This window comes from Pseudomonas sp. 9.2(2024), from assembly GCF_039695385.1.
Lineage (GTDB): Bacteria > Pseudomonadota > Gammaproteobacteria > Pseudomonadales > Pseudomonadaceae > Aquipseudomonas > Aquipseudomonas paraglycinae.
This window is the reverse complement of record NZ_CP155585.1, coordinates 509,284-566,217: the sequence shown is the minus strand read 5'-3', so window position 1 is coordinate 566,217 and position 56,934 is coordinate 509,284. Positions and strand designations below refer to the sequence as shown.

Sequence of the window (56,934 nt, the reverse complement as noted above, 5' to 3'; positions counted from 1 at the left end):
GGATCGTCGGTCCACGCCAGCAGCACTTCGCCCGGACGCACGTAGCAGCAGAAGTTATCCACATGGCCGTCGGTTTCGTCGTTGAACAGGCCATCCGGCAGCCAGATGATCTTGTCCACCGACAGGTTTTCGCTGAGCACCGCTTCGATCTCTTCGCGACCCAGGTGCGGGTTGCGATTGCGGTTGAGCAGACATTCTTCGGTGGTGATCAGGGTGCCTTCGCCGTCGACGTGAATCGAGCCGCCTTCGAGCACGAAGCCTTCGGTGCGATAACGCGGGCTTCGCTCGATTTCGAGGATCTTGCCGCCGACCTGAGAATCACGGTTCCACGGCGAATACAGGCCGCCGTCGAAGCCGCCCCAGGCATTGAAGTCCCAGTTCACACCGCGCACTTCGCCGCTGTTGTTGATCACGAAAGTCGGGCCGCTATCGCGAACCCAGGCGTCATCGCTGGACATCTCGACCACGCGGATATTCGGCACGTCGAGGCGAGCACGAGCGTTTTCGTACTGGCCGGCAGAGACCGCCACGGTGACCGGTTCGAAACGCGCGATGGCTTTGGCCACTGCCGCGTGGGCGGCCTGCGCCGGTTTGCCGCCGAGACGCCAGTTGTCCGGACGCTCGGGCCAGATCATCCAGGTCTGGGTTTGCGGTGCCCATTCGGCCGGCATGTAAAAGCCATCGGCGCGTGGTGTGCTTTTCAATGTGGTCATGTCGATCAGACTCCAGGGAACCGTCGAGGGTTTTTCAACACGCCGTACAGGGATGGACGACGGACTATGGCGACTTTATAAACGATAAATATCGACTTTAGAAGCCATAAATAAAAAACAATCTCGTTTTAACCAGGCAAATACCGATACAAATCGGTATTTGCCGGTTCCGGATCGCCTCAGAGCCCTTCTTCCAGCACCTTCGCCAGCATGTCGACAAAGAAATCCACGCTCTGACGCGAGGTGACCATCGGCGGCTTGATCTTCAGGACGTTCAGATAATCGCCGGTTGGCTGCATGAAAATCCCCAGCTCCCGCAGGCGATCACACAACAGCGTGGTTTCCTCGGTCGCCGGTTCCAGGGTTTCCCGATTGCGGATCAGCTCGACCCCCAGATAGAACCCGGAACCGTGCACCGCGCCGACCAACGGATATTGATCGATCAACGCCTCCAGCCGGGCCTTGAAATGAGCGCCGACCACCTGGGCGTTTTCCCAGAGTTTTTCTTCTTCCATGACGTCGAGCACCGCCATGCCGATCTGGCAGCTCACCGGACTGCCGCCAGCGGACGAGAAGAAATAGCCCTCGGCCTCCAGCGCCTCGGCGATTTCCCGGCGGGTGATCACCGCGCCCAGCGGCTGGCCGTTGCCCATGCCTTTGGCCATGGTGATGATGTCCGGCACCACGCCTTGCTCTTCGAAGCCCCAGAAGAAGTGGCCCATGCGCCCGTAACCGACCTGCACCTCATCGGCGATGCACACGCCGCCCCGGGCGCGCACCAGTTCATAGACTTTCTTGAGGTAGCCCGGCGGTAGCGAGATCCCGCCCGCATTGCCGTAGACCGGCTCGCAGATGAACCCGGCGAGTTGGCGTTTCTGCTCGTCGATCTTCGCCAGATGATGTTCGACACTGCGCACATAATCCGGCGCCGAATCCGGGCCGCGAAATTCGCCGCGATAGGTGTTGGGCGCGGTCACCGCATGCACCCAGTCCGGGCGACTGCTCAGGGCCTTCGGGTTATCGGCAATCGAGGTCGACACTGCGTCCGCGCCCACCGTCCAGCCGTGATAGGCCTCCAGCACGCTGATCATGTCGCGCCCACCGCTGGCGGCCCACGCCAGGCGGATCGCCAGATCGTTAGCCTCGCTGCCGCTGTTGACCAGGAACACCCGATCCATGCCCTCCGGCGCCAGTTTCAGCAAGCGCTCGGAAAACTCGGCGACCGCCGCATAGTTGAATCGCGAGTTGGTATTGAGCAGCGACCACTGCCGGCTCGCGACCGCCGCCATGCGCGGGTGACCGTGGCCGAGCACCGCGACGTTGTTGAGCATGTCGAGGTAGGAACGGCCCTGCATGTCGATCAGGTGATTGCGCCAGCCGCGCTCGATGCGCGGCGGGTCGACGTAATAGTGCTTTTGGGTGCGGGCAAAACTGGCGTCGCGGCGCGCAAGCAAGGTAGCTGCGTCCAGCTCGGGTTCGGCGTCGCAGGCCAGGCCCAGCAGTGCGGCCGGCGAGGGGGACAACGCCTGCCACGCCAACGCGCGTGATGGTGTACAGAACAGCGGCGCTTCCAGCTGTGCGCCGCGAATCAATTGCACGATCAAGGGACCGTCCACCGAACCCAGTACCTGGCCTTTGACCAGCGCTGCGTCACTGTGCAATGAAGGTTTCACGCCCAACAAGCGCAGGCTCAGTTGCGAACCATCGAGTCGCAGCGCGCCGTCGGCCGACAGGTGAAGTACGCCAGCAAACGGCGCTTCCACCGTCGAACCCTGGGGCACATGCAATTCAACGTGCAGCGGGAATGTCTCTGGCTCATCGGTGCTGTCGGGCCGGGTGCGCGACAACCGGTATTGCCCGTATCGACTGGCCGCCAGACCGTGGATGGCCGCTGCTTCACTCAACAGGCGCTGATCGATGCCAGGCTGCTCCCAATTGCCCGCCTCGAAGTGCGCGCTCAACACACCCAGATCGATCAACGCGAATTCGCGCCCGACCAGACCGGGCAACAACGGCGCAAAGCCTTCACTGTCGATGGTCGGCAATGTCTGGCCGACCGCCGTGAGAATCGCAGCCTCCATCAAGGCCAGAGGCACAGAGGTGGCGACCCGGAAGATCTCCCACTCGTGGTTCAGATTATCGCGGCTGTAGGTATTGCCCGGATCGATGCTGACCTGTTGCTCGCCACTGAGCACCAGCACCGCCGCCCGCGCCACAATCAGCGGCCACAGCGCCAGAAGCTCTTCGTGTTGCAGCGGATTGACCGCGTGATAGGCCTGCACGGCCGGCAGGATCACGAACGGATCGCCGGCGGCATGATGCAGCAGCGCGGCGCAGGTGACCGACAGATCGGTGATGCGCCAGGTGCGCACCAGATCGCCAAAATCGATGACGCCCTGCAACTGCCAGTGCCGTCGGGCGTCACGCTGCCAGACCACGTTGTCGTCGGTGATGTCCATGTGGATCGCCTGCACCGGCAGCTTTTCCAGCAGCGGCTGCAAACGAAGTCTGGCCTGTTCGGCAGCCTCGGCGATCAGCGCGCGTTGGCGCTGGTCCTCGATCACCGGCAGCAAATGCTCGATCAGGGCGCTGGCGTGGCGTGCATCCCACTGCAATGTACGCTCGAGCCCCGGATGGTCGAACCCGGCCAGGGCCAGATCCATTTCGCCGCAGAGCCGGCCGAAACCGGCGACGACATCGTGGCCAAGGTGATCGAGAGCTGTCAGCGGCTGGCCCTCGATGTAATCGAGCAGACGTACATGCACCGCTTCGCCGCCGATCTCCAGCGACAACAGGTCCTGGCCGTCGTTGGCCGGGATCACCCGAGGAACCTGCACAGCGCCATGATCGGCCAGGTACCTCAGCCCCGCGTGCTGGGCCTGCAGTTCCACCAGCGAATAGTCGCCCCGGCAGATCTTCAGCACGAATCGCCCGCGTTCGCTGTCCACGCGATAATTGAGGTCCTGCTGGCTGCCCAGCGCCTGCAACTTGCCGCTCAGCCCGTAATGCTGCGTCAGAACCTGCAAGGCCTGCTCTGCAGTGACCTGTGGGCCCGGAAGACTGGCGCGATGAATCAACGTGGCGAACGACATGGAACGACCCCTGAAATTTTATTAGGCGCCTATATCGCCACTGCACCGATGGATAATCAACCCCCCGTAAACCCCGCGCCGATCACTGCCCTGTTTCACTCGGCCGCCGCTGCTCCATTGGATGGAGTGCGCCCGGCTTCCGTACGTCGAATACCCGCCGGCACAGAGCTGCGCGGACAAAATACCGCGGGCAACCCTCTTGTGCCGCCACTCCCCTGCCGACAAGCTATGCTCCACTCGCTTTAACGTCTTACGGAAAAAGGCCAACCTGCATGCGTATTCTCGTCACCGGTGGTGCCGGCTTCATTGGCTCCGCACTGGTTCGCCACCTGATTTGCAACACGGCTCACGATGTGTTGAACCTCGACAAACTGACTTACGCCGGCAATCTCGAATCGCTTACGAGCATCGCCGACAACAGCCGTTACGAATTTGTGCAAGCCGATATCGTCGATCAGTCCACAGTGAGCACCCTGCTCAAGCGCTTCCAGCCTCATGCGATCATGCATCTGGCTGCCGAATCCCATGTCGACCGATCCATCGATGGGCCGTCGGACTTCATTCAGACCAATATCGTCGGTACTTACAGCCTGCTGGAAGCGGCCCGTGCCTACTGGCAGGGCCTGGCCGAGCCGGAAAAAAGTGCCTTCCGCTTTCACCATATATCGACCGACGAGGTCTACGGCGACCTGCATGGCGTCGACGATCTGTTCACCGAAACAACTCCCTACGCCCCCAGCTCGCCCTATTCCGCAAGCAAGGCGGCGTCCGATCATCTTGTCCGGGCGTGGCACCGCACTTATGGCCTGCCCGTCCTGCTGACCAATTGCTCGAACAATTACGGGCCCTACCACTTTCCGGAAAAGCTGATCCCGCTGGTGATCCTCAACGCACTGGCCGGCAAGCCACTGCCGGTGTATGGCAACGGTCAGCAAGTCCGTGACTGGCTGTTCGTCGACGATCATGCCCGGGCGCTGTTGAAAGTGGTCACCGAAGGCGCGGTGGGTGAAACCTACAATATTGGCGGACACAACGAACAAAAGAACATTGAGGTGGTGCACGCCATCTGCTCATTGCTCGAAGAGTTGGCACCGAACAACAAGCCTCAGGGCTTCGCTCGATTCGCTGACCTGATCACTTTCGTCAAGGACCGTCCCGGTCACGACCTGCGTTACGCCATTGACGCCGGCAAGATCGAACGCGAACTGGGTTGGGTCCCTGAAGAAACGTTCGAGACCGGCCTGCGCAAAACCGTTCAGTGGTATCTGGACAATCTTCAATGGTGCCGACGCGTTCAGGACGGCAGCTATCAGGGCGAACGCCTGGGTTCCACCGACATCAAGGATCTGCTCGCATGATGAAGGGCATAGTTCTCGCCGGAGGCTCCGGCACACGATTGCATCCAATCACGCTCGGCGTATCCAAACAGCTGTTGCCGGTCTACGACAAACCGATGATCTATTACCCGATCTCGGTGCTGATGCTGGCCGGGATCAAGGACATCCTGATCATCTCCACCCCGCAGGATCTTCCGCAATACCGCAACCTGCTGGGCGATGGAAGCCAGTTCGGGGTCTCGTTCAGCTATGCCGAGCAGCCATCCCCCGACGGACTGGCCCAGGCCTTTCTGATCGGCGAGCAGTTCATTGGTAATGATCCGGTGTGCCTGATTCTCGGCGACAACATTTTCCACGGCCAATCCTTCAGCGAACAGTTGAAGAAAGCCGCCCGCAAACCTCAAGGCGCAACAGTGTTCGGCTATTGGGTCAAGGATCCAGAGCGCTTCGGCGTGATCGACTTCGACAGCGAAGGGCGCGCCCTGTCCATCGAAGAGAAACCCGCAAAGCCCAAGTCCAGCTACGCGGTGACGGGTCTGTACTTCTACGATAACGACGTGATCAGGATCGCCAAGGCAGTCAAACCATCGCAGCGTGGCGAACTGGAAATCACCGACGTCAACAACGCGTATTTGCAGCGTGGCGATCTGCAGGTCGAGCGTTTCGGACGCGGGTTCGCCTGGCTCGACACCGGTACTCACGACAGCCTGCTTGAAGCCTCCCAGTATGTGCAGACCATCGAACACCGCCAGGGCCTCAAAGTCGCGTGCCTGGAAGAGATTGCCTATCTGAACAGGTGGATCAGCCGCGAACATCTGCTCGAGCGCGCGCAGTACTTCGGCAAGACCGGCTATGGCCAGTACCTGTATTCGATTGCCGGAGAAAACCAATGAACGTGATCGAAACCGATCTGCCCGGCGTCATGGTCATCGAACCCAAAGTGTTTGGTGACGAACGCGGCTTTTTCTACGAGAGCTTCAATGCCAAGGCGTTTGCCGAAGCGACGGGCGTGAATGCGCAGTTCGTACAGGACAACCATTCGCGCTCGCAGAAAGGCGTATTGCGTGGTCTGCACTATCAGTTGGAAAACACCCAGGGGAAACTGGTGCGAGTGACCGTCGGTGAAGTGCTCGACGTTGTCGTGGATATCCGGCGCAGCTCGCCGCACTTCGGCAAATCGCTCACCCTGCGCCTGTCGGCAGACAATCGTCGCCAACTCTGGATACCCGAAGGCTTCGCCCACGGTTTTGTCGTGCTGAGCGAGGTTGCCGAATTTCTCTACAAGACCACCGACTATTACACGCCGTCTGCCGAGCGATGTATTCGCTGGGACGACCCGACGCTGGACATCGACTGGCAACTCGAATCTGCTCCGCAGCTCTCGGCCAAGGATCAGAACGGTAAAAGCCTGAACGAGGCTGACCTGTTCCCATGAAAATCCTCATCTGTGGACAGCAGGGTCAGGTCTCGAAAGAGCTGCAGTTGCGCCTGGCCGATACAGGCGATCTGATCGTGCTCGGGCGTGACCGGCTTGACCTGGCTCAGCCCGCGCAAATCCGCCAGCAGGTCAGACAGATCGCTCCCGATCTGATTATCAACGCTGCGGCCCATACTGCAGTCGACCAGGCAGAAAGCGAGCCCGAGCTGGCTTTCGCCATCAATGCGACAGGGCCCGGTGTCTTGGCCGAGGAAGCAGCACGGCTTGGTGCGCCGCTGATTCATTACTCCACCGATTACGTCTTTGACGGCAGCCAGCCAGAGCCCTACAACGAATCCGATGTACCAGCCCCGCTGAGTGTCTATGGCAAAAGCAAGCTGGCAGGCGAGCAAGCCATCGCCGACGTTCAGGGGCAACACCTGATTCTGCGAACCAGTTGGGTTTACTCCACCCATGGCCGGAACTTCCTGTTGACCATGCAGCGATTGCTCCAGGAAAAACCACAATTGCGGGTCGTCGCCGATCAGGTCGGAGCCCCCACCTGGGCGGGCACCATTGCCCAGAGCACCCTGGCACTTATCGAACGCTGGCAGTCAGGGCAACCCGGGGTCTGGGGCACCTACCACCTGACGGCCGGCGGGCATACCTCGTGGTTCGGTTTCGCCCAGGCTATTGGCGCAGCGCTGCGTGAACAGGGCAAACCGTGCGCAGAACTGATACCGATCCCTTCCAGCGACTATCCGACGCCTGCTGCACGTCCCTTGAATTCGCGTCTGGACTGCAGTCGCCTGCAGCGTGAGTGGGGCGTCAGTCTGCCGGACTGGCAAACCGCGCTGCACGAGTGTCTTGCCGGGCAAGCCTAGGCATAATGCGCCTGTACCCACAGGCGCCCGATGCTCATGACTCCGACCCTTCCCCGTCGCCCCCGCTGGCGCAGCCTCGCCCTGCTGGCCCTGTGTCTGGCTCCGCTGCTGTGGCCGCTGGAGCATCTCGCCGAGCGCTATTACCGCAGCGAACTGGCCGGCCAGAACCGCCAGACCCTCGACCTCTACGTCGCCAACCTGCTGGGCACCCTGCATCGCTACGAAGTGCTGCCGCAAATCCTCGGCGACCTGCCGGCCCTGCGCGCGGTGCTCGGGGCGCCGGACGACGGTGTGACCCAGGGCAACGCCAACCGCCTGTTGAAGAACATCGCTGCGCAGACCGGCGCCGAAGTCATGTACCTGATGGACACCAACGGTCAGACGCTCGCTGCATCGAACTGGGACAAGCACGACAGCTTCGTCGGGCGCAATTTCTCGTTCCGACCCTATTTCAGCGAAGCGATGGCCGGCCGTCTCGGGCGCTTCTTCGGGTTGGGCACCACTTCCGCCAAACGCGGCTATTTCTTCGCCGCCGCCGTGCGCAACGGCGAAAAAATCATCGGCGTACTGGTGATCAAGGTTGACCTCGACCACACCGAAAGCCTGTGGGGCAAAACCCCGGAACAACTGCTGGTGACCGACCACAACGGCGTGGTCATCCTCACCTCGCGCCCGGAATGGCGCTTTCGCGCGACCCGTACCCTGAGTGATGCAGAGCGCGCGGCGATCACCGCGATCCAGCCCTACCCGACCCGCGAGCCACGCCCGCTGAACCTGAGCCCGACCGCGTGGCTGCCGCAGACCCAAGAGATCGCGGAAACCGGCTGGAGCGTCAGCATTCTTGCCCCGCGCACATTGATCGACCGACCGGTGCGCACGGTGGTGGCGATCGGCGGCGCCACCTTGCTGGTAGTCATGTTGTTGCTGGGCCTGATGATGCAGCGTCGTCGTCATTACCTGGAACGGATCGCCTTCGAAGCCAAGGCCCGGCGGGAACTTGAGGGCCGGGTTGCCGAACGCACCAGCGATCTCGAAGGCCTCAACCGGCGCCTCAAGCAAGAGGTGCTGGAACGCGAACAGGCCCAGCAGGAACTGGTGCGCGCCCAGGACGATCTGGTGCAGGCCGGCAAACTGTCGGCGCTGGGGACGATGTCGGCGAGCATCAGCCACGAACTCAACCAGCCACTGGCGGCGATCCGCAGCTACGCCGAAAACGCCGAAGTGCTGCTCGACCACGAACGCACCGAAGACGCCCGAGGCAACCTCAAACTGATCAGCGAGCTGACCGGGCGCATGGCCTCGATCATCGCTCACCTGCGCGCCTTCGCTCGTCGCGACCGCCACGCCCCGGAAAGTGTCGCCCTGCAACCGGCGCTGGACGACGCGCTCGCCTTGCTGGCCAAACGTCGCCGCAGCATGGATGTCGAGCTGATCCGTGACCTGCCCGCCGCCACCCTGTGGGTCGAGGCCGGGGAAACCCGTCTGCGCCAGGTGCTGGGTAATCTGCTGGCCAACGCCCTCGACGCCCTGACCGAGAAAGGCCCGCCGCGCAAATTGTGGCTGAGTGCCGAATCCACCGATGACGGCGTCAACCTGTACATTCGCGACAATGGCCCGGGTTTCTGCATGGAAGCCCTGGGCCGTGCCAGCGAACCGTTTTACACGACCAAGACCCGCACTCAAGGCCTGGGTCTGGGGTTGGCCATTTGCGAAACCCTGATGCGCGCCTTCGGTGGTGAACTGTCGTTCGCCAACCACAAGCAAGGTGGCGCCTTGATCACCCTGCGGCTGCGCGCCGGCGCGCCCGGGGTCAGCCTGCAACCGTCCGAGGATCGAAGCGCATGACCATCGACAACCGCATTCAGGTGGTGCTGATCGACGACGATCCGCACCTGCGTCAGGCCTTGGGCCAGACTCTGGATCTGGCCGGCCTAAAAATTCTCCCGCTGTCCGAAGCCAAGGGCCTGGCCGCGCAACTGGAGCGCGACTGGCCGGGCGTGGTGGTCAGCGACATTCGTATGCCTGGCATGGATGGTCTTGAGTTGCTCCATGAACTTCACGCTCAGGATCCCGAGCTGCCGGTGCTGCTGATCACCGGCCACGGCGACGTGCCACTGGCCGTGCAGGCCATGCGCGCCGGTGCCTATGACTTTCTGGAAAAACCTTTCGCCAGCGACGCCCTGCTCGACAGCGTGCGCCGCGCCCTGGCCCTGCGGCGTCTGGTGCTGGACAACCGCAGCCTGCGCATGGCCCTGAGTGATCGCAACGAACTGAGCGCGCGGCTGGTCGGCCAGTCCGCGCCGATGTCACGCCTGCGCGAGCAGATCGGCGCGCTGGCGGCGACCAAAGCCGACGTGCTGATCCTCGGCGAAACCGGCGCCGGCAAGGAAGTCGTCGCCCGCGCCCTGCATGATCTGTCGAGTCGGCGTAACGGCCCGTTTGTGGCGATCAACGCCGGGGCGTTGGCCGAGTCGGTGGTCGAAAGCGAATTGTTCGGCCATGAACCCGGCGCCTTCACCGGTGCGCAAAAGCGCCGGATCGGCAAGTTCGAATTCGCCAATGGCGGCACGCTGTTCCTCGACGAAATCGAGAGCATGAGCATGGATGTGCAGGTCAAACTGCTTCGCATGCTGCAGGAGCGCGTGGTCGAGCGTCTGGGCGGCAATCAGTTGATCCCGCTGGACATCCGCGTCATCGCCGCCACCAAGGAAGACCTGCGCCAGGCCGCGGATCAGGGGCGATTCCGGGCCGACCTGTATTACCGCCTCAATGTGGCGCCGCTGCGCATTCCGCCCCTGCGTGAACGGGGCGAAGACGCGTTGATGCTGTTCCAGCATTACGCCGACGAAGCCAGCGCCCGTCATGGTCTGCCACCGCATGAACTGCAACCGGCGCAACGGGCGTTGCTGCTGCGGCACTCATGGCCGGGCAACGTGCGGGAATTGCAGAACGCGGCGGAGCGTTTTGCCCTCGGTCTGGAACTGGCACTGGACAACACGCAGCCCGATGGCAGCCCCGGCACCACCGTCGAAATCACGGCGGGCGGGCTCAGCGAGCAAGTGGAAAACTTCGAGAAATCCCTGATCGCCGCCGAACTGGCCCGCTCTCACAGTTCCGTGCGCAGTCTCGCCGAAGCCCTGGGCATTCCGCGCAAGACCCTGCACGACAAACTGCGCAAGCACGGGCTGAATTTCGCTGGCAGCGGCGGCCATTCCGACGAATCCGAATGAAGCACGCTCAATTCACTTTTCTGCCGCAAGAGGTCCGGGCATGAAGCACGACAGTCGTTATCTGGAATCGGTTCTTCACCATGACATCCCGCTGACCCGGGACATGGGCCTCAAGGTGCTCGACTGGCAGGAACAGCAACTGCGCCTGCATCTGCCGCTGGACGCCAACGTCAATCACAAGAGCACCATGTTCGGTGGCAGCCTGTATTGCGGCGCGGTGCTGGCCGGCTGGGGCTGGCTGCACTTGCGTTTGAAAGAAGAAGGCATCGAAGACGGGCACATCGTGATTCAGGAAGGACAGATCAGTTATCCACTGCCTGTGACCGGCGATGCCATTGCGATCTGCCCGTCACCGAGTGCAACGCAGTGGAAGAAATTTCTGGCGATGTATCAGCGTTACGGACGGGCGCGATTGACTCTGCATACGCGGGTCATCAATGCCGGTAGCGATGAGGATGCAGTGACCTTCAGCGGGCAGTACGTCCTGCACCGCTGAAGACTGAGCGCGCTTACGAGCGGGCGAGTTCGAGCAGCTTCGCCCGCCATGCTGCTTTCGCCGGCAACGCCAGGAAGAAACTGTTCAACAAAGACTCTCGTGGTGGATAACAGAACGCTTCGCCACTCAGGTCCAGCACCTCGCCACCCGCCCCTTCCAGAACGCCCTGCGCCGCCGCCGTGTCCCACTGCGAAGTCGGCGCCAGACGCGGGTAGCAATCGGCAGCACCTTCGGCCAGCAGACAGAACTTCAGCGAACTGCCGATGTTGGCCAGTTGCAACTCTCCAAGGCTGGCACTCAATCCGGCGAGCAAGCGTTCCTGCTCCGGGCTCGAATGACGGCGGCTGGCAACCACGGTAAACGCTTCGCCAGGTCCCGGCACGTCACGAACCTGAATTGTCACTGGCGTGCCGCCCGTGTCGCCGCGCCAGGCACCAAGCCCGGCTCCGCCGACGTAGAAGCGACCGTTGGTCGGCATCGTCACCACACCGAACACCACCCGGCCGTTCTCGATCAGCGCGATGTTGACGGTGAACTCTTCGCTGCCGCTGATGAACTCCTTGGTGCCATCCAGCGGATCCACCAGCCACCAGCGCTGCCAGCTCGCGCGCACGCTTTGCGGGATGTTGGCGTCCTCTTCGGACAGCACCGGAATGCTCGGATCCAGCGCTGTCAGGCCGGCCACGATCACGTGATGCGCGGCCATGTCCGCCGCCGTCACCGGCGAATCATCGGACTTGGCGGTGACGGCCACACCGGCACGCCAGAACGGCAGGATCGCCTCGCCGGCCCGCAGTGCCAGCTCGACCACCGGCGCCATCAACGGATGGGGAAAACTCATCGGCATCTCACTCATGACTGGAAATATCCGCGCTGGGTCAGCAGGTCGCGGGTCAGGTACAACGCCGCCAGGGCGCGCCCCTCACTGAAATTCGGATTCTGCGCCAGCGTCGACAGCTCTCGCAGGTTGACCTTGTCCACACGCATCGGCTCGGGCTCATCGCCTTCGAGGCGCTCTTCGTACAAATCGGTGGCCAGCACCACCTGAATTTTCTGGCTCATGTAACCGGGGGACAACGACAGCTCGGTCAGATGCTCCAGTTGTCGCGCGCCATAACCGGCTTCTTCCTTGAGTTCGCGTTCGGCGGCAGCCAGCACGTCTTCGCCGGGTTCGATCAGGCCTTTGGGCAGCGACAGTTCATATTCGTCGGTGCCGCCGCAGTATTCCTCGACCAGCACGGCGTGCTCGGCATCGAGCATCGCCACGATCATGACCGCGCCATAGCCGGCGCCCTTGCCGACCAGCCGCTCGTAGGTGCGTTCCACGCCGTTGGAGAAACGCAGCTTCAGCTCTTCGACGCAGAACAGCCGGCTGGTGGCGACGATCTCGCGGGCGAGTACGGTGGGTTTCTGGCGCATGCAAAGCTCCTTGGCGTGAACGCGCTACTATAACGCGGCTTTTCCGATTGTTTGCGTCGGATATCTTTCTACCGTTCGAGACGTTGCCATGCCTTCATTACCGTGGTCCGACATCGATACCGTTCTGCTCGACATGGACGGCACATTGCTGGACCTGCACTTCGACAACCACTTCTGGCTGGAACACCTGCCGCAGCGCTACGCCGAACTGCACGGCGTGAGCCGGGCCATGGCGGAAATGGAATTGCAGCCGCTGTTCGAGCGCCATGCCGGTCAGTTGCAGTGGTACTGCCTGGACTTCTGGAGCGCGGAACTGAAGCTGTCGGTGCGTGAACTGAAACTGGAAACCGCCCACCTGATCGCCCTGCGCCCGGACGCCGACACCTTTCTGGAAGCGATCAAACGAGCCGGCAAACGCGTGGTGATGATCACCAACGCGCATCGCGATTCACTGTCGCTGAAACTGGAACGAATCGAACTGGCGCCATACTTTGAACGGCTGATCAGCTCCCACGACTACGGCTTTCCCAAGGAGAACCCGCAATTCTGGGACGCGTTACAGACCGACATCGACTTCGACCCGGCGCGTAGTCTGTTCATCGACGACACCTTGCCGATCCTGCGCAGTGCACGGAATTTCGGCGTGGCGCATCTGTTGGCCGTGAAAGAGCCGGACAGCCGCAAAGGGCCGAAGGACACCGGGGAGTTTGCGGCGGTCGAGGATTATCGGGATTTGATTGCGGGCCTGTAGACCGCATCGTCCCCATCGCGAGCAGGCTCGCTCCCACAACTGAAATGCATTCCAATGTGGGAGCGAGCCTGCTCGCGATAGCGGTATCTGCGGTTACTCGGGAATACGCAGCGTCTGCCCCGGATAAATCTTGTCCGGGTGTGACAGCAGTGGCTTGTTGGCCTCGAAGATCTTGTTGTACTGGTTGGCGTTGCCATACACCGCCAGGGAAATTGCGCTGAGGGTGTCGCCCTTCTTCACGACCACAAAACGCGCCGCCGCCACAACCGGCCCGGTCACGGTGATCTGGTCATCGACGCTGCCGACACCGGCAATGTTGCCCACTGCCAGAAGAATCTTCTCTTTCTCTTCCTGGCTCGCCACTTCACCGGTGACCGTCACCTTGTCACCGTCCACGGTCGCCTGAACATTCGGGTTACCCAACCCGACCTTGCTGATGTGCTCCTTCAATTGCTCGCTGGCATTGGCGTTGCCAGGGGTCAACAGGTCTAGCAACTTCTCACCGGCCTCTTTCACAAAGCTCAAAAGACTCATCGCGCACACTCCTTGATTTAAGTTCCAGACGCCCAAGCCTAGACCACCCTGGACAAACCCGGTTGCGGCCCGACCAATGACCCTGCCCCCGCGCAAGCGGTAGAATCGCCCACCCTTGCCAGCGCCCCGGAGCGAAGATGGACATCAAGCAGCTGAAATTCCTCATCGCCCTCGACGAAACCCGCCATTTCGGCCAGGCCGCCGCCCGCTGCCACATCACCCAGCCGACCCTGTCGATGCGCCTGCGCAGCCTCGAAGAAGAACTCGACCTGCCATTGGTCAACCGTGGCCAGCGTTTCGAAGGCTTTACCGCGCCGGGCGAACGGGTGCTGGCCTGGGCGCGCACGGTACTGGCGGCCTACGACGGCTTGCAGGCGGAAGCGGCGGCCTGTCGCGGCAATCTGATCGGCACCCTGCGGCTGGGCGTGGTGCCGTTGTCGAGTTTCGATGCGCTGCCGTTGATGCAGCGCCTGCACGCGCAACACCCGAACCTGCGCTTCGAGCTGTCCTCGCTGAGCTCGGAACAGGTTCTGGAGCAACTGGCGAACAATCGCATCGACATTGGCGTGTCCTACCTGGACCGCCTCGACGGCGAGCGGTTTGAATCCCTGGCGTTCAGTGAAACGCAGATGGGCCTGCTCTACGACCAGCGGTTCTTCAGCTTTGGCGAAGCGCCGCTGAGTTGGGAATCACTGATCGAACTGCCCCTGGGCATGCTCACCAGTGGCATGCACTTTCGCCAGTCCATCGACCATAACTTCCACAGTCGCGGCCTGACCCCACAGCCATTGCTGCAAACCGACGCCGTTCACCAATTGTTGCAAGCGGTGCACGGCGGGCTGTGCTGCGCGGTGATGCCACTCGATGGCGGCCTGGAAAACCTCACGGATAACCTGCGCCTGCAACCCATCGAAAACGCCCAGACCCTTGCCCGACTAGGGCTGATCATGCGTCGCGGCGCCCCACGATCGGCGTTGGCCGAGGCCTGTTTCGCGCTCTATCAAAAATCACCAGCGGAGGCTTGATCGACGGAATCTATCGAAGGATCGACACTAGCGATTAGACGCGACATCTTGCCGCGCCTAGTCTTAACGTTGATCAATCCGTCGGTGATGCCATGAACGCCAAGCGCCCGGCCTGCGCGGCGCCTGCTCTCGAAACGCCCGCGCCAGCCGCCAGTCAGACCTACAGCTACAGCGATCTCCCCCTCGCGGAATCGGCCAGCACCGCGCTGGCCGAAGAAGTCGCGTTGGCGATTGCCTACAACGGCATCAGTCAGGCCGTGATGCTGGTGACGCCGACCGACCTTGAAGACTTCATCGTCGGTTTCAGCCTCGGCAGCGGCATCATCGAAGACGCCTCGGACATCTACGACCTGCAACTGACCGGCTCGGGCTCGGCGCAATACGCGCAAGTGACCATCGCCAACCGCGCTTTCTGGAACCTCAAACAGCAGCGTCGGCAACTGGCCGGCACCAGCGGTTGCGGGTTGTGCGGCGTGGAAGCGGTAGAGCAGGCGCTGCCTGACCTCAAGGTTTTACCCGGCGCCCCCTTGCCGCCCATCGAATGGCTCGACGGTCTGCGCCAGCACATCGGCGCTTTTCAGCCGCTCGGCCAGCATTGCGGTGCGGTGCACGCGGCGGTGTTCATGAACGCCAGCGGTGAATTGCTGCTGGGCCGCGAAGACATCGGCCGGCACAACGCCCTCGACAAGCTGATCGGCGGCCTGATCCGGCAAAAGATATCCACAGCCGGCGGCCTGGCGATTGTCACCAGCCGTTGCAGCCTCGAATTGATCCAGAAAGTTTTGCGGGCCGGGATTCAGACCCTGGTCAGCCTGTCCGCGCCCACCGGCCTCGCCGTGCAATGGGCCCGACGCCACAACCTCAATCTCATCCACCTGCCGCAAAAGAACGCGCCGCGGGTGTATAGCCCAGAAATGGAGAAACACTCGTGAGCCAACACCATCAAGCCGACCAGAAACCCGTCCCACGCTACAAGCCTTACAAGGGCGCAGCCGGCGGCTGGGGCGCACTGATCAGCGTGGCCCAGGCCTGGCTGACCAGCGACAACGCCCTGAAAAACCTGCGCATGATGCTCAAGACCAACCAGAACGGCGGCTTCGACTGCCCGGGCTGCGCCTGGGGCGATTCGCCGGAAAGCGGCATGGTCAAGTTCTGCGAGAACGGCGCCAAGGCGGTGAACTGGGAAGCGACCAAGCGCCGGGTGGACGGCAAATTCTTCGCCAAGCACAGCGTCACCGCGTTGCTCGAACAGAGCGACTACTGGCTCGAATATCAGGGTCGCCTGACCGAGCCAGTGGTGTATGACGCCGAAACCGATCGCTACAAGCCGATCGGCTGGGACGATGCCTACGCGCTGATCGGCAAACACCTGCGAGCGCTGTCGAGTCCGGATCAGGCCGAGTTCTACACCTCCGGCCGCGCCAGCAATGAAGCGGCGTACCTGTATCAACTGTTCGTGCGCGCCTTCGGCACCAACAACTTCCCCGACTGCTCGAACATGTGCCACGAGGCCAGCGGCGTGGCGCTGGCGCAAAGCGTCGGTGTCGGCAAAGGCACCGTGACCTTCGACGACTTCGAACACGCCGATGCGATTTTCGTCTGGGGCCAGAACCCGGGCACCAACCACCCGCGCATGCTCGAACCGCTGCGCGAAGCAGTCAAACGCGGCGCCCAGGTAGTGTGCGTCAACCCGCTGAAAGAGCGGGGTCTGGAACGTTTCCAGCATCCACAGCATCCGATCGAAATGCTCACCAACGGCGACAAGCCGACCAACACCGCGTATTTCCGCCCGGCGCTGGGCGGCGACATGGCGGTGCTGCGCGGCATGGCCAAGTTCCTGCTGCAATGGGAACGCGAGGCGCAGAAGGCCGGCGCACCGGCGGTGTTCGATCACGACTTCCTCAATGAACACAGCGTCAATGTGCTGGAATACCTCGGCGTCGTCGATGACACACCGTGGGAGCAGATCGTCACCCAGTCCGGCCTGACCCTGGTGGAAATCGAGCAAGCGGCGCGCATGTACGCCAAAGGCAAGAACGTGATCATGTGCTGGGCGATGGGCATCACCCAGCATCGCCACTCGGTGCCGACCATCCAGGAGATCGCCAACCTGATGCTGCTGCGCGGCAACATTGGCAAACCCGGCGCCGGTCTGTGCCCGGTACGCGGCCACAGTAACGTGCAGGGCGACCGCACCATGGGCATCAACGAACGTCCGCCGGTGGCGTTCCTTGATTCCCTCGAGCGCCGCTTCCAGTTCAAGGTGCCACGTCACAACGGGCACAACGTGGTCGAAGCGATTCATGCGATGGCCGAAGGTCGCGCCAAGGTGTTCATCGGTCTGGGCGGCAACTTCGCCCAGGCCACGCCGGACAGCCCGCGCACCTTCCAGGCCCTGAGCAACTGCGACCTGACTGTGCAGATCAGCACCAAGCTCAACCGCAGCCACCTGGCTCACGGCAAGGACGCGTTGATCCTGCCGTGCCTGGGCCGTACCGACATCGATATCCAGACCGAAGGCCCGCAGGCCGTCACCGTGGAAGACTCGTTCAGCATGGTGCACGCCTCAAACGGTCAGTTGCAGCCGCTGTCGAACCAGATGCGCTCGGAGCCGTCGATTATCGCCGGCATTGCCGCCGCGACCCTGGGCAGCAAACCGGTGGACTGGAACTGGCTGGTGGCCGACTACCGGCGTATCCGCGAACTGATCGCCGACACCATCCCGGGCTTCAAGGATTTCAACGAGAAGGTCAAGAACCCGGGTGGTTTCTACCTCGGCAACAGCGCCGGCGCGCGCAAGTGGAACACCACGTCGGGTCGGGCCAACTTCAAACCGAACATGCTGCCCAAGGATCTGATCCACGAACGCACCCGCGCCACCGGCAAACTGCCGGACCTGATCCTGCAATCGATGCGTTCCCACGATCAGTACAACACCACGATTTATGGTCTCGACGATCGTTATCGCGGGGTGAAGGGGCAACGTGATGTGCTGTTCGCCAACGAGGCGGACATCATTCGCCTGGGCTTCAAACCGGGGCAGAAGGCTGACATCGTGTCGCTGTGGGACGATGGTCGCGAGCGTCGGGTGAAGGGCTTCACGCTGCTGGCGTTCGATATTCCGGCGGGGCAGGCGGCGGCTTATTACCCAGAGGTGAACCCGTTGGTGCCGCTGGAAAGCACCGGCGATGGCAGCCATACGCCGACGTCGAAGTTCATTGCCATTCGCCTGGAAGCAGCGAGTGAAACGGGGCTGATCATGGCCAAGTCGGCCTGATTCTGATTGCTCCCACGCTCTGCGTGGGAGCGCAGCCGTGGACGCTCCGCGTCCGAAAGTCAGACTCGATAGATCTCGCAGACACTTTTCAAACGCCCACAAAAAAGGCCGCTTTGTGATCAAAGCGGCCTGTCCGAAGTAGCTAAAGACCGGCGAAAATCGGTTAAGTTCCGCCCAAAAATCAGCAACTTGCAGAATTGTATACAGGTCGTGCTATTCGTCGGATTTTGATTGTCACGCCCATTCCAGAGCCTCAGGATCGCGCCGTCATCCCTTTGAGGCTCCTCTATGAAGTTCTCCTCGATTCTCTTGTTGTCCCTTGGCCTGGTCAGTGGCTTCGCTTCTGCCGGAGGCACCACCGAAGCAGGTGTGGGCGGCGCATTGGGCGGGGTTCTTGGCTCGGTCGTCGGTCAATCGCTAGGCGGCAGTACAGGTTCAACCATTGGCGCAGCCCTGGGCGGCGCGGGTGGTAGTGCGGTGGGCGCCGACAAGCGCAGCCGTGGCGAAGCAGCCATCGGCGGTGCGCTGGGCGCAGCCGGCGGCAACGTGGTCGGCCGCAGCATGGGCGGCACCACCGGCAGCCTGATCGGCGCAGCAGCCGGCGGCGGCGCGGGTGGCGCGCTGGGCAACTACATGGGCAACAAGAGCGATGACGATGATCGTCATTACGATCGTCGCCATGATGATCGTCGCTACTACCGTGACCGTCACCCAGGTCGTGGCCATGCCTATGGCCATCGCAAGCACCACCGCTACTATCGCGACTGAGGCCTGGCCTCGTTAGCTGATACCCCCAGATCGCAGCTCCCCCGGGCTGCGATTTTTTTTGTCCGTCACACCGTCAGGCGTTCCAGCGCTTCGCGCAATCGGGCCGGAATCGACACCGGCTGATTGGACGCCCGGTCGACGAATACATGCACGAAACGTCCGGCGGCACAGGCTTCCACCTCTCCTTCCTTGAACACCGCCAGTTCGTATTGCACCGAACTGTTGCCCAGCTTGCCGACCCGCAGACCAATCTCGATTCGATCCGGAAAAGCGATCGACGCGAAGTAGTCGCAGGACGAACTCACCACAAATCCCACCACCTCGCCGTCATGGATATCCAGCCCTCCGAGCTGAATCAGGTACGTGTTCACCGCCGTGTCGAAGAAGCTGTAATAGGTGACGTTGTTGACGTGGCCGTAGGCGTCGTTGTCATGCCAGCGCGTGGTGATCGGCTGGAAGTGCGGGTAATCGCTGCGTTGCGGCATAGGGTTGGACATCAGTGTCGATTCCTGGAGTGATCTGCCCAGTCTAAAGGTAAAAACCTTTGCCTCGCGCCGCCAGCTCGCCGATCAATGGCGCCGGACGCCAGTGATCGCCCTGCCGGGTCTCCAGCGCCAGCAATCGCTTGTGAATGTCGGCCAGACCCTGATCATCCGCCCAGGCCATCGGCCCGCCCCGCTCCGCCGGGAAGCCGTAGCCATTCAGATAAACCTGATCGATGTCATGCGCCGACTCGGCAATCCCTTCCTGCAGGATCTTCGCGCCCTCATTGACCAACGCCAGCAGGCACCGCTCAAGGATCTCCTCCGAGCCGATATCCCGCCGATGAAATCCCAAGCCTTCGCTGACGCTCAACACCAGCGCATCGACCTCAGGATCATGCTCGGCCTGACGACTGCCCGGCTCGTAGTGGTAATAACCGTTGCCGGACTTCTGACCGAAGCGACCCTGTTCGCACAAGCGGTTATCCACCTGAACCTCGGGCGCGTCCTGCCCCTTGCCGGCGAGCTCGCGGGCACGCCACTCGAGATCGATGCCGACCACGTCGTACATGCGAAACGGCCCCATGGCGAAACCGAAACTCTGCAACGCCGCATCGACCTGATGCGGATACGCCCCTTCGAGCAACATCTTGCGCGCTTCGAGCACATACGGATGGAGCATGCGGTTGCCGATAAAACCGTGGCAGTTACCCGACACCACACTGACCTTGCCCATGCGCTTGCCCAGCTCAAGCGCAGCCTCAAGCACAGCCGGTGATGTCTGCGCGCCACGGACTATTTCCAGCAACTTCATGATGTGCGCCGGGCTGAAGAAATGCAGGCCCAGCACTTGGGTCGGACGCCGTGTCGCGGCGGCAATGGCGTCGATGTCCAGCGCCGAGGTATTGCTCGCCAGCAGCGCTTCGGGCTTCAGCACGCCATCGAGCTCGCGGAAGATCTTCTGCTTGAGCTCAAGATTCTCGTACACCGCTTCGATCACCAGGTCGACATTGCGGATCGCCACATAGTCTGGCGCCGCACTGATACGGGCAATCCGCGCATCGGCCTCGGCCTGGTCGATCCGTCCCTGTCGCACGTTGTGCGCGTAGGTATCGGCCACGGTGGCCAGCGCCTGCTCGAGCATCTGTGGATTGTTATCGACCCACTGCACCGACACGCCGGCGTTGGCCAGGCACATGACGATGCCGCGGCCCATGGTGCCGGCGCCGATCACGGCGGCCTGCTGAATAGCGAAGGATGTCTGGCTCATGTTGTTCTCTTGTTGGCGATCCGAAGACAGCCATCACCATAGTCAGCCACCGGGCATTTTTGAAGTTCATTGCCGTGATGATCGACATTCACCAGATGGATTCGAGACCTCACAGATGCGCCTGAGCCCAGGCCCGAACCTCCGCGTAGGGATATTCTTCCAGCGCCGCAAACCCGGAAATGGCCCGGGCCTTTAGCTTGGTAAACAACGGTACGCTGATTCCGCACAGGAACCGGGTCAACCGCTCCGCCGACGGAGCGCTGCCAGCGTGCTGCTGGTGCCTGTGGATAAAATCGCCACACAACGTCGCAAAATTTTTATCCACAAGCGTCGGCAATTCCGGAGGTGCTGGCAGCCGCGCGACTTGCCCGTGACACACCGAGCAATGTCCGCACTGCTGCGGTGCATTGTGATCGCCAAAATATTCGGCCAGCCGATATCCGAGGCATCGCTCGGTGGCGAACAGCTCGAGCATGGCGTGAATCCGCGCCACTTCGGTTTGCTCATGGCGGGTGAAATAGTCATGCAGTTCAGCGCTCAGCGCCTGGCTGTCGAAATCGCCGCGCAGGACGTTGTAGACCTCGGTCATTTGCTTGCTCTCAAGCTCGACCCAGCCCTTTTCCTGAAAGTAATCCAGCGCCTTCACCACCCGGTTGCGCTCGGCTGAATACTGCTCGTACATCGCCTCGAAATTCACCGTGGCCCAGGTGCGCGCGCGGCTTGAGGTCTGGATGATCGCGGCGACGAAATCCTTTCGCTCGCCCTCGAAACGCTCAAGCAACGCCTCGGGCTCCAGCAAGTATTTGAAACGGTATTCGGCGTAGTACGCGTAGCGCGGGGCAATCAGTCCTCGCAGCTCAAGCTGCACCAGCAACGTCTTCAGAGGCAACGAACGAATGTTGCTCTGGTCCGCCAGCGGCCCGAGCAGAAATTCCCATTGGCCTTCGGGCGCGGCGGCCTGCAACTCGTCGAGCACATGACGAATGCCGTCCTGTTCCGGCGTGTCGCCATACACGAAGTTTTCCAGCACGTTGAGGCTGTCGCGGTTGGCCAGCACCAGGCAGTCGGAGGGCTGCCCGTCACGTCCGGCGCGGCCGATTTCCTGGCTGTAGTTTTCGATGGATTTGGGCAGGTCGAAATGCACCACGTTGCGGATGTCGCTCTTGTCGATGCCCATGCCGAACGCAATGGTGGCGACGATGCAATTGGACTGCCCGCCCATGAAGCGCTTCTGGATCCCGTCCCGTTGCTCATGGGGCAAACCGGCGTGATAAGCCTCGGCCTGAATGCCATTGCGCTCAAGATGTTCGGCAATCTGCTCGGCGGTTTTCTGCAGCGTGACGTAGACAATGCTCGGCTGGCCCGCGCGCTCGCTCATCCACTCCACCAGCCGTCGGCGCTTGTCCTGCCCACGCACCGGCTCGACCAGCAGATTGAGGTTGGGTCGATAGAAACCGGTGGTCACCACATCTTCTGCCGCGATGGCGAATTTCGCCTGCATGTCGGCGATCACTTTCGGCGTTGCCGTGGCAGTCAGCAGCAGGGTTTGCGGGATGTTGAACTGGCGCTGGTAGTCCGGCAGTTTGAGGTAGTCGGGGCGGAAGTTGTGGCCCCATTCGGAGATGCAGTGCGCCTCGTCCACCACCAGCAGCGAGATCGGCACCTGCTGCAAAAAGTTGCGAAAGCGCTCGTTCTTCAAACGCTCCACGGAAATCATCAGGATCTTCAGTTCGCCCGAACGGGCGCGCGCCATTACATCGTTGGCGTCTTCGCGGCTCTGCGCCGAATCGATGCTGCCTGCCGAAATCCCGTGTCGTCGCAAAAACTCGAGCTGATCCTGCATCAGCGCCAGCAGCGGCGAGACCACCAGCGTCAGGTGTGGCAGCAGGAGTGCCGGCACCTGGTAACAAAGGGACTTGCCGGAGCCGGTGGGAAAGATCGCCGCCGCCGAGCGCCCGGCGAGAACGGCGCTGATTGCTGTCTCCTGGCCGGGTCGAAACTGTGGATAACCGAAAACCTGTTCCAGGGTGTTGTGCATTCGCTGTCACTCCGTTGACCGCTGTGATGCCAACAGCCTAGCGGGCGATCGCAGCGCGTCGAGAAAAGGTCGGGGTCAAATCGATACGGGATGATACCCGACGACCTCCAGCCTTTGGCCAACGTCGTGACGGCGGGACTGTGACGGCGGGACTACGGCTGCAACACCGCCACTCGCAATTGCTCGTTCAATAGCTGCTCATGCGCGCCCTGACTTTTGCTGGCCCACAGTGCATGGGCCGGGCTGATATCACCGGTGAATGCCGTCGCCAACTGACGCAGGTCGGCGACACTGCGCACCCGAGGACAGAACGCTTGCTCGTCGCAGTTCTGGCTGGCGTTGCGATAGGTGGTGAGCAAACGATCCCATAGGCCGTCACGCACCCGGCGGATCGACTTGAGCTGCACATGCGGCACGCCCAGACGTTGTTTCAGCCCGGACTCATCCAGGCCTTCGCTGGCCAGCAGTGCCTTGCCGAACATCAGCACTTCGGCGCGGGACGCCGTGTCGATGCTGGCCTGGGTCGTGAGTGCATCCGGCCAGTCTGTGCGCTCCACTTGCGTGAGCACCAGTCCATTGCCCGCCTCGGAGGCCAACGCCAAACGACAACCACTGGCCCACAGCAAAACAATCGAGGCCATTCGTAGCCACTGCATACCTAATTCCCTTTAAGTCTGTGTCGGACGTCTGGAAACACCCCACGGATTCTGGCGCGCACCATACAGATGTTTAACGGGAATCGCCCGACAAACACGTAGGAAATTTCGCCCATCAGGGTTTGGCTGTGAAAAAGCCGCAAAAACGCGTAGGGCAAATGCCCGAACCCCGGAAAAACCCCTACGAATTCTGTCCATTGTGGCTGTCTTGTCCCACTCGACGGCGCCCTTCTATAGTGGCCGGCGCGACTGAAAACATTGTGTCGGCCCGCCGAAGCGACTTCGTAAAGGACACACCTCAATCATGAACATGTTCACACCGCTGAATACTCGTTTTCGCCCTCTCAAAACCTGCGACGGCGACAACCCGGTCATGGTCATCGACACCGCAGCAGCACCGGGTGATTTGCTCAATGCCGCCGATCAACGCCTGCGTGCCGCCAGTGATCTGCTGGAAACTCTTTACTGCTTGTGTTTCAAACAAGCCGACGTGAAAGACATCCCCAACATCGTCAATGCGCTTTATCTGCTGACGCAGGACGGCTGTGACTTGTTGGAAGTTGCCAGACAACGAATAAATAGTTAAAGCCAGCTGAGCAACTTACAAAGCTCGCAACAACCCATCACTTCCATTACAACAAAGATCGGAACTAGCCTGTTTGCTCTTACATCAACCAAGAGCAACAACATGACTACGCTGACTATTTTCTTTTGCGGTACAGGTTCGACAAAATTTGATGACACCCACGAAAACTATTGGGACGGTGAATTGGTTTCCACACTTGCCTCTCATCACGTCGGTCGCGAGTTCGCCGAATGGATCGTGGTCGATGGCCCCGGCACCAGCAACCTGCAAGCTGATGAACTGTTCACCCAATCCAAGGACTACGGCCTCAGCGGGACCTTGTTCGGCAAGGGCTGGGAGGAAAACGTCCTGCACGCGATGAACATCATCAAAGGCAAGTGCGACTGGCAGCGCGAAAAACTGACAGAGGCGGAATACAACCGCCTAAAAGCCGCCGGCATTCCGATTGAAGATGTAAAAGTCGAAGGTTCCTGGCTGTGGCGCAAATATAACTATGGCGATCGCAGCGTCACGCAACAGAAGTTACAGGAACAGATTATTAAAACCTTTCGCAAGGACGGTGTTATTCCAACAAAAGTCAATCTGGTGGGCTGGAGCCGCGGCGGTATCAGTTGCCATATGCTGGCCAATGCCATGTTCAACGACAGTGCACTGAAAAACATTCCAGTGAATATCTTTGCCATCGACCCGGTACCAGGTATTGGCAACTTTCAGGACCAACGGGTAAAGCTCAACAGCAACGTAAAAGAATATGTGGGTTTCTATGCGCGGGATGAGCGCTCCAAGGGCTTCAGTTGCGTCATCCCGCAAACCGCGACCGGCACCAAGACCAGCATCTTCCCCATGCCCGGCCGTCACGCCACCCTGGTCGGCAACGCCTCCGCCGACGGCAACAGTGGTCCAAAAGTGCTGGCCGAACCCGGCCTCATCGTCCGCCACTTTGCCGAGGTCTGCCTGAAACGCTGGGGCACTACCCTCGACAAAAACCTCAACCTCACCGACGCCGACCTTCGCAACCACGCCGCCGCCATCGTCAACGCGGCAGCGAAATACAAGGCCATGGAGAAGTGCTCCTACACCTGGTTCACCGAGCTGGATCAAGGCGAACGCTACGTTTCGCTGGGCAGCAAAGGCGTACCGTTTTCGACGGTGAAAGGCACGATCTACAGCCCGGCGAACGGGCTGACCACGAGTGTGCTGGATGTTGAGGGGTATCGGGCGATTCGTTGAAAACCGTGATTGAACTGTAGGAACAGCCTGCCGGAATCTGCATCCCGTTCCTACACGCAGCGACGCCTTGTCTTCTATCGGCGCTTGTTAGCCCAAATCTATAGTTGTGAGTGTCGCTGCCCAATCAGCGATTCAGGTTTGGTCACCTGAAAAACAGAGATAACTGATACATGCCCTTGTATGCTGCTGAGCTCTTTCTGTCGGCACGTTTTATGGCGGGCTGTGTTTGGGACGCTTCGGCGTACCGGGTTATCTCTGCCGGTTTGACCAACTTGAACACAGTCCGCCTCCACCGCTTGGTCACGGTAGCAGCGGTTCATCGATGCCTGCAGAGATAGAAAAAATGAAATCATGGAACGAGCTCCACTCCGATCGCTACCGCCCACTCGACTCCAATCTAACCGACACCAAGCCCCTGGTCATCGACACCGAGGCCAACCCGCAAGACATCCTCGAATGCGCCGTCCAGCGCCTGCGCGCCTCAAGCGACCTGCTGCAAACCCTCTACTGCCTCTGCTTCAAACACGCCGACGTAGAAGACATCCCGCACATCACGCACGCGCTCTACCTTCTCACCAAAGACGGCTATGACCTGCTCCAGGTCGCCCAGCAACGAATGCTCAACTGGAAAGCGCCGGCCTGACGAATTCCTCGGCAGGCGTGTTCACAGCTAGAACTGTCTGCCCCTATCTCGAACACTGACGCTGACATCTCCGGCGCGAAACTTAAGGATCAGAATTTTGCAAACTATTATTGATTGCGTACGATGGGAGCCATTGTTCAACCAAGGGCTTGCCTTCATGACCACTGAAACCATTGATCACAGCACTCTCACGCGGCTGTTTGAGAACGGTTCGATCAGTAGCGCACATATCGTCGCCAAACCCGGTGGCTGGTCGATTCAGATTCAGCAAGGAAGCAAAGAATACTCATTGACCGCACAACGCAGTGGCCAGGTACGTCTGTTCAAGCGGCTTGAAACACTGGTGACCTACCTGCAAGGAGTGGGCATCAATCACTTCGATGTGGACGCCTCCAGTTACGACCCCCTACAGATAAAAACCTATGCTCGCCCTGATCGCGCCGAAGCGATGAAACAAGCTCATGAAGCAGCTGCGTATGAAGAATGGGTCAAGCAACAGGTACAAATCAGCATTGATGACCCAAGACCCAGCGTCAGCGATGAAGACGCTCGCAGGATATTTGCCGCCAAACGGGATGCCCTTCGTCAGCGAGCACGTTGATGAGGTTGGTCTGGCGCCAAGAAGCGCTGGATGACCGAGACAACATCATGGAGCGTATCAGCCAGGAAAATCCCGTTGCAGCGATTGAACTCGATGAGGCCTTCGAACTGAAAGGAGAAAGCGCTCGCCAGCACCCAGCCCTGTACCGAAAAGGTATCGCGGAAGGTACCCGCGAAATCGTCGTCACTCCAAACTACGTCATCATCTACGCAATCAAAGTTGATGTTGTGGAAGTACTACGAGTGCTGCATACCAGACGGCAATGGCCATGTTGGCTGGAGAGAAAATGCTCAGGGGATTCGCGGCTCCTTAAGTAGCATTATTCTGGCTCTTTAACACGGATTGTGCGGGAATAATGGCAGTTGATCTGACAATGAGATCCAACCCGTCACCCACAAAAAAGCCGCCCTCAAGAGGCGGCTTTTTCATTCGCTACAAACCCAACCTTACAACTTAGGCCCGGCAGCCTTGATCGCGTCGCTCACTTCGAACTTTTTGAAGTTCTCGATGAACAGACCGGCCAGTGCTTTGGCAGCTTCGTCGTACGCAGCCTTGTCAGCCCAGGTGTTGCGTGGGTTGAGCAGGTTGGTTTCGACGCCCGGTACGGCCAGTGGCACGTCCAGGTTGATGGTGTCCAGGTGCTCGGTGGCTGCACCGATCAGCGCGCCGCTCTGGATCGCTGCGATCACCGCGCGGGTGGTCGGGATGTTGAAGCGTTTGCCGACGCCGTAGCCGCCACCGGTCCAGCCGGTGTTGACCAGGTAGACCTTGGAGCCGAAGCCGCGGATGCGTTTGATCAGCAGTTCAGCGTATTCGCCGGCCGGACGCGGGAAGAACGGTGCGCCGAAGCAGGTGGAGAAGGTCGACTTGATGCCGCTGCCCGAACCCATTTCAGTCGAGCCCACCAGAGCGGTGTAGCCGGACAGGAAGTGGTAGGCCGCTTGTTCTTCGTTGAGGATCGACACTGGCGGCAGGACGCCGGTCAGGTCGCAGGTCAGGAAGATCACAGCGTTTGGCTCGCCGCCCAGGTTCTTCTCGGAACGCTTGGCAACGTGCTCCAGCGGGTAGGCCGCGCGGCTGTTCTGGGTCAGGCTGACATCGGCGTAGTCGGCGTGCTTGGCGTCGTCGATCACGACGTTTTCCAGTACCGCGCCGTGCTTGATGGCTTTCCAGATGACCGGCTCGTTCTTCTCGGACAAGTCGATGCACTTGGCGTAGCAACCGCCTTCGATGTTGAAGACAACGCCTTCGCCCCAGCCGTGCTCGTCGTCACCGATCAGGTAACGGCTTTCGTCGGCGGACAGAGTGGTCTTGCCGGTGCCCGACAGACCGAAGAACAGGGTCACGTCGCCTTCTTCGCCGATGTTGGCAGCGCAGTGCATTGGCAGCACGTCAGCGGCCGGCAGCAGGAAGTTCTGCACGGAGAACATGGCTTTCTTCATTTCACCGGCGTAACGCATGCCGGCGATCAGCACTTTCTTCTGGGCGAAGTTGATGATCACGCAACCGTCGGAGTTGGTGCCGTCACGCTCTGGCACGCACTCGAAGTTGGCGACGTTCAGCACTTGCCACTCTTCGCGACCGGCCGGGTTGTACTGGGCCGGGTTGATGAACAGGCAACGACCGAACAGGTTCTGCCAGGCAGTCTGGGTGGTCATCTTCACGGCCAGGTAGTGATCTTCGGCCGCGCCTACATGCACGTGGGAAACGAAATGCTCTTGCGCGTTGTTGAATGCTTCAACACGAGCCCACAGCGCGTCGAACTTGTCGGCCGGGAACTTGCGGTTGATCGGGCCCCAGGCAATGGCAGCCTGGGTGGAAGGCTCTTCGACGATGAAACGGTCGACTGGCGAACGGCCGGTGCGGTGACCGGTGCGAACAACCAGAGCGCCGGTATCGGCAAGCTCGCCTTCACCGCGGTTCAGGGCTTCTTTTACCAGATCATCAACACTCAGATCGGTGTACACGGCGTTATTGGCTTGCGTCATGAGGTTCCCCGTCGGCCAGTGGCCGAGTGTGCTCCAAACGTTTTGTAGTAGAAAGTCGTGCACTACTACCGCGAAAAAAGTGGGCCGGATTATGCCAGAAAAGCCCAAAAAGAGTAGGGCCCTCCCGTCGTAACGGCGTAATTCCGTCGTTGAGCAGTGAATTTACCTGCGCTGAACCGTTTTAGTGCCGGGTATCTGACGGCGTCTCAACGCCCGCTCCAGCGAACAATTGAGCGATATCTGCCGCATCGAACAGGTAGCGCTGGTTGCAGAACTGGCAATCGATCTCGACTTTTCCACCTTGCTCGGCCACGAGCGCCTGCGCATCTTCCAGCCCCAGGCTGACCAGTGCATTGCCCGAACGCTCGCGGGAGCAGCTGCAGTGGAAGCGCAGTTTCTGCACATCGAACAGACGAACCTGCTCTTCATGGTAGAGGCGATGCAGGACTGTTTCGTTGTCCAGGCTCAACAGTTCATCAGCGGTCAGGGTGTTGCCCAGCGCGGTGATGTGCTGCCAGCTGGCTGCGCGTTCTTCTTCGTCTTTCAGGCGATCGGCCGGCAGTTGCTGCAGCAGCAGACCACGGGCACGACGGCCATCGGCGCACAGCTTGAAGCGAGTGCCAACCTGTTGGGACATGACGAAATAGTTGGTGAAACAGTCGGACAGGGTTTCGCCGTCGAGGTCGACGATGCCCTGGTAACGCTGGCCGGCGATCGGGTCGACGGTCAAGGCCAGGACACCGTTCGGCATTAGATCACCGAGGGTCGCGTCGGCAGGAATCTGCTCGGCGTGATAGCGCGCCAGGCCGCGGATTTCGCGCTCGCTGGAGCATTCGATCATCAGCAGCGGAATCGGGCCTTCGGAACGGGCCTGAAGAATCAGCAGGCCATCGAATTTCAGGGTGCCCACCAGCAACGACGCGGCAGCCATCAGTTCGCCCAGCAATTGCGCAACCGGCTCCGGGTACGGGTGCTTGGCGAGCACTTCGGCATAGCTGCGCTCCAGCGACACCAGTTCGCCGCGCGTGTCGCTGTCATCGAAGATGAAGCGTTGGGTGTAATCGGTATCGAGGAAATCGGTCATAGGTCTGGGTATCTGAATGTGATGACAAAATGGTTACAAAGAATGAAAATCCCGCGCTTCTGGCATCCTTTTTGATGCCGATGTTCAGCCACGGGAGGCATTTTATGAACAATCCGGGTTTGTTCCAATCAAGGTGGAACCTCGGCCGGCTGGTTCTGTGCAACGTTGTGCCATTGGCACTACTGGCGTTCTGGTTATGGCCTACGGGTCAGATGCTGTGTGTGATTTTCGACGAGTGGCTGTTCCGCTCACTCAATGCACCGCTGGCCAGCAACCCCATATGGCTCCACATCTGGGCAATTGCAAGTCTGCGACCGTTCGACATCGTCGTCGGCCTGATTCTGCTGGCGCTGCTTATCAAGGGCGACTGGGTGTTCAGGGCGATTGACGTGCGTCGCGCCTTTTTCGGATTTTTTTCGATCCTGCTGCTGATGGTGGTGATCCGCGCGCTGTTTTCCAAGTTCGCCGATCACATGGGCTGGCAGCACAGCAGCCCGTCGATGGTGCTCGAAGGCGCGGTGCATATCAGCGATTACTTCCCGCATCTGGAGAAGACCTGGGAACTGAAGGACCGCTCGAGCCAGAGCTTCCCCGGTGACCACGCTTCGGTGCTACTGATCTGGGCGCTGTTCATGGGCGTGTTCAGTCGCACGGCTGGCCAATTCCTGGTGATCTGGGGCCTGGCGCTGCTGTTCATGCTGCCGCGCCTGGTCGCTGGTGCACATTGGGGTCAGGACGATTACATCGGCGGCATGCTGCTGGCGGTGTGGGCACTGGGTTGGGGTTACTACACGCCGTTTGCTTATCACGCGGCGAACTTCTGGCTGAAGGTCACGGCGCCGGTGTTCCGGCTGCTGGGCAAACTGCCGGTGGTTTCGCGAATGAGTGTGGTGTCCGCGCAGTAATCAACGGTTACTGAAAAAAACGCAGCCGCCGGCGGGTCTTGAACCCAGGCCGGCAGGCTGCGTTTTTTTATTCGCCGCCACTGTTCCCACGAAATTTAAACAGATCCCGGCGCTGCTTCTTGCTCGGTTTGCCGTCGGTGGTCACGCCCAAGGCGCCTGCCTTGCGCATCGCCGCAGCCGCTTCACGTTTGGCAATACTCGCCTCGGTCTCGGCATACAGCGTCTGCGCCTCAGGTGCACCGCGACGCACGATCGACAGGGCCTGAACCACAACGGTCTTCTCGTCGAAGCCGGTGCGGATCTCAAACTCATCGCCAATGCGTGGCTCTTTGCCAGGTTTGCAGCGCTCTCCCCGACAATGCACCTTGCCGCTCTCGATGGCCGCCTTGGCCAAAGCGCGAGTCTTGAAAAAACGCGCGGCCCACAGCCACTTGTCGAGACGGACCTTGTCGTCCTCTTCCTGTTTTTGCGCCATATGAATTCCTCGTTCAGCCAGTAGTCGGAACTGTACTACCGATTCTGTCGGGCGCAAGAATCCGGCCCTCCAGATAAACTGTGATCTTCGCCGGTTCAACGGCATGGAGTGATCGAGTGACCAAATTTCCGTCTTCATTGACCTCGCCCAAATCCGGGTGCCTGGGCTGCCAGCAAAGCGAGCCGCTGGGCTTCGATTTTTCGTTCGCTTATCAGCCCATCGTGGATCTGCGTGACGAGTCGGTGTACGCCTACGAGGCACTGGTTCGTGGTGCGGCTGGTGAAGGCGCTTTAACCGTGTTGGATCAGGTTACAGAAGATAACCGCTACCGTTTCGACCAGCTCTGCCGGACTCGCGCCATCGAAGGCGCAGCCGAGCTTAATATGCAGACACACTTGTCGATTAACTTCATGCCCAACGCCGTCTATCGTCCAGAGTTATGCATTCGCAGCACCCTGGAGGCTGCCAGAAAACACAATTTCCCGATCGACCGGCTGATTTTCGAAACACTGGAAAGCGAGCACGTAGATAACTATCGCCATTTGACCAATATTCTGCGTGAATACCGCGAATTCGGCTTCAAGACGGCCATCGACGATTTCGGTGCCGGCTATTCGGGGCTCAATCTGCTGGCCGATTTCCAACCGGACCTGATCAAGCTCGATATGGCGCTGATCCGCGATATCGACCGTGACCGTGTTCGTCAGGCTATCGTTCGGGGGATTGTCACAATCTGTGCGGAGTTGGACGTTACAGTCATCGCCGAAGGCATAGAGAGTGCGGGTGAACGGGATTTCCTGGCGGACTGCGGAATATTTCTGATGCAGGGTTACTGGTTCGCCAGACCCGCATTCAAAGCGTTAGCCCAGTTGTCCCCTGAAGCGTGGACGCGTTAATCGTTGGTTTTTTCCATTGAAGACATTTGACCATTTGACCGTTATCGGTCTGCGCGAGTGGGTGGCGCTTCCGGATCTGGGAGTCGCCGGCCTTCGGGCAAAAATCGACACCGGCGCCAGCACCTCCAGCCTGCATGCCACCGACATCGAGCCGTTCGAACGCGACGGCGAGAAGTGGGTGCGCTTCACCGCGCACCTGGGCACCGTCGTGCAGTTACGCCATCGGCGATGCGAAGCGCCGCTGGTGGCACGCAAGACTATCAAGAGTTCGAACGGTCAGGCCCAGGTGCGCTACGTGATCAGCACCACCCTGGCCTTGGGTGACCGGGTCTGGCCAATCGAGTTCACCCTCGCCTGCCGCAAGTCCATGCGCTATCGCCTGTTGCTCGGTTCCAAAGCCCTGATCGACGGCCAGCTGGTGGTCAATCCGGGCATCAAATATGTACAAGACAAGCCGGTGTTCCCGGTATCTACCTCCTCCACAGGTGTTGCATGAAGATCGCTGTGCTGTCGCGGAACCCGCGTCTGTATTCCACCCGCCGTCTGGTCGAAGCCGGAACCGAACGCGGGCATGAAATGGTGGTGATCGACACCTTGCGCGCCTATATGAACATTGCCAGCCACAAACCTCAGATCCACTACCGTGGCAAACCGCTGGAGGGTTTCGACGCAGTGATCCCGCGGATCGGTGCGTCGGTGACGTTTTATGGCTGTGCGGTGTTGCGCCAGTTTGAAATGATGGGGGTGTTCCCGCTCAACGAATCGGTGGCCATCGCCCGCTCGCGGGACAAGCTGCGCTCGCTGCAATTGCTGTCGCGCCGGGGCATCGGTTTACCGGTGACCGGGTTCGCCCACTCGCCTGACGACATTCCCGACCTGATCGACATGGTCAACGGTGCGCCGCTGGTGATCAAGGTGCTGGAAGGCACCCAGGGGATCGGCGTGGTGTTGTGTGAAACCGCCACGGCGGCGGAGTCGGTGATCGAGGCGTTCATGGGCCTGAAGCAGAACATCATGGTGCAGGAATACATCAAGGAGGCCGGCGGCGCCGACATCCGCTGCTTCGTGGTCGGCGACAAGGTGATCGCGGCGATGAAGCGTCAGGCCAAGCCCGGCGAGTTCCGCTCCAACCTGCACCGGGGCGGCAGCGCCAGCCTGATCAAGATCACCCCGGAAGAACGCATGACCGCGCTGCGTGCGGCCAAGGTCATGGGCCTGGCGGTGGCGGGTGTGGATATCCTGCGCTCGAACCACGGGCCGCTGGTGATGGAAGTGAACTCGTCACCGGGGCTGGAAGGGATCGAAACCACCACGGGCAAGAACGTGGCGGGGATCATCATCGAGCATCTCGAGAAGAATGGCGGGCCGAACATGACCCGCACAAAAGGCAAGGGATAAAAAACAGCGGCGAGCTACAAGCTGCAAGTGGCGAGTAAAAGCCGCTGTAGCTTGTAGCTTGTAGCTTGAGACTGCCGTTAAACGGCATCTCTTGGCAGCATCAATCCCAGCGGCAATCGAACCCGTGCTTCCAGTCCGCCACCGGAGCGGTTGCGCAGTTCGACATTGCCGCCGTGCATCGACGCAATCCGCTTCACGATCGCCAAGCCCAGCCCGGTGCCCTTCCCGCCCCGGGCACGATCGCCACGGGTGAACGGGTTGAAGATCGCCTCAAGTTCGGAAGGATCGATCCCCGCCCCACGGTCCATCACGCTCAGCACCACATACGGCGCACTGGTGTCACCGGACACATAGGCCGCGACGTCCACGCTGCCGCCGGCATGATTCAACGCGTTGCCGATCAGGTTGTTCAGCAAGCGCTTCATCGACACCCGACGCAACGGGAACGGCTGGATCGGTTCCAGGCGCAGGCGCACTTTCTCTTCGGTCTGGTTATAGGGCGCCGCCACTTCACGCACCAGATCGCTGAGATCCACCTCCTCCACCGACTCGTCCCGACCATCACGAATGAAGGCGAGGAACTGGTCGAGGATCGCGTCCATGTCTTCGATGTCACGCACCATGTCGTCGGTCAGGTCGGTGCGATCGCCCATCAACTCCAGTGACAGCCGCAAACGGGTCAGCGGCGTCCGCAGGTCATGGGATACCCCCGCCAGCATCAGCTCACGCTCGCGACCGGCCTGCTCGACGTCTTCGGCCATCTGGTTGAAGGCGCGATAAACCTCGGCCATTTCGCTGGGGGTGTCGCTGATAGGCAGGCGCACGCTGCGGCCCTGGCCGAGTTGCCGGGCAGCGTAGACCAGACGCTTCAGTGGCTGGTTGAGCTGGCTGACAAAAATCCACGCAGACGCCGTGGACAGCAGGCCGATCGCCAGGAACCAGCCGAGCACGTTCCAGATTTTCTGGCCACGCAACGGGTGTGGATACAGCGGGACTTTCAGCCAGCCATCCCCCAGGCTCGGCGCGCGAACCCACAAGGCCGGCGGCGAGTGCATGCGCAAGCGCACTTCGGTGTCGGCACCCAGTTCCGCCTGCATCTGCCGCTGGTAGATTTCGCTGTACGGCCAGTGCTGTTCGCCTTCCGGCACACCGGCACCGACCACCCGGATCAGGGTCGCGGCATCGGCGATTTTCGCGCGGTTCTCTTCGTCGGCGGCCCAGTAGGCACGCAACGTCAGGGCGACGCCGTGACTGTATTGGCGATCCACCAGCACGTCCTCGTTCATCAACAGATAAACCAGGGTCAATGCCTTGGAAAACAATACGACGATGAGCACCAGCCACAGGGTGCGGGAGAAAAAACTTTGGGGGAACCAGACGGGGGTTTTCATGGATAACCGCTACACACTTGCAGGAGCGAGCAATGCTCGCATATTGCGGATTGCGAGTCTGCGCTGACGGCGTTTCCGACCGTTTCCCGCAGACCCGCTCCTACAAATCACCCATCACTTGGTGGAGTTGCCATCCGGCACGAACACGTAGCCGACACCCCAGACGGTCTGGATGTAGCGCGGCTTGGACGGATCGGGTTCGATCATCCGGCGCAGGCGGGAAATCTGCACGTCGATGGAACGCTCAAGGGCATCCCACTCACGGCCACGGGCCAGGTTCATCAGCTTGTCGCGGGTCAGCGGCTGACGAGCGTTCATCACCAGGGCCTTGAGTACCGCAAACTCACCGGTGGTGAGCATGTGCACTTCGTCGCCGCGCTTGAGTTCGCGGGTAGCCAGGGACAGCACGTAATCGCCGAACGTGACGTTTTCTTCTTCACTGCCGGGCGCGCCCGGCACCGGCGCGGCCTGACGGCGCAGCACGGCTTTGACGCGAGCCATCAGCTCGTCCGGGTTGAAGGGCTTGGCCAGGTAATCGTCGGCGCCCAGTTCCAGGCCCTTGATACGGCTCAGTTCGTCGCCCTTGGCGGTAAGCATGATGATCGGAATCTGATTGTTCGCGCCCCGCAGGCGGCGGCAAGCGGTCAGGCCGTCTTCGCCCGGCAGCATCAGGTCGAGGACGACCAGGTTGAACACTTCACGCGACAGCAGACGATCCATCTGCTCGGTATTCGGTACGGCGCGGGCACGGTAGCCCTTGCTGACGAAAAAGCGTTCCAGCAGGCTGCTCAGCCCCGGATCGTCGTCAACGATGAGAATTTTTTCGCCTTCAGCAGTTTGTGCAGTGCTGCTCATTGGATGCTCCTTTTAGCTCGGCGCGCATTATGGCGTAGCTGCCGTTATACGCACCGTGTGCATTGTTAGCAGATTTTTCCTTCACTGCCAGAAAACCGGGGCTTGTGCCTACAGACTGCGTCGCCCCCGAATGACAGAACGCTGGTTATAATGCGCGGCCTTTTGTGTCAGGCAACGTCTGAATCGTTACCGCAGGTGGCCGTCCCTTATTTTCATGGGCGCCGCAGTAATTGTTCGATTTCACGGGTCAATGGGATGCCTTTTGACCCAGGCAGCGGCCAGCATCAAGCCGCCCCACCAGACTCCGGGCCTTTATTTACGCGCCTGCGAGCCTGCTTTCACAATTTGTCAGGTGGTTTTATGGACAGCATCAACAGCCGCATCGCCGAGGAACTCGGCGTACGCCCACAACAGGTCGAAGCGGCCGTCGCGCTACTCGATGAAGGCTCTACCGTTCCCTTCATCGCCCGTTACCGGAAAGAAGTGACCGGCAGCCTCGATGACACCCAACTGCGTCATCTGGAAGAGCGTCTGCGCTACCTGCGAGAACTCGACGAACGGCGCATCAGCATTCTTTCCAGCATTCAGGAGCAGGGCAAACTCACCCCTGAGCTGGAGCGCGAAATCAAACTCGCCGACACCAAGACCCGCCTCGAAGACTTGTACCTGCCGTACAAGCAGAAGCGCCGCACCAAGGGCCAGATCGCCCTGGAAGCCGGCCTCGGCGAACTGGCCGACGGTCTGTTCGCCGACCCGTCGCTGACCCCGGAAACCGAAGCCGCGCGCTTCGTCGACGCCGAAAAAGGCGTGGCCGACACCAAGGCAGCGCTGGAAGGCGCCAAGTACATCCTCATGGAGCGCTTCGCCGAAGACGCCAACCTGCTGGAAAAACTGCGCACCTACCTGAAACAGGAAGCCACCCTCAGTGCCCGCGTGATCGCCGGCAAGGAAGAGGAAGGCGCGAAATTCCGCGATTACTTCGAACACGACGAACCGCTGAAAAGCATGCCGTCGCACCGCGCGCTGGCGATTTTCCGTGGCCGCAACGAAGGCATTCTCAGCTCCGCGCTGAAAGTCGGCGAAGAGCTGCCGGGCACTTTGCACCCGTGCGAAGGCATGATCGGTCAGCACGTCGGCATCCAGAACCAGAACCGTCCGGCCGACAAATGGCTCGGTGAAGTGGTGCGCTGGACCTGGAAGGTCAAGCTCTACACCCACCTGGAAACCGACCTGCTCGGCGAGCTGCGCGATGGCGCCGAAACCGAAGCGATCAACGTGTTCGCCCACAACCTGCACGACCTGCTGCTGGCCGCCCCGGCCGGCCCGCGCGCCACCCTGGGCCTCGACCCGGGCCTGCGTACCGGTTGCAAGGTTGCGGTGGTCGACTCCACCGGCAAGCTGCTGGATCACGCCACGGTTTACCCGCACGTGCCGCACAACAAATGGGATCAGACCATCGCCATCCTGGCCGCCCTGTGCGCCAAACACTCGGTCGACCTGATCGCCATCGGCAACGGCACCGCCAGCCGTGAGACCGACAAGCTGGCCATCGAGCTGATCAAAAAATACCCAGCGATGAAAATGACCAAGGTCATGGTCTCCGAAGCCGGCGCATCGGTGTATTCGGCATCGGAACTGGCAGCCAAGGAATTCCCGGATCTGGACGTGTCGATCCGTGGCGCGGTATCGATCGCCCGTCGTCTGCAGGATCCGCTGGCCGAACTGGTGAAAATCGATCCGAAATCCATCGGTGTCGGCCAGTACCAGCACGACGTGTCGCAGCTGAAACTGGCGCGCGGTCTGGACGCCGTGGTCGAGGACTGCGTGAACGCCGTGGGCGTGGACGTAAACACTGCCTCCGTGGCGCTGCTGGCGCGGATCTCCGGCCTCAACGCGACCCTGGCGCAAAACATCGTGGCCCACCGTGACGAACACGGCGCGTTCAAGACCCGCGCGGCCTTGAAGAAAGTCGCGCGTCTGGGCGAGAAAACCTTCGAACAGGCCGCCGGCTTCCTGCGTGTGATGAACGGCGACAACCCGCTGGATTCCTCGGCCGTTCACCCGGAAGCCTATCCGCTGGTACAACGCATCGCCGCTGAAACCGACCGCGACATTCGCTCGCTGATCGGTGACGCGGCGTTCCTCAAGCGTCTGGATCCGAAGAAATTCACCGACGAGACTTTCGGTCTGCCAACCGTCACCGACATTCTGCAGGAACTGGAAAAACCGGGCCGCGACCCGCGTCCGGAGTTCAAGACTGCCGAGTTCCAGGAAGGCGTCGAGGACCTGAAGGACCTGCAACTGGGGATGATCCTCGAAGGCGTGGTGACCAACGTGACCGCGTTCGGTGCGTTCGTCGACATCGGCGTGCATCAGGACGGTCTGGTGCACATTTCGGCGCTGTCGGAGAAGTTCATCAAGGATCCGCGCGAAGCGGTGAAGGCCGGTGACGTGGTGAAAGTGAAGGTCATGGAAGTCGACATCCCGCGCAAGCGCGTCGGCCTGTCGATGCGCATGAGCGACACCCCGGGCGAGAAGATCGATGGTGCCCGTGGCTCGCGTCCGGGCTCGGCGCCACGCCAGTCGCAGGGTTCGGCGCCACGCAAGGAAAGCACCCCGGCGGCTCCGGTGAATAACGCGATGGCGTCGCTGTTTGCCAACGCCAAGCAGTTGAAGAAACGCTGATGGATATGCCAGCCGGGCTCGTCGAGAGCGCGTTTTTCAAGCTGTTGGGCTGCCGCCTGCACAGCCTGGAAACCGGGGTGGCGCAAGTCGTCCTGGCGCTGGAACCCGAACTGCGCAATCGCGGCGGCAAGCTGCACGGCGGCGCGCTGTTCAGTCTGGTCGACATCGCCATGGGGCTGGCCTGTTCCAGCACCCACGGCTTCGACCAGCAGAGCGCGACCATCGAGTGCAAGATCAACTACATCCGCGCCGTCTCCGAGGGCGAGGTGATGTGTACGGCGCGGGTGATCCACCCGGGCCGGCGCACGCTGGTGGTCGAAGCCGACGTGATGCAGGGCGACAAACTGGTCGCAAAAGCGCAAGGCACGTTCGCTGTCCTGTAGATGTTGTTCATCATTTTGAGTTAATTTCGGCGCTGTGATCGCAGCGTCGGAGTTTTCCTCGCCCGCGTCTGCCAGATTCAGGGACTGAAGTTGGCGTTTCCAATGGGGCTTTCATGGCCCGAAAACCAGGCGAAAACGCCAGTTTCAACTTCACCCTTGTAGACCGTCCTGCCCACCCCCATATTGGGGCGACTGACGCGTGAAGGAATCCAAATTGAGCGAACTTCTCAACCGCCGCCTGGCTCTGCTCGGCGAGCGCGCTAACCTCTCTCTGCTTGAGCAGTGCCTTCACGGTATCGAACGTGAATGCCTGCGCGTGAACGGCGAAGGCCGCCTGGCCCAAACGCCGCACCCTGAAGCCCTGGGTTCCGCGCTGACCAACGAACAGATCACGACCGACTATTCCGAGTCGCTGCTGGAGTTCATCACGCCTGCCCTGCCAGACCCGGCCGATACCCTGGCGAGCCTGGACAAGATTCATCGCTTCGCCTACAGCAAGCTCGGCAACGAGTACCTGTGGAGTCCATCGATGCCGTGCCCGTTGCCGGCCGAGGAAGATATCCCGATCGCCTATTACGGCACCTCCAACATCGGTCAGCTCAAGTACGTCTACCGCAAGGGCCTGGCCCTGCGTTACGGCAAGACCATGCAGTGCATCGCCGGGATTCACTACAACTTCTCCCTGCCGGAAAAACTCTGGCCGTTGCTCAAGGAAGCCGAAGGCTTCATCGGCACCGACCGGGATTTCCAGTCGTCGTCCTATATCGCGCTGATCCGTAACTTCCGCCGCTACAGCTGGCTGCTGATGTACCTGTTCGGTGCCTCGCCGGCGCTGGACGCGGGTTTCCTGCGCGGTCGTGCGCACCAGTTGGAACAGCTGGATCCCGACACCCTGTACCTGCCCTACGCCACCAGCCTGCGCATGAGCGACCTCGGTTACCAGAGCAACGCCCAGGCCGGTCTGACCCCTTGCTACAACGACCTGGCGAGCTACACCGACAGCCTGCGCAAAGCGGTGGCCACGCCGTACGCGCCGTACGTCGAAGTCGGCACGCACCAGGATGGCGAGTGGGTGCAACTGAACACCAACATCCTGCAGATCGAAAACGAGTACTACTCGAACATCCGCCCGAAACGCGTGACCTACACCGGCGAGCGGCCGATCCAGGCCTTGATGGCCCGTGGCATTCAGTACGTCGAAGTACGCTGCCTGGACATCAACCCGTTCCTGCCGATGGGCATCGACCTCACCGAGTCGCGCTTCCTCGACGCGTTCCTGCTGTACTGCGCGCTGAACGAAAGCCCGCTGCTGACCAACAACTCCTGCGGCAACGCCACCTCCAACTTCCTCAGCGTGGTCAAGGAAGGTCGCCGTCCGGGCCTGCAATTGCAGCGCGACGGCCAACCGGTGGAGCTGAAGGAATGGGCCGCCGAACTGCTGGAAAAAATCGCTCCGCTGGCGGCGCTGCTGGATCAAAGCCACGGCGGCGATGCCCACAGCAAGGCGCTCGATGCGCAACTGGCCAAGGTCAAGGATTCGTCCCTGACGCCTTCGGCTCAGGTGCTGGCGGCGATGGCCACGCACAAGGAAAGCTTCGCGCAATTCTCCCTGCGCCAGAGCCAGGCCCACGCCGAGTTCTTCCGCAGCGAACCGTTGGCGGCTGAGGAACAGGCGAAGTTTGAAGAACTGGCGCGCTCTTCGCTGGCACAGCAGGCTGAGCTGGAGCAGAACGAGGTGGGCGATTTCGACGTGTTTGTCGGGTCGTATCAGGCGAGCATTCTGGCGATCAGCAACTGATTGATCGGCGTTGGATCGCAGCCCCCTCACCCTAGCCCTCTCCCGGTGGGAGAGGGGACTGACCGCAGTGTTTATCAGAGCTACGCCGACTTGAAATACCGAGCCGAACTCCGATTGTGAAAAGCCCTCGATCGGCTCCCTTTCCCCCTCGCCCCCTTGGGGGAGAGGGCTGGGGTGAGGGGGTAAGGATTTCAAGTCCGAACCGATAATCCGAAAAGCCCCCACTCTCCCACGCTTAGATTTTTCCGCTCATAAGCTCATTCTAAAAAGTTATTTATTTCTAGATTCTTAGATCATTTAGTCTCCTTTCACGCCGACGCTCGGTCGCCTGATATGGAGCTCTTCAATGAAACTGAATTTCCCGCTTCGCCTGCTGGCCGTGGCCTCTCTGGCTGCTGCGAGTTTCCTGGCTCAGGCCGCCGACCTCACCGTCGCCTACCAGACCACCGTTGACCCGGCGAAAGTCGCCCAGGCCGACGGCGCCTACGAGAAAGCCACCAAGGCCGACATCAACTGGCGCAAATTCGATAACGGTGCCGACATCATCGCCGCCATCGCCTCCGGCGACGTGCAGATCGGCTACCTCGGTTCCAGCCCGCTGACCGCTGCAATCACCCGCAAAGTCCCGGTGGAAACCTTCCTCATCGCCACCCAGATCGGCGCCGCCGAAGCACTGGTCGCCCGCGACGGCTCCGGCATCAAGACCCCGCAGGATCTGGTCGGCAAGAAAATCGCCGTGCCGTTTGTGTCCACCGGTCACTACAGCCTGCTCGCCGCGCTGAAGCACTGGAACATCGACCCATCAAAAGTCACCGTCCTCAACCTCGCCCCGCCAGCGATCATTGCTGCGTGGAAACGCGGTGACATCGACGCCACCTACGTTTGGGATCCGGCGCTGGGTGTGGCCAAGGAAAACGGCAAAGTGCTGATCACTTCCGGTGAACTGGCCAAGTTCGGCGCACCGACCTTCGACGCCTGGATCGTGCGCAAGGACTTCGCCGAGAAGCACCCGGAAATCGTCACCGCCTTCGCCAAGGTCACCCTCGACGCCTACGCCGACTACCGCAAGGATCCGAAAGCCTGGCTGGCCAATCAGAGCAACGTCGACAAGCTGGTGAAACTCTCCGGCGCCAAAGCCAGCGACATCCCATTGCTGCTGCAAGGCAACGTCTACCCGCTGGCAGCGGATCAAGTCAGCGACCTCGGCGCTCCGACCACCAAAGCCATCACTGACACCGCTGCGTTCCTCAAGGAGCAAGGCAAGGTCGAAGCGGTACTGCCGGACTACGCGCCGTACGTCAGCGCCAAGTACATCACCAATTGATCGGGAGTTAACTGCGATGGCCTTGCTACAGCTGGAGCGCATCAGCGCACAGTATCCCGGCAGCCCGGAACCGGTACTGTCCGACATTTCCCTGACCCTCGGCCCTCAGCAATTGCTGGTGGCCCTCGGCCCGTCCGGCAGTGGCAAGACTTCGCTGTTGAACCTGATTGCCGGTTTCGTCGAACCGAGCGCCGGCCGCATCACCCTCGACAACGTGCCGGTCAAAGGTCCGAGCGCCGAACGCGGCGTGGTGTTCCAGGACGACGCCCTGTTGCCCTGGCAGGACGTGCTGGCCAACGTCGCTTTCGGTCTGGAACTGGCCGGTGTGGCCAAGGACAAACGCGAACAGCGCGCTCGGGAAATGCTCGCACTGGTCGACCTTTCCGGTTTTGAACACCGTCGCATCTGGCAGCTTTCCGGCGGCCAGAAGCAACGCGTCGGCCTGGCCCGCGCCCTCGCCGCCGATCCGCGTGTGTTGCTGATGGACGAACCCTTCGGCGCCCTCGACGCCTTCACCCGCGAACAGATGCAGGAGCTGTTGCTGCAAGTCTGGCAACGCACCGCCAAACCGGTGTTCCTGATTACCCACGACATTGAAGAAGCGGTGTTCCTCGCCACTGACCTGATTCTGCTCGCGCCGAATCCGGGGCAGATCGTCGAGCGCCTGCATCTCGACTTCGGCCAGCGTTACGCCGCCGGCGAATCGGCACGGGCGATCAAGTCCGATCCGCGCTTCATCGAAACCCGCGAACACGTGCTGGCCAAAGTGTTCTCGCAACGCAGCGCCGTTCAGCGGCAGGAGCGCGCATGAGCAGTTACGACGTTTCCGCCACCGCCGTGAAACCCGCCGCCACATCGGTGGTGATTCCCGTGCGTCGCAGCCTCAGCACCCGCTGGATCAGCCTGCTGACCCTGTTCGCGTTGCTGGTGATCTGGTGGGCCGTCACGGCCACCGGTCTGATCGAACCGCTGTTCCTGCCGCCACCGTCCGCCGTGCTGCAAAAAGGCTGGTTGCTGGCGACCACGGGCTACATGGATTCGACGCTGTGGCAGCACTTGGGTGCGAGCCTCAGCCGCATCGGTCTGGGCCTCGGTTTTGCGATTCTGACCGCGGTGCCGGTGGGCATTGCCATCGGTGCCAACCGCATCGCCCGTGGCGTGCTCGATCCGCTGATCGAGTTCTACCGGCCGATTCCGCCACTCGCCTATCTGCCGCTGATCGTGATCTGGTGCGGTATCGGCGAGTTGTCGAAAGTGCTGCTGATCTACCTGGCGATTTTTGCCCCGATCGCGATTGCCACCGCCACCGGCGTGCGCACCGTCGACCCGGCCAAATTGCGCGCCGCGCAGTCACTGGGCGCCACTCGCGCACAACTGATCCGCCATGTGATTTTGCCAAGCGCCCTGCCAGACATTCTGACCGGTGTGCGCATTGGCCTCGGTGTCGGCTGGTCGACGCTGGTCGCCGCCGAACTGATCGCGGCCACCAGCGGCCTGGGCTTCATGGTGCAGTCGGCCGCGCAGTTCCTGGTCACCGATGTGGTGCTGCTGGGGATTCTGGTCATCGCCCTGATCGCCTTCGCGATGGAGATGGGCCTGCGCGCCCTGCAACGCAAACTGGTGCCGTGGCACGGCCAGGCCCACTGATTTTTCAGCACTGACTACCCCGACAGTTTCGGGGCCCCGGAATTGAAGAGAACCACCATGAGCAGCCTGAACATCACCCCTTTAAGCTCGGCCCTCGGCGCACAGATCAGCGGCGTCGACATCAGCCAGCCGCTGAACCTGGAACAGCGCGACGCCATCGAGCAGGCACTGCTCAAATACCAGGTGCTGTTCTTCCGTAATCAACCGATCGAGCCGTCGCAGCAAGCGCGTTTCGCCGCTTACTTCGGCGATCTGCACATTCACCCGATCTACCCGAACGTGCCGGAACAGCCGGAAGTGCTGATCCTCGACACCGCCGTCACCGACGTGCGCGACAACGCGATCTGGCACACCGACGTGACCTTCCTGCCGACCCCGGCCATGGGCGCGGTGCTCAGCGCCAAGCTGCTGCCGGAATTCGGTGGCGACACATTGTGGGCCAGCGGGATTGCCGCGTATGAGGCGCTGTCGGCGCCAATGAAAGCGCTGCTTGAAGGGCTGACTGCGACTCACGATTTCACCCGATCCTTCCCGCTGGAGCGCTACGGCACCACGCCGGAAGCACTGGCGCAGTGGGAAGCCGCGAGGCGCAAAAATCCACCGCTGTCGCACCCGGTGATTCGCACGCATCCGGTGAGCGGACGGCGTTCGCTGTTCGTCAACGAAGGGTTCACGTCGAAGATCAATGAGCTGTCGGAGACCGAGAGCGAAGCGGTGTTGAAGTTCTTGTTCGCGCATGCGACGCGGCCGGAGTTCACCATTCGCTGGCGCTGGCAGAAGGATGACATTGCATTCTGGGATAACCGCGTGACCCAGCATTACGCGGTGGATGACTACCGGCCCGCGCGGCGAGTGATGCAGCGGGCTACGGTGTTGGGGGATGTGCCGTTTTTTCGCTGAGCCTTTAACGCCAGAGCAAAATCAAGAGCCCCCTCACCCTAACCCTCTCCCGGAGGGAGAGGGGACTGACCGAGGTGTTTTGTCGCTATACACCGACCTGAAATATCGAATCGAACTCAGGTTTGAAAAGCACGGAGATTTGCTCCCTTTCCCCCTCGCCCCCCTGGGGGCGGTCCGACGTTTCGGGAGGGCTGGGGTGAGGGGGTGGATCTATCTGACCCACCCCAGTTTCGATCACTCCGCCGTCGAAGGCTTCTCCCAAAGATTGATCCCGCCCTCCTGGGCAAACCGGTCAATCTCCGCCAGTTCCTCCGCACTGAAGCTCAGGTTCTTCAACGCCCCGACGTTCTCGACAATCTGCTCTGGTCGGCTCGCACCGATCAGCGCCGAAGTCACCCGCGGATCCCGCAGCGTCCACGCCAATGCCAGTTGCGCCAGGCTCTGGCCACGACGTTTGGCGATTTCATTCAACGCCCGCACATGAGCAATGTTGGCCTCGGACAAGTGCGAAGACAGCAACGAGCCACCGCCCGGACGATTGACCCGCGCATCCGCCGGCACGCCGTTGAGGTATTTGTCGGTCAGCAAACCTTGCGCCAGCGGAGTGAATGCAATCACGCCGGTGCCGAGTTCGTCGGTGGTGTCGAGCAGGTCCTTTTCCACCCAGCGGTTGAGCAGGTTGTACGCCGGTTGGTGAATCAACAGCGGCACTTTCCACTCTTTGAGCAACGCGGCGATTTCGCGGGTTTTCACCCCGGAGTACGACGAGATGCCGATGTACAGCGCCTTGCCCTGCTGCACCGCCGTGGCAAGGGCGCTGGCGGTTTCTTCCAGCGGGGTGTCCGGGTCGAAGCGGTGCGAATAGAAGATATCCACATAGTCCAGACCGAGACGTTGCAGGCTCTGGTCGAGGCTGGCCAGCACGTATTTGCGCGAGCCGCCGCCCTGGCCGTAAGGACCGGGCCACATGTCCCAACCGGCCTTGCTGGAGATGATCAGTTCATCGCGATACTGCTTGAAGTCTTCGCGCAGCAAACGACCGAAATTGGTTTCGGCGCTGCCGTAAGGCGGGCCGTAGTTGTTGGCCAGGTCGAAGTGGTTGATGCCCAGGTCGAACGCCGTGCGCAGCAACGAGCGCTGGGTGTCGATCGGCGTGCTGTCGCCGAAGTTGTGCCACAGGCCCAGGGACAGCGCCGGCAGCACCAGACCGCTGCGTCCGACGCGGCGGTAAGGGATGGAGTCATAGCGGTTTTCGGCAGCGGTGTAAGTCATCGAATCCTCTCTTGTCGGTCTTGAATCGGGTGTCGATTGCTACGCAAATCTGTTGCCGGGCCGGGCGAGGCCAAGGTTCTGGCGCAAGGTCCGGCCTTCATATTCGGTTCTGAACAGCCCGCGCCGTTGCAGTTCCGGGACCACGCCATTGGCGAAGTCTTCGAGCCCGCCGGGCAAGTGCGGCACCAGCACGTTGAAGCCGTCAGCCGCGCCCAGCTCGAACCATTCCTGCAAACGGTCGGCAATCTGCGCCGGTGTGCCGACGATGCTGTAGTGCCCGCGACCGCCGGCGATTCTGCGACCCAGTTCGGCCAGGGTCAGATGTTCTCGGCCGGCCAGTTCGGTCAGCAGTTTCTGTCGGCTTTGCTGGCCGCTTTCAGTCAGCGGCAATTCCGGCAGCGGCCCGTCCAGCGGGTACTTCGACAGATCGAAGTTGCCCAGCATACGCCCAAGCAGGGCAACGCCAACCTCGGGTTCGACCAATTGCTGAAACGTTTCACATTTTTCCTGCGCTTCGGCTTCTGTCTTTCCGACCACGACGAACACGCCGGGCATGATTTTCAGCGAGTCGGCACTGCGTCCGTACTTCGGCAAGCGCCCCTTGAGGTCGGCGTAAAACGCCTGGGCGCTGGCCAGTGAAGTCTGCGCGGTGAACACCACTTCGGCGGTCTGTGCAGCAAGTTCACGTCCGGTTTCCGACGAGCCGGCCTGCACGATCACCGGCTGACCCTGTGGCGAACGCGCGACATTCAGCGGGCCTTTGACCCGGAAGTGCTCGCCAACGTGATTCAGCACGTGCAGTTTTTCCGGGTGGTAATACGCGCCGCTGGTTTTGTCGCGAATGAAGGCGTCGTCCTGCCAACTGTCCCAGAGCCCGGTGACCACCTGATGAAATTCCCGGGCGCGGCTGTAGCGTTCGGCATGGCCGATGTGTTCGTCGCGGCCGAAATTCTGCGCTTCGGCGGCATTGTCCGAGGTCACCAGGTTCCACCCCGCTCGCCCGCCGGACAGGTGATCGAGAGAGGCGAATTTACGCGCCACGTGGTACGGCTCGTTGTAGCTGGTGGTCGCGGTGGCGATCAGGCCGATGTGTTCGGTCACTGCGCTCAATGCCGAGAGCAAGGTCAGCGGCTCGAAATGATCGGAGCGGGCCATGCGGCTGGCGATGTCCTGGGTCGGCGCGGCGACGCTGTCGGCGACGAACAGGGTGTCGAACTTCGCTGCCTCGGCAATCTGCGCCAGGCGTTTGTAATGGGCGAAATCCAGTCCCGCGTTGGCCGGTACGTCCGGATGACGCCACGCGGCGACGTGGTGCCCGGTGGCCATGAGGAACGCGCCGAGTTTCAGCTGTCTGCTCATCTCAGAAGTCCTTGCGCAGTTGCACGCCGAAGTAGCGTTCGTCATCGCGAGGCACGGCGCGGTAGATGTAGTTGCCACCGCTGGCGAGCAATGGCGAATACGACTTGTCGGTGAGGTTCTTGCCGAGCAACGCCACGCGCCAGCCGTTGGTGTAATCGGCCAGGGCCACGCTGGCATTCCAAAGTCCGTAGGCGCCCTGCTTGGTGTCGGCGTTCTGGCTGATGTCGTACTGCACTTCGCTCTGCCAGCTGTAGTCGGTACCGAGTTCGATATCCAGGCCGTTATCCAGCGGGATCGTGTAGTCGGCCCGCACGTAGCTTTTCCAGTCCGGGCTGAACGGCAGCGGCTTGCCGTTGACGTTGCACGACGCCGCCGCGCCCGCCGGGCAGGCGAACTCGTCGATACGAGCGCGGGTGTAGGCCAGCGCGCCGGAGAACTTCAGTTGCTGGGTCGCCTGCAGGGCGAAATCAAGTTCCACGCCCTCGGTGCTGACGCTGCCGGCGTTGATCAGGCGCGTTACGACTTGCCCGGCGACAGTGTCGAAAAAGTTCGCCTGGTAGTTGTCGTAGTCGCTGTGGAAAACCGCGAGGTTGGTGGTCAGGCGATTGTTCCAGCTCGAGGCTTTGATCCCCGCCTCCCAGGTATTGGAAGTCTCCGGTTTCAGCGCTTCGGTATCGCGCGGCTGCATGTTGAAGAACACGTTGTAGGCCGGGCCTTTGTAGCCGCGCGAGTAGGTCAGGTAAGTGGTGACGGTATCGCTCAGGTCGTACTGCAAACCGAGCCGTCCCGACCAGCCGTCCTCATCCACCGAGCCGGAACCGCGGGTCGCCGGTTGAATGCCGCTGACAGTTGTGGCGGAAGTGGAGACGCGACGGTGATCGTATTCAAGATCGTCGTGGGTGTAGCGCAGGCCGGCGATGCCACGAAAGTTCGAGGTGAAATTCAGCGTGCTCTCGCCGAACACCGCATAGCTGTCGCTGGTGGTGCTGTAATCGGCGACGCCGCGATCTGTCCGTGTGGTGGTCAGCGTGCGCTGATAGGTTTCCTCGTCCTTGCCGTGCATGTAGAACAGGCCGCCGACGTATTCGAGGAACTCGCCTTTCGGCGACGCCAGACGCAGCTCCTGCGAGTACTGGTCGAACGCCAGATCGCCCTTGTCCGCCGTGCCGGGGAACGCGGCCGTCACCGTGCCGAGGCGGTCGCCGTCCTGATATTGGGTGTTGTCCCAGCCACGCCACGCAGTGATCGAGGTCAGGGTGTAATCGCCCAGTTGCCAGTCGAGCTGGCCGGACAGGCCCTTGTTGGTGTCCTCGACGTGGGTGCGGGTGTCGGTGTTGATGTCGCGGTTGTGGCTGGTCGCGCCGACCGGGCTCAACGCATTCGCGAAGGCCGGGGTCAGCGCCTTGGTCACGACGCCGTTGGGGCCGTCATCGTGGGACTGCATGTAGTCGGCGATCAGGGTGAAGGTGACGTCGTCGTTCGGGGTGAATTCCAGTTTGCCGCGTACGCCACGATGGTTGTAGCCGTTGACCTCCTGACCGTTGTGCTGGTTGTCGACGTTGCCGTCGTAAGTGCCGAACAAGGTGCTGATCGAGCCCTTGAGCGTGTCCGGAATCAGGCTGCCGCCGATGCCGAAACGGGTGCGGCTTTCGTTGCCGCTGTAATACGACTGATCGATGTAGCCGTGGGTCTCGGCGGTCGGCGCCTTGCTCGTGATGTTCAGCACGCCGGCCGAGGCGTTCTTGCCGAACAGCGTGCCTTGCGGGCCGCGCAGGACTTCGACGCGTTCCAGGTCCAGCAGATCGAGAGTGGACTGGCCGGGACGGGCGTAGACCACGCCATCGATTACCGTGGCCACAGTCGGTTCGACGCCCGGCGAGGTGGAAATCGTCCCTACGCCACGCACGAACAACGAGGTGTCCTTGTTCGATGCGCCAGTGCGGAAATTCAGCGACGGCACCTGCTGGACGATGCTCGCCACGCTGTTGCGGTTGTCGCGTTCCAGCTGCTCGCCGTCGATCACCGACACCGCCACCGGCACCTTTTGCAGCGACTCTTCGCGGCGGGTGGCGGTGACCGTGACGGACTTGAGTGTCGGCTCCTGATCGGTGCTGTCCGCGGCGAACGCGGCGGGCAGCGGCAGCGCAGCCAGCCCGGTGAGTAGCCAGCCCGCAGCGCGGATCGATTGCGCCAGTTTATGTGTCGCCCCAGGAATGTTGTGCATGTTTGCCCGCTCGAAAAGTTGCCCTGAACCGCTGCCGTTCTGCGACGACAGCGCCTGTCTCGGTGTCTTGGGCATTCGCTCGAGCGAGTAGCAGACAACGCGCTTTGTTAGCGCTAACATCACCAGTATTGGCAAGCCGGACATAGACCGTCCAATACTGAAAAATTACTTTTATATGCGTTTTGGTTTTTAAGAAGGATCGAGCCTTGAGCGAAGAAAAGCCCCGCAAACGCCGTGGCGCCGGTCGCGTGACCCTCAACGCGGTGGCGCGCCAGGCCGGTGTTTCGGCGATCACCGTGTCGCGTTACTTCAACCAGCCGGAACAGGTCTCGCCCGAACGGCGCGAACGGATCGCGGCGGTGGTCGCCGAGCTGGGATACGTGCCGAATCTGGTGGCCGGCGGGCTCGCCTCGGCGCGGGGGAAAATCGTCGGCATGGTGATCCCGAACATCTCCGGGCCGATCTTCGCCAACACCATCCAGGGCTTCAGCGACACCCTCAGCCGTCACGGTTATCAGCTACTTCTGGCATCGAGTTACTTCAGCACTGAACAGGAAGAAAACGCCGTGCGGGCGTTCCTCGGCTGGTCGCCTGCAGCGCTGGTAGTCACCAGCCACTTCCATAGCGCGGGCACGGAAAAGATGCTCGCCGAAGCGGATATCCCGGTGATCGAAACCTGGGATTACCAACCGGATCGCGAGCCGATGCAGATCGGTTTCTCGCACTTTGAAGTGGGTGTCAGCGCCGCTCGTTATCTGCACGGTAAAGGCTATCGACGCATCGCCTTCGTGCAGAACAGCGCACCCGGCGACTTCAGCGCACTGGAACGCCGCGACGGTTACGCCGCGACCGTGCGCAAGCTAGGACTTGAGCCCTGGGTATTCGCACCCGACGCCGATCGTGCCCCGTTCGAGGCCGGCAAGCAAGCGATGGAAGCACTGATGAACGCCTCCCCACGCCCGGACGCGATCATCTTCGCCAACGACAACCTCGCCGCCGGCGGCCTGCTCGCCGGACAACGCGCCGGCCTCAACATCCCCGAAGACTGCGCCGTCCTCGGCTTTGGCGACTACCCGTTCGCCGAGATGCTGCTGCCGAGCCTGAGCACGATCAAACCGCCCGCGCTGGAGATCGGCGTACTGGCGGCGACGCGGGTGCTGGAAAGTCTGGGCGTGCTGCCGAGTGATGAGGTGCAGCGGTTGAATCTGCTGCAATGCACGGTCATTGAGCGGGAAAGTACCTGACGAATATGGCGTGGGCGGGTTTGGCTATGCTCTAAATGAAACCGAGGTGGCGCCTTCGCGGGCTTGCCCGCGAAATCGTCCGATCAAACACCGCACATCCCGCAGGCACATCCATGCACACCGCAATCATCATCTTCTTCGGCCTGATCCTGCTGGCGCTGATGTTTTACATCGGCGAGCGCATCGGCTTCAGTCGGCAGACGCTGGCCTATGTGTTCGCGGCGTTGTGGCTGGCGTTGACGGTGATCAATGGTGCGGTCGGCGTGGTGCACGCCGGGCAGCCGCTGGGGACGGAGATTGCGATCGGCAGCGCCGTTTATGGCGTGCCGCTGGCGGCGATGGTGTTGTTCATGGTGCTGAGCGCCGAGACCTGAAAGCGTCCCGGCGCCCTGCTCCGATCAACGCACCAGATGCAGGAACTGCATGTGCCGTTCGTACTGGTCGAGGATGTCGTTGATGATCTGCTCTTTCGTGTAACCAACCAGATCGTAGTCCTGACTGCCCTCGCTCAAGTGCACTTCGGCGCGGTAGTAGCGGCGATTGTTGAGCTGCTTGGAGCCCATGCCACCACGGGCGAACGACGGCGTGAAGTAGCCGCGCATCTGCACCTGGTAGATGAACGGGTGCTGTTCACCGTGACCGATTTCCAGGCTGACGCTGTCGTGCGCCGGATCCGGTTGGGTGACCACGTTCAGGCCTTTCTCGGCGAACACGGCAGTCACTTCTTCGATGGCCGGCTTCACCGTGGTGTCCATGAAGCGGTACACCTCGTCGCGCGACGGGAAGTGCACGGCCTGGCTCAGACGCTGACGCCAGCCGCCCTTGCCCCGCCGTGAACCGGACACCGGCGCCAGCGAATGCAGTTGCGCGATCTGCTTCTGCGACTCCAGGTAGAACGCCTTGTGCAGGCCCCACATCATCAGCAGCAGAATCAGCGAGAACGGCAAGGAGGTGAGCACTACCGCCGACTTCAGCGCATCGATGCTGCCGGAGAACAGCAGCGCGCTGGTGATCAGCGCGGTCATCGCGCCCCAGAACACCCGCAGCCATTTCGGGCCGTCTTCATCCGGGTTACCGCCCTTGGCCGACAGGGTCGAGAGCACCACGGTGCCGGAGTCGGCGGAGGTGACGAAGAACACGAAGCTGATGAACACCGTTACCGCGATGACAGTCTTGCTCCACGGGTAGGTTTCCAGCAGCAGGTAAAGAGTCATCGACGGGTTGTCGAGGGCCGACATGCCCAGCGCCGACATACCGTGATTGAGCACCTGGTCGATGGCGCTGTTGCCGAAGATCGACATCCACGCCAGGGTGAAACCGAGCGGAATCAGCAACACGCCGAAGACGAATTCGCGGATGGTCCGACCACGGGAAATCCGTGCGATGAACAGGCCCACGAACGGCGACCACGCGATCCACCAGGCCCAGTAGAACACCGTCCAGCCGCCGAGCCAGTCGCTCGGTTTGTCGTAGGCGTAGAGGTCGAAACTCTTCATCGGCAACGCGCCGAGGTAGTCGCCCAGATTCTGGATCAGGGTGTTGAGCAAATGCTGGGTAGGGCCGGCGAACAACACGAACAGCAGCAGCGCACAGGCCAGCAGCATGTTGATGTCGGACATGACCCGCACGCCTTTATCCACACCCGAGACGGCGACGATGATCGCCGCGCCCATCATCAGCGTGATCAGGCCGACCTGAATCCACTGGGTGTGGGCGATGCCGAACAGATAGTCCAGACCGGAGTTGAGATGGAGCACGCCGAAGCCCATGTCCGCACCGAGGCCGAACACCGTGGCGATGATGCCGAAGCCGTCCACGGCGTAGCCGATGGGGCCGTTGATGCGCTTGCCGATCAGCGGGTACAGCGCCGAGCGCAGCGCCAGCGGCAGGTTATGCCGGTAGGCGAAATACGCCAGAGCCATGCCGACGAAGGCGAACACGCCCCAGCCGTGCAGGCCCCAGTGCAGAAACAGAATCTGCATCGCCTGACGCGCCGCCTCCGGGGTGCCGGCCTCGCCTTGCGGCGGCTGGAGCATGTGGGTCAACGGTTCGGACACGCAGAAGAAAAACAGCGTGATGCTGATCCCGGCGGCGAACAGCATGCCGGCCCAGGACAGGTAACTGAATTCGGGTTCGTCGTGGTCGGCACCGAGCTTGATCTTGCCGTAGCCCGATAACGCGGTGACCACCACGAAGACCAGATACAGGGTCATCGCGAGCATGTAGTACCAGCCGACCGTGTTGGCCGCCCAGTTTTGCGCTTCGAGAAGCCAGGCGCCGGCCTGTTCCGGCATGGCGATGACCGTCAGGCCAAACAGCAGGATCACCGTCGCGGCGAACCAGAACACCGGCGGATTCATGCGCACCAGACCGCTGGCGGGGGTGGACGATGCACTCATGAACGGTGCACCTCAAGGGGTTGGAAAATGGCTGAAATGATCGGACTCAGCAAAGGCAAGCCTCCTGTTGTGAGCGGGCAGCGAACCGCCGGTTTAACTTGAATGAACGTTCAAGTTAAACATGGATAGTACGCTCAGGACTAATCGCAGGGCTCAGCGGTACCTTTCGTACGCTAGCTCAAGAGGGGGTATGACGCTGTGGCGAGGACGATCGTTCCCGCGTTGCGCGGGAACGATCAGACAGAAAAATTACTTCTGCGTCCCGTCATCATGCTGCAGATTGGCCTGGGTCAGGTTGCACCCGGCCGGCACGCTGCGGGTCAGCCACACATTGCCGCCGATGGTCGAGCCTTTGCCAATGGTGATCCGTCCGAGGATCGTCGCCCCGGCGTAAATCACCACGTCGTCCTCGACGATCGGATGGCGTGGATGGCCTTTCTGCAACTGGCCGTCCTCGTCCGCCGGGAAGCGTTTGGCGCCGAGGGTTACCGCCTGATAAATCCTGACGCGCTCGCCGATGATCGCGGTCTCGCCGATCACCACACCCGTCCCGTGGTCGATGAAGAAACTGCGGCCGATCTGCGCGCCCGGGTGAATATCGATGCCGGTCGCCGAGTGGGCGATTTCCGAACTGATCCGCGCCAGCAACGGCAGGCCCGCGCGATACAAATGGTGAGCCAGACGATGGTGAATCACCGCCAGAATCCCCGGATAGCACAGCAGCACTTCATCGACGCTGCGCGCCGCCGGATCGCCGTGGTAGGCCGCCAGCACATCGGTGTCGAGCAGGCTGCGCAGGCCCGGCAGCGCGAGGGCGAAATCCTGGATGATCCTGATCGCCTGCGCCTCGACTTCAGTGTCGGCCTGAGCACTGTGACGGGCGACGTAACGCAGTTCGAGTCGTGCCTGGGCCAACAACGCATTCAGCGCGACATCGAGGGTATGACCGACGTAAAAATCCTCGCTCTCTTCACGCAGATCCACCGGCCCCAGCCGCATCGGAAACAGTGCGCCGCACAGGGCTTCAAGGATCTGCGCCATCGCATCGCGGGACGGCAATTCGCGTCCGCCCTGCTCTCCGGAAGCACGGCCATTTTGTGCCCGCCACTGATCCCGCGCAGTACGCAGCTGGCTGACGATGGTCTGCAATTGCCAATGGCTGGAACGCTCGCTCACGGTAAAGACTCCTCACGGGCGGCCGGACTGTCTGGCCGCGTCAACGGCGACTACTTTACGGCAAGCCCACCGGGGCGAATTAAGAACCGATAGTGCTGGCTTAAGCACATTTGGCTATAAGCGATTGGCGGTTGCCCCGGTAAATCGGCGTGCCTATAGTCCTGACATCTCCTTGCATCAGTACGGAACCATGTCCACACAACCGATCAAACAACAGCTGGACCGCTTTAACCGCCTCGACCTGCTCGGCCAACCGACCCCACTGGAAAAACTCGAGCGCCTGTCCACCTGGCTCGGCCGCGATGTCTACATCAAGCGTGATGACCTGACGCCGCTGGCCATGGGCGGCAACAAGCTGCGCAAGCTCGAATACCTCGCCGCCGATGCCCTCGCCCAAGGCGCGGACACCTTGATCACCGCCGGCGCACTGCAATCGAACCACGTTCGCCAGACCGCAGCGCTGGCCGCGAAACTGGGTCTGGGCTGCGTGGCCCTGCTGGAAAACCCGCTGGGCACCGATGACAGCAACTACACCGGCAACGGCAATCGCCTGCTGCTGGACCTGTTCGACACCAAGGTCGAGCTGGTCGACAACCTCGACAACGCCGACGAACAACTGGCCGCCCTCGCCGTGCGCCTGCGCAGCAACGGCAAGAAGCCGTATCTGGTGCCGATCGGCGGCTCAAACGCCCTCGGCGCGCTGGGTTATGTGCGTGCCGGCCTGGAACTGGCGGAACAGATCAAGGACACCGGCCTGCAATTTTCCGCCGTGGTCCTGGCCTCGGGCAGTGCCGGCACTCACAGCGGTCTGGCGCTGGCGTTGAGTGAAGCCCTGCCACAACTGCCGGTGATCGGCGTGACGGTGTCGCGCAGCGAAGAAGATCAGCGCCCGAAAGTCCAGGGCCTTGCCGAACGCACTGCCGACCTGCTGGGCGTGGCGCTGCCGGACAGCTTCAAGGTCGAGTTGTGGGACGAATACTTCGGCCCGCGCTACGGCGAGCCGAATGCCGGAACCCTGGCGGCGGTGAAACTGCTGGCGAGTCAGGACGCCGTGCTGCTCGATCCGGTCTACACCGGCAAGGCCATGGCCGGGTTGCTCGACGGCATCGGTCGCGGGCGTTTCGACGACGGTCCGATCATCTTCCTGCACACCGGCGGCGCCCCGGCGCTGTTTGCGTACAAGGATTTTCTCTGACGCGCTCGTTCCCACGCTCTGCGTGGGAATGCATCCCGGAATACGAAAAACACATATTCCACACATGAATAACAAACGGAAAATTCATTATTTTCCATTCTAAAAGAACCGTCATATAGTCTCGCCGCAGGCGAATTTCGCGAGAGACGCATAAGCTGCTTTAAGGCAGGATAGCGCTGTCGTCCAATTCCCGGATTCGCCAACTTTCCTTAAGCGTCTTCCATAAGAAAACACAGGGGCTTGTCATGATTCTTTCCGCACTACGTCGAAATCTGCTGGTAGGTTCGCTGGGCCTGGCACTGAGCGCCGGTCTGATCAGCAACGCCGTTGCCGGTGAGCAACTGCAACAGATCAAGGACAAAGGCGTTATCAACGTCGGCCTGGAAGGCACTTACCCACCGTTCAGCTTCGTCGATGCCGACGGCAAGCTGTCGGGTTTCGAAGTCGAGCTGTCCGAAGCCCTGGCCAAGAAGCTGGGCGTGAAGGCCAAGATTCAGCCGACCAAATGGGACGGCATCCTCGCGGCCCTGGAATCCAAGCGTCTGGACGTTGTGGTCAACCAAGTGACCATCTCCGACGAGCGCAAGAAGAAGTATGACTTCTCCGAGCCCTACACCATCTCCGGGATTCAGGCGCTGGTGCTGAAGGACAAGGAAGCTGCGCTGAACATCAAGTCCGCCGCTGACCTGTCCGGCAAGAAAGTCGGCGTAGGCCTGGGCACCAACTACGAACAATGGGTCCGCGCCAACGTGCCGGGGGCCGACGTGCGCACCTACGACGATGATCCGACCAAGTTCGCCGACCTGAACAACGGCCGTACCGACGCGATCCTGATCGACCGTCTGGCTGCACTGGAATACGCCAAGAAAGCGCCGAAAACCGTCGCCGCCGGTGAAGCCTTCTCGCGTCAGGAAGCCGGTATCGCCCTGCGCAAAGGCGAGCCTGAACTGCTGGCCGCCGTGAACAAGGCCCTCGACGAACTGCGTGCCGACGGCACCCTTGAGAAGCTGTCCAAGAAATACTTCAACGCTGACGTCACCCAATAATGGAAGAAGCTTTCCAACTCGCTCTGGACTCCGCGCCCTTCCTGTTGAAGGGCGCGTACTACACGGTAATCCTCAGCCTGGGCGGCATGTTCTTCGGCCTGCTGCTGGGCTTTGGCCTGGCGTTGATGCGCCTGTCGCGCTTCAAGTCGGTCAGCTGGCTGGCCCGCATCTACGTGTCGTTCTTTCGCGGCACGCCGTTGCTGGTCCAGCTGTTCGTGATCTATTACGGCTTGCCGCAAATGGGTCTGGAACTCGACCCGCTGCCGGCGGCGCTGATCGGCTTCTCGCTGAACATGGCCGCCTACGCCTGTGAAATCCTGCGGTCCGCGATCGGTTCGATCGAACGCGGCCAGTGGGAAGCCGCTGCGAGCATCGGCATGACCCGCGCGCAGACCCTGCGCCGGGCCATCCTGCCGCAGGCCATGCGCACGGCCTTGCCGCCGCTGGGCAACAGCTTCATTTCGCTGGTCAAGGACACCGCACTGGCCGCCACCATTCAGGTGCCGGAGCTGTTCCGTCAGGCACAGCTGATTACCGCCCGGACTTTCGAAGTCTTCACCATGTATCTTGCCGCCGCGCTGATCTACTGGATTCTGGCCACGGTGCTGTCGCACTTCCAGAACAAGTTGGAAGAGCGGGTCAATCGGCACGACCAGGAGTCCTGACCCCATGATTGTCGTGGAAAAACTGACAAAGCAGTTCAAGGGTCAAGTCGTGCTCAACGGCATTGATCTGGAGGTGAAGGAAGGCGAGGTCGTGGCAATCATCGGCCCCAGCGGCTCGGGCAAGACCACGTTCCTGCGTTGCCTGAACTTCCTCGAGCAACCCACCAGCGGCCGGA

General features: G+C 61.2%; 53 protein-coding genes (2 of these 53 cut by a window edge). 34 read left to right on the top strand and 19 right to left on the bottom strand.

The window, feature by feature from the left end:
- On the bottom strand, positions 1–713 hold the 5' portion of the coding sequence (gene aguA, locus ABFB52_RS02505) for an agmatine deiminase (protein ID WP_007952634.1). The gene continues 394 nt to the left of window position 1, outside the view; only the first 713 of its 1,107 coding nucleotides appear in the window; its start codon is at positions 711–713; its stop codon lies beyond the left edge, outside the window.
- Positions 714–892: 179 nt separating this feature from the next.
- Positions 893–3,805 (bottom strand): aminotransferase, encoded by a 2,913-nt coding sequence (locus ABFB52_RS02500; RefSeq protein ID WP_129973498.1) that lies wholly within the window; start codon positions 3,803–3,805, stop codon positions 893–895.
- A gap of 272 nt (positions 3,806–4,077) precedes the next feature.
- Between ABFB52_RS02500 and rfbB the strand changes: the two genes are divergently transcribed.
- The 7 genes from rfbB to ABFB52_RS02465 are packed head-to-tail and all read left to right on the top strand — an operon-like array spanning position 4,078 to position 11,169.
- Positions 4,078–5,163, top strand: coding sequence for a dTDP-glucose 4,6-dehydratase (gene rfbB / locus ABFB52_RS02495; protein ID WP_129973499.1), 1,086 nt, complete (start codon positions 4,078–4,080; stop codon positions 5,161–5,163).
- Positions 5,160–6,035 carry a glucose-1-phosphate thymidylyltransferase RfbA gene (gene rfbA, locus ABFB52_RS02490; RefSeq protein ID WP_129973500.1) on the top strand — a complete coding sequence of 292 codons (876 nt, stop codon included), beginning with the start codon at positions 5,160–5,162 and terminating at the stop codon, positions 6,033–6,035. The genes rfbB and rfbA overlap by 4 nt, the downstream gene beginning before the upstream one ends.
- On the top strand, positions 6,032–6,577 hold the full coding sequence (rfbC, locus tag ABFB52_RS02485; protein WP_085746355.1) for a dTDP-4-dehydrorhamnose 3,5-epimerase: 546 nt from the start codon (positions 6,032–6,034) through the stop codon (positions 6,575–6,577). Before rfbA ends, rfbC begins: the two co-directional genes overlap by 4 nt.
- Positions 6,574–7,443, top strand: a complete 870-nt coding sequence (gene rfbD / locus ABFB52_RS02480) for a dTDP-4-dehydrorhamnose reductase (protein ID WP_085746354.1) — start codon at positions 6,574–6,576, stop codon at positions 7,441–7,443. Before rfbC ends, rfbD begins: the two co-directional genes overlap by 4 nt.
- 36 nt (positions 7,444–7,479) lie before the next feature.
- Positions 7,480–9,288 carry an ATP-binding protein gene (locus tag ABFB52_RS02475; RefSeq protein ID WP_085746568.1) on the top strand — a complete coding sequence of 603 codons (1,809 nt, stop codon included), beginning with the start codon at positions 7,480–7,482 and terminating at the stop codon, positions 9,286–9,288.
- Positions 9,285–10,673 carry a sigma-54 dependent transcriptional regulator gene (locus tag ABFB52_RS02470; RefSeq protein WP_102687840.1) on the top strand — a complete coding sequence of 463 codons (1,389 nt, stop codon included), beginning with the start codon at positions 9,285–9,287 and terminating at the stop codon, positions 10,671–10,673. Before ABFB52_RS02475 ends, ABFB52_RS02470 begins: the two co-directional genes overlap by 4 nt.
- Before the next feature lie 40 nt (positions 10,674–10,713).
- Complete coding sequence (locus tag ABFB52_RS02465) at positions 10,714–11,169, top strand: YiiD C-terminal domain-containing protein (protein ID WP_129973501.1); 456 nt, start codon at positions 10,714–10,716, stop codon at positions 11,167–11,169.
- A 13-nt stretch (positions 11,170–11,182) separates the two neighbouring features.
- On the opposite strand, the gene cysQ is transcribed toward ABFB52_RS02465, so the two are convergent.
- Together cysQ and nudE are read right to left on the bottom strand one after the other, a co-directional pair.
- Positions 11,183–12,016, bottom strand: coding sequence for a 3'(2'),5'-bisphosphate nucleotidase CysQ (gene cysQ, locus ABFB52_RS02460; protein ID WP_129973506.1), 834 nt, complete (start codon positions 12,014–12,016; stop codon positions 11,183–11,185).
- A 5-nt stretch (positions 12,017–12,021) separates the two neighbouring features.
- Positions 12,022–12,588 (bottom strand): ADP compounds hydrolase NudE, encoded by a 567-nt coding sequence (gene nudE, locus ABFB52_RS02455; RefSeq protein ID WP_102687837.1) that lies wholly within the window; start codon positions 12,586–12,588, stop codon positions 12,022–12,024.
- Positions 12,589–12,676: 88 nt separating this feature from the next.
- Here nudE and yrfG point away from each other — a divergent pair, with 88 nt between their 5' ends.
- On the top strand, positions 12,677–13,339 hold the full coding sequence (gene yrfG, locus ABFB52_RS02450; protein WP_129973502.1) for a GMP/IMP nucleotidase: 663 nt from the start codon (positions 12,677–12,679) through the stop codon (positions 13,337–13,339).
- Between the two features lie 93 nt (positions 13,340–13,432).
- Here yrfG and lysM read toward each other — a convergent pair whose 3' ends face one another.
- On the bottom strand, positions 13,433–13,873 hold the full coding sequence (lysM, locus tag ABFB52_RS02445) for a peptidoglycan-binding protein LysM (RefSeq protein WP_039764611.1): 441 nt from the start codon (positions 13,871–13,873) through the stop codon (positions 13,433–13,435).
- A gap of 137 nt (positions 13,874–14,010) precedes the next feature.
- Between lysM and ABFB52_RS02440 the strand changes: the two genes are divergently transcribed.
- The 4 genes from ABFB52_RS02440 (at position 14,011) to ABFB52_RS02425 (ending at position 18,943) form a co-directional block, all read left to right on the top strand.
- Positions 14,011–14,898, top strand: a complete 888-nt coding sequence (locus ABFB52_RS02440) for a LysR family transcriptional regulator (RefSeq protein ID WP_085746350.1) — start codon at positions 14,011–14,013, stop codon at positions 14,896–14,898.
- A 92-nt stretch (positions 14,899–14,990) separates the two neighbouring features.
- Positions 14,991–15,830: a formate dehydrogenase accessory sulfurtransferase FdhD gene (gene fdhD, locus ABFB52_RS02435; protein ID WP_129973503.1), complete on the top strand. Its 840-nt coding sequence runs from the start codon at positions 14,991–14,993 to the stop codon at positions 15,828–15,830.
- Positions 15,827–18,175 carry an FdhF/YdeP family oxidoreductase gene (locus ABFB52_RS02430; RefSeq protein ID WP_102687836.1) on the top strand — a complete coding sequence of 783 codons (2,349 nt, stop codon included), beginning with the start codon at positions 15,827–15,829 and terminating at the stop codon, positions 18,173–18,175. The genes fdhD and ABFB52_RS02430 overlap by 4 nt, the downstream gene beginning before the upstream one ends.
- Positions 18,176–18,463: 288 nt before the next feature.
- Positions 18,464–18,943, top strand: a complete 480-nt coding sequence (locus ABFB52_RS02425; protein ID WP_011331978.1) for a YMGG-like glycine zipper-containing protein — start codon at positions 18,464–18,466, stop codon at positions 18,941–18,943.
- Positions 18,944–19,008: 65 nt separating this feature from the next.
- Here ABFB52_RS02425 and ABFB52_RS02420 read toward each other — a convergent pair whose 3' ends face one another.
- The 4 genes from ABFB52_RS02420 to ABFB52_RS02405 form a co-directional block, all read right to left on the bottom strand.
- Positions 19,009–19,440, bottom strand: coding sequence for a thioesterase family protein (locus ABFB52_RS02420; protein WP_165369553.1), 432 nt, complete (start codon positions 19,438–19,440; stop codon positions 19,009–19,011).
- Positions 19,441–19,471: 31 nt separating this feature from the next.
- Complete coding sequence (locus ABFB52_RS02415) at positions 19,472–20,695, bottom strand: 3-hydroxyacyl-CoA dehydrogenase (protein ID WP_102717634.1); 1,224 nt, start codon at positions 20,693–20,695, stop codon at positions 19,472–19,474.
- Between the two features lie 109 nt (positions 20,696–20,804).
- Positions 20,805–22,733, bottom strand: coding sequence for an ATP-dependent DNA helicase RecQ (locus tag ABFB52_RS02410; RefSeq protein WP_102717633.1), 1,929 nt, complete (start codon positions 22,731–22,733; stop codon positions 20,805–20,807).
- Between the two features lie 152 nt (positions 22,734–22,885).
- On the bottom strand, positions 22,886–23,389 hold the full coding sequence (locus ABFB52_RS02405; RefSeq protein WP_346836115.1) for a polysaccharide deacetylase: 504 nt from the start codon (positions 23,387–23,389) through the stop codon (positions 22,886–22,888).
- Positions 23,390–23,693: 304 nt separating this feature from the next.
- On the opposite strand from ABFB52_RS02405, the gene ABFB52_RS02400 reads away from it, so the two are divergent.
- The 5 genes from ABFB52_RS02400 to ABFB52_RS02380 all read left to right on the top strand — a co-directional run bounded on the left by ABFB52_RS02400 (position 23,694) and on the right by ABFB52_RS02380 (position 26,766).
- Positions 23,694–23,975 carry a hypothetical protein gene (locus tag ABFB52_RS02400; protein ID WP_007952677.1) on the top strand — a complete coding sequence of 94 codons (282 nt, stop codon included), beginning with the start codon at positions 23,694–23,696 and terminating at the stop codon, positions 23,973–23,975.
- A 102-nt stretch (positions 23,976–24,077) separates the two neighbouring features.
- The gene (locus ABFB52_RS02395; RefSeq protein WP_129974187.1) at positions 24,078–25,205 is read left to right on the top strand and encodes a hypothetical protein; all 1,128 of its coding nucleotides are present in this window, start codon (positions 24,078–24,080) and stop codon (positions 25,203–25,205) included.
- Positions 25,206–25,548: 343 nt separating this feature from the next.
- Entirely contained in the window at positions 25,549–25,848 is a 300-nt protein-coding gene (locus ABFB52_RS02390) for a hypothetical protein (protein ID WP_007952679.1), read from the top strand.
- A gap of 157 nt (positions 25,849–26,005) precedes the next feature.
- Complete coding sequence (locus ABFB52_RS02385) at positions 26,006–26,449, top strand: hypothetical protein (protein WP_039764743.1); 444 nt, start codon at positions 26,006–26,008, stop codon at positions 26,447–26,449.
- Positions 26,449–26,766, top strand: coding sequence for a type II toxin-antitoxin system RelE/ParE family toxin (locus ABFB52_RS02380; protein ID WP_129974188.1), 318 nt, complete (start codon positions 26,449–26,451; stop codon positions 26,764–26,766). Before ABFB52_RS02385 ends, ABFB52_RS02380 begins: the two co-directional genes overlap by 1 nt.
- Before the next feature lie 129 nt (positions 26,767–26,895).
- Here ABFB52_RS02380 and ABFB52_RS02375 read toward each other — a convergent pair whose 3' ends face one another.
- Positions 26,896–28,437 carry a phosphoenolpyruvate carboxykinase gene (locus ABFB52_RS02375; protein ID WP_007952682.1) on the bottom strand — a complete coding sequence of 514 codons (1,542 nt, stop codon included), beginning with the start codon at positions 28,435–28,437 and terminating at the stop codon, positions 26,896–26,898.
- A gap of 181 nt (positions 28,438–28,618) precedes the next feature.
- Positions 28,619–29,521, bottom strand: a complete 903-nt coding sequence (gene hslO / locus ABFB52_RS02370) for an Hsp33 family molecular chaperone HslO (RefSeq protein ID WP_085608616.1) — start codon at positions 29,519–29,521, stop codon at positions 28,619–28,621.
- Between the two features lie 104 nt (positions 29,522–29,625).
- Between hslO and ABFB52_RS02365 the strand changes: the two genes are divergently transcribed.
- A complete protein-coding gene (locus tag ABFB52_RS02365) occupies positions 29,626–30,426 on the top strand; it encodes a phosphatase PAP2 family protein (RefSeq protein ID WP_129974189.1) in 801 nt (266 codons plus the stop codon).
- Positions 30,427–30,493: 67 nt separating this feature from the next.
- On the opposite strand, the gene ABFB52_RS02360 is transcribed toward ABFB52_RS02365, so the two are convergent.
- Entirely contained in the window at positions 30,494–30,901 is a 408-nt protein-coding gene (locus ABFB52_RS02360) for a S4 domain-containing protein (RefSeq protein WP_129974195.1), read from the bottom strand.
- 116 nt (positions 30,902–31,017) lie between these two features.
- Between ABFB52_RS02360 and ABFB52_RS02355 the strand changes: the two genes are divergently transcribed.
- Genes ABFB52_RS02355 through rimK form a run of 3 tightly spaced genes read left to right on the top strand, consistent with a single transcriptional unit; the run spans position 31,018 to position 33,195 of the window.
- A complete protein-coding gene (locus ABFB52_RS02355) occupies positions 31,018–31,797 on the top strand; it encodes an EAL domain-containing protein (protein WP_129974190.1) in 780 nt (259 codons plus the stop codon).
- A gap of 49 nt (positions 31,798–31,846) precedes the next feature.
- Entirely contained in the window at positions 31,847–32,293 is a 447-nt protein-coding gene (locus ABFB52_RS02350) for an ATP-dependent zinc protease (RefSeq protein ID WP_170844915.1), read from the top strand.
- Positions 32,290–33,195 carry a 30S ribosomal protein S6--L-glutamate ligase gene (gene rimK / locus ABFB52_RS02345; RefSeq protein WP_007949201.1) on the top strand — a complete coding sequence of 302 codons (906 nt, stop codon included), beginning with the start codon at positions 32,290–32,292 and terminating at the stop codon, positions 33,193–33,195. The genes ABFB52_RS02350 and rimK overlap by 4 nt, the downstream gene beginning before the upstream one ends.
- 77 nt (positions 33,196–33,272) lie before the next feature.
- On the opposite strand, the gene ABFB52_RS02340 is transcribed toward rimK, so the two are convergent.
- Entirely contained in the window at positions 33,273–34,586 is a 1,314-nt protein-coding gene (locus tag ABFB52_RS02340) for an ATP-binding protein (protein WP_007952691.1), read from the bottom strand.
- Positions 34,587–34,700: 114 nt separating this feature from the next.
- Complete coding sequence (gene ompR / locus ABFB52_RS02335; RefSeq protein ID WP_007952694.1) at positions 34,701–35,441, bottom strand: two-component system response regulator OmpR; 741 nt, start codon at positions 35,439–35,441, stop codon at positions 34,701–34,703.
- 360 nt (positions 35,442–35,801) lie between these two features.
- On the opposite strand from ompR, the gene ABFB52_RS02330 reads away from it, so the two are divergent.
- From ABFB52_RS02330 to tauD, 7 genes are all read left to right on the top strand, one after another.
- Positions 35,802–38,126 carry a Tex family protein gene (locus tag ABFB52_RS02330; protein WP_129974191.1) on the top strand — a complete coding sequence of 775 codons (2,325 nt, stop codon included), beginning with the start codon at positions 35,802–35,804 and terminating at the stop codon, positions 38,124–38,126.
- Positions 38,126–38,509, top strand: coding sequence for a PaaI family thioesterase (locus ABFB52_RS02325; protein WP_085746340.1), 384 nt, complete (start codon positions 38,126–38,128; stop codon positions 38,507–38,509). The genes ABFB52_RS02330 and ABFB52_RS02325 overlap by 1 nt, the downstream gene beginning before the upstream one ends.
- Positions 38,510–38,723: 214 nt before the next feature.
- Positions 38,724–40,307 carry a glutamate--cysteine ligase gene (gene gshA, locus ABFB52_RS02320; protein WP_129974192.1) on the top strand — a complete coding sequence of 528 codons (1,584 nt, stop codon included), beginning with the start codon at positions 38,724–38,726 and terminating at the stop codon, positions 40,305–40,307.
- A 346-nt stretch (positions 40,308–40,653) separates the two neighbouring features.
- The gene (tauA, locus tag ABFB52_RS02315; protein ID WP_007952702.1) at positions 40,654–41,631 is read left to right on the top strand and encodes a taurine ABC transporter substrate-binding protein; all 978 of its coding nucleotides are present in this window, start codon (positions 40,654–40,656) and stop codon (positions 41,629–41,631) included.
- A gap of 16 nt (positions 41,632–41,647) precedes the next feature.
- Complete coding sequence (gene tauB / locus ABFB52_RS02310; RefSeq protein ID WP_011331959.1) at positions 41,648–42,442, top strand: taurine ABC transporter ATP-binding subunit; 795 nt, start codon at positions 41,648–41,650, stop codon at positions 42,440–42,442.
- The gene (tauC, locus tag ABFB52_RS02305) at positions 42,439–43,278 is read left to right on the top strand and encodes a taurine ABC transporter permease TauC (protein ID WP_129974193.1); all 840 of its coding nucleotides are present in this window, start codon (positions 42,439–42,441) and stop codon (positions 43,276–43,278) included. Before tauB ends, tauC begins: the two co-directional genes overlap by 4 nt.
- 57 nt (positions 43,279–43,335) lie before the next feature.
- Positions 43,336–44,178: a taurine dioxygenase gene (gene tauD, locus ABFB52_RS02300; protein WP_129974194.1), complete on the top strand. Its 843-nt coding sequence runs from the start codon at positions 43,336–43,338 to the stop codon at positions 44,176–44,178.
- A gap of 234 nt (positions 44,179–44,412) precedes the next feature.
- Here tauD and mgrA read toward each other — a convergent pair whose 3' ends face one another.
- From mgrA to ABFB52_RS02285, 3 genes are read right to left on the bottom strand one after another with little or no spacing between them, the layout of a single operon-like run.
- Positions 44,413–45,450 carry an L-glyceraldehyde 3-phosphate reductase gene (gene mgrA / locus ABFB52_RS02295; RefSeq protein ID WP_129973799.1) on the bottom strand — a complete coding sequence of 346 codons (1,038 nt, stop codon included), beginning with the start codon at positions 45,448–45,450 and terminating at the stop codon, positions 44,413–44,415.
- 39 nt (positions 45,451–45,489) lie between these two features.
- Positions 45,490–46,809 (bottom strand): LLM class flavin-dependent oxidoreductase, encoded by a 1,320-nt coding sequence (locus tag ABFB52_RS02290; RefSeq protein ID WP_129973800.1) that lies wholly within the window; start codon positions 46,807–46,809, stop codon positions 45,490–45,492.
- A 1-nt stretch (position 46,810) separates the two neighbouring features.
- Positions 46,811–49,033 (bottom strand): TonB-dependent receptor, encoded by a 2,223-nt coding sequence (locus tag ABFB52_RS02285; protein WP_129973801.1) that lies wholly within the window; start codon positions 49,031–49,033, stop codon positions 46,811–46,813.
- Between the two features lie 206 nt (positions 49,034–49,239).
- Here ABFB52_RS02285 and ABFB52_RS02280 point away from each other — a divergent pair, with 206 nt between their 5' ends.
- Positions 49,240–50,277: a LacI family DNA-binding transcriptional regulator gene (locus tag ABFB52_RS02280; RefSeq protein WP_085647939.1), complete on the top strand. Its 1,038-nt coding sequence runs from the start codon at positions 49,240–49,242 to the stop codon at positions 50,275–50,277.
- A 113-nt stretch (positions 50,278–50,390) separates the two neighbouring features.
- The gene (locus tag ABFB52_RS02275; RefSeq protein ID WP_102687490.1) at positions 50,391–50,651 is read left to right on the top strand and encodes a hypothetical protein; all 261 of its coding nucleotides are present in this window, start codon (positions 50,391–50,393) and stop codon (positions 50,649–50,651) included.
- A 24-nt stretch (positions 50,652–50,675) separates the two neighbouring features.
- Here ABFB52_RS02275 and betT read toward each other — a convergent pair whose 3' ends face one another.
- Together betT and epsC are read right to left on the bottom strand one after the other, a co-directional pair.
- Positions 50,676–52,637, bottom strand: a complete 1,962-nt coding sequence (gene betT / locus ABFB52_RS02270; protein WP_165369568.1) for a choline transporter BetT — start codon at positions 52,635–52,637, stop codon at positions 50,676–50,678.
- Positions 52,638–52,925: 288 nt separating this feature from the next.
- A complete protein-coding gene (epsC, locus tag ABFB52_RS02265; protein WP_007952730.1) occupies positions 52,926–53,852 on the bottom strand; it encodes a serine O-acetyltransferase EpsC in 927 nt (308 codons plus the stop codon).
- A 190-nt stretch (positions 53,853–54,042) separates the two neighbouring features.
- Between epsC and ABFB52_RS02260 the strand changes: the two genes are divergently transcribed.
- From ABFB52_RS02260 to tcyN, 4 genes are all read left to right on the top strand, one after another.
- A complete protein-coding gene (locus tag ABFB52_RS02260) occupies positions 54,043–55,047 on the top strand; it encodes a D-cysteine desulfhydrase (RefSeq protein ID WP_007952732.1) in 1,005 nt (334 codons plus the stop codon).
- 245 nt (positions 55,048–55,292) lie between these two features.
- Positions 55,293–56,093, top strand: coding sequence for a cystine ABC transporter substrate-binding protein (gene tcyJ / locus ABFB52_RS02255; protein WP_085746332.1), 801 nt, complete (start codon positions 55,293–55,295; stop codon positions 56,091–56,093).
- Complete coding sequence (tcyL, locus tag ABFB52_RS02250) at positions 56,093–56,758, top strand: cystine ABC transporter permease (protein WP_085746331.1); 666 nt, start codon at positions 56,093–56,095, stop codon at positions 56,756–56,758. The genes tcyJ and tcyL overlap by 1 nt, the downstream gene beginning before the upstream one ends.
- A gap of 4 nt (positions 56,759–56,762) precedes the next feature.
- Positions 56,763–56,934: the start of an L-cystine ABC transporter ATP-binding protein TcyN gene (gene tcyN, locus ABFB52_RS02245; protein WP_085746330.1), read on the top strand. It continues 578 nt past the right edge of the window; the window shows 172 of its 750 coding nt (coding positions 1–172); it begins with the start codon at positions 56,763–56,765; its stop codon lies off the right edge, out of view.

Coding starts and splice junctions, on each gene's coding strand:
- ABFB52_RS02330 (WP_129974191.1), top strand. CDS start 35,802: ATGGACAGCATCAACAGCCGCATCGCCGAGGAACTCGGCGTACGCCCA.
- ABFB52_RS02340 (WP_007952691.1), bottom strand. CDS start 34,586: ATGAAAACCCCCGTCTGGTTCCCCCAAAGTTTTTTCTCCCGCACCCTG.
- ABFB52_RS02275 (WP_102687490.1), top strand. CDS start 50,391: ATGCACACCGCAATCATCATCTTCTTCGGCCTGATCCTGCTGGCGCTG.
- ABFB52_RS02260 (WP_007952732.1), top strand. CDS start 54,043: ATGTCCACACAACCGATCAAACAACAGCTGGACCGCTTTAACCGCCTC.
- lysM (WP_039764611.1), bottom strand. CDS start 13,873: ATGAGTCTTTTGAGCTTTGTGAAAGAGGCCGGTGAGAAGTTGCTAGAC.
- fdhD (WP_129973503.1), top strand. CDS start 14,991: ATGAACGCCAAGCGCCCGGCCTGCGCGGCGCCTGCTCTCGAAACGCCC.
- yrfG (WP_129973502.1), top strand. CDS start 12,677: ATGCCTTCATTACCGTGGTCCGACATCGATACCGTTCTGCTCGACATG.
- ABFB52_RS02290 (WP_129973800.1), bottom strand. CDS start 46,809: ATGAGCAGACAGCTGAAACTCGGCGCGTTCCTCATGGCCACCGGGCAC.
- rfbB (WP_129973499.1), top strand. CDS start 4,078: ATGCGTATTCTCGTCACCGGTGGTGCCGGCTTCATTGGCTCCGCACTG.
- ABFB52_RS02475 (WP_085746568.1), top strand. CDS start 7,480: ATGACTCCGACCCTTCCCCGTCGCCCCCGCTGGCGCAGCCTCGCCCTG.
- betT (WP_165369568.1), bottom strand. CDS start 52,637: ATGAATCCGCCGGTGTTCTGGTTCGCCGCGACGGTGATCCTGCTGTTT.
- ABFB52_RS02390 (WP_007952679.1), top strand. CDS start 25,549: ATGAAATCATGGAACGAGCTCCACTCCGATCGCTACCGCCCACTCGAC.
- ABFB52_RS02425 (WP_011331978.1), top strand. CDS start 18,464: ATGAAGTTCTCCTCGATTCTCTTGTTGTCCCTTGGCCTGGTCAGTGGC.
- ABFB52_RS02415 (WP_102717634.1), bottom strand. CDS start 20,695: ATGAGCCAGACATCCTTCGCTATTCAGCAGGCCGCCGTGATCGGCGCC.
- rfbA (WP_129973500.1), top strand. CDS start 5,160: ATGATGAAGGGCATAGTTCTCGCCGGAGGCTCCGGCACACGATTGCAT.
- tauC (WP_129974193.1), top strand. CDS start 42,439: ATGAGCAGTTACGACGTTTCCGCCACCGCCGTGAAACCCGCCGCCACA.
- ABFB52_RS02325 (WP_085746340.1), top strand. CDS start 38,126: ATGGATATGCCAGCCGGGCTCGTCGAGAGCGCGTTTTTCAAGCTGTTG.
- ABFB52_RS02465 (WP_129973501.1), top strand. CDS start 10,714: ATGAAGCACGACAGTCGTTATCTGGAATCGGTTCTTCACCATGACATC.
- ABFB52_RS02440 (WP_085746350.1), top strand. CDS start 14,011: ATGGACATCAAGCAGCTGAAATTCCTCATCGCCCTCGACGAAACCCGC.
- ABFB52_RS02285 (WP_129973801.1), bottom strand. CDS start 49,033: ATGCACAACATTCCTGGGGCGACACATAAACTGGCGCAATCGATCCGC.
- ABFB52_RS02395 (WP_129974187.1), top strand. CDS start 24,078: ATGACTACGCTGACTATTTTCTTTTGCGGTACAGGTTCGACAAAATTT.
- ABFB52_RS02385 (WP_039764743.1), top strand. CDS start 26,006: ATGACCACTGAAACCATTGATCACAGCACTCTCACGCGGCTGTTTGAG.
- ABFB52_RS02410 (WP_102717633.1), bottom strand. CDS start 22,733: ATGCACAACACCCTGGAACAGGTTTTCGGTTATCCACAGTTTCGACCC.
- ABFB52_RS02420 (WP_165369553.1), bottom strand. CDS start 19,440: ATGTCCAACCCTATGCCGCAACGCAGCGATTACCCGCACTTCCAGCCG.
- tauB (WP_011331959.1), top strand. CDS start 41,648: ATGGCCTTGCTACAGCTGGAGCGCATCAGCGCACAGTATCCCGGCAGC.
- rfbD (WP_085746354.1), top strand. CDS start 6,574: ATGAAAATCCTCATCTGTGGACAGCAGGGTCAGGTCTCGAAAGAGCTG.
- ABFB52_RS02500 (WP_129973498.1), bottom strand. CDS start 3,805: ATGTCGTTCGCCACGTTGATTCATCGCGCCAGTCTTCCGGGCCCACAG.
- tauD (WP_129974194.1), top strand. CDS start 43,336: ATGAGCAGCCTGAACATCACCCCTTTAAGCTCGGCCCTCGGCGCACAG.
- ABFB52_RS02360 (WP_129974195.1), bottom strand. CDS start 30,901: ATGGCGCAAAAACAGGAAGAGGACGACAAGGTCCGTCTCGACAAGTGG.
- tcyJ (WP_085746332.1), top strand. CDS start 55,293: ATGATTCTTTCCGCACTACGTCGAAATCTGCTGGTAGGTTCGCTGGGC.
- rfbC (WP_085746355.1), top strand. CDS start 6,032: ATGAACGTGATCGAAACCGATCTGCCCGGCGTCATGGTCATCGAACCC.
- ompR (WP_007952694.1), bottom strand. CDS start 35,441: ATGAGCAGCACTGCACAAACTGCTGAAGGCGAAAAAATTCTCATCGTT.
- hslO (WP_085608616.1), bottom strand. CDS start 29,521: ATGACCGATTTCCTCGATACCGATTACACCCAACGCTTCATCTTCGAT.
- cysQ (WP_129973506.1), bottom strand. CDS start 12,016: ATGCCGATGAGTTTTCCCCATCCGTTGATGGCGCCGGTGGTCGAGCTG.
- nudE (WP_102687837.1), bottom strand. CDS start 12,588: ATGCGCCAGAAACCCACCGTACTCGCCCGCGAGATCGTCGCCACCAGC.
- mgrA (WP_129973799.1), bottom strand. CDS start 45,450: ATGACTTACACCGCTGCCGAAAACCGCTATGACTCCATCCCTTACCGC.
- ABFB52_RS02375 (WP_007952682.1), bottom strand. CDS start 28,437: ATGACGCAAGCCAATAACGCCGTGTACACCGATCTGAGTGTTGATGAT.
- ABFB52_RS02400 (WP_007952677.1), top strand. CDS start 23,694: ATGAACATGTTCACACCGCTGAATACTCGTTTTCGCCCTCTCAAAACC.
- ABFB52_RS02405 (WP_346836115.1), bottom strand. CDS start 23,389: ATGCAGTGGCTACGAATGGCCTCGATTGTTTTGCTGTGGGCCAGTGGT.
- ABFB52_RS02470 (WP_102687840.1), top strand. CDS start 9,285: ATGACCATCGACAACCGCATTCAGGTGGTGCTGATCGACGACGATCCG.
- ABFB52_RS02365 (WP_129974189.1), top strand. CDS start 29,626: ATGAACAATCCGGGTTTGTTCCAATCAAGGTGGAACCTCGGCCGGCTG.
- tauA (WP_007952702.1), top strand. CDS start 40,654: ATGAAACTGAATTTCCCGCTTCGCCTGCTGGCCGTGGCCTCTCTGGCT.
- rimK (WP_007949201.1), top strand. CDS start 32,290: ATGAAGATCGCTGTGCTGTCGCGGAACCCGCGTCTGTATTCCACCCGC.
- ABFB52_RS02380 (WP_129974188.1), top strand. CDS start 26,449: ATGAGGTTGGTCTGGCGCCAAGAAGCGCTGGATGACCGAGACAACATC.
- tcyL (WP_085746331.1), top strand. CDS start 56,093: ATGGAAGAAGCTTTCCAACTCGCTCTGGACTCCGCGCCCTTCCTGTTG.